Origin of the sequence: Rhodococcus sp. 05-2255-3B1 (assembly GCF_002258545.1) — a bacterium.
In the GTDB taxonomy this organism is placed as follows: Bacteria; Actinomycetota; Actinomycetes; order Mycobacteriales; family Mycobacteriaceae; genus Rhodococcoides.
The window spans coordinates 1-54800 of record NZ_NOZC01000023.1; the positions used below are offsets into that span (position 1 = coordinate 1).

Annotated in this window: 70 protein-coding genes and 1 tRNA gene (1 of these 71 running past the window's edge); 2 read left to right on the forward strand and 69 right to left on the reverse strand. The window is 64.4% G+C overall.

Annotation, left to right across the window (positions count from 1 at the left end; translation table 11 throughout):
* The 61 genes from CH249_RS13980 to CH249_RS28765 all read right to left on the reverse strand — a co-directional run.
* Positions 1–184: hypothetical protein (locus tag CH249_RS13980; protein WP_143544465.1), on the reverse strand; the 184-nt coding region annotated here is incomplete at its 3' end.
* A 1-nt stretch (position 185) separates the two neighbouring features.
* Complete coding sequence (locus tag CH249_RS13985; RefSeq protein WP_094682970.1) at positions 186–2006, reverse strand: SGNH/GDSL hydrolase family protein; 1821 nt, start codon at positions 2004–2006, stop codon at positions 186–188.
* On the reverse strand, positions 2003–2269 hold the full coding sequence (locus tag CH249_RS13990; protein WP_094698940.1) for a hypothetical protein: 267 nt from the start codon (positions 2267–2269) through the stop codon (positions 2003–2005). Before CH249_RS13990 ends, CH249_RS13985 begins: the two co-directional genes overlap by 4 nt.
* Before the next feature lie 11 nt (positions 2270–2280).
* Positions 2281–4647, reverse strand: a complete 2367-nt coding sequence (locus CH249_RS13995) for a hypothetical protein (protein ID WP_094698942.1) — start codon at positions 4645–4647, stop codon at positions 2281–2283.
* 4 nt (positions 4648–4651) lie between these two features.
* Positions 4652–5737, reverse strand: a complete 1086-nt coding sequence (locus tag CH249_RS14000; RefSeq protein WP_094698944.1) for a hypothetical protein — start codon at positions 5735–5737, stop codon at positions 4652–4654.
* Positions 5738–5818: 81 nt separating this feature from the next.
* Positions 5819–6130 (reverse strand): hypothetical protein, encoded by a 312-nt coding sequence (locus CH249_RS14005; RefSeq protein ID WP_141216745.1) that lies wholly within the window; start codon positions 6128–6130, stop codon positions 5819–5821.
* Positions 6127–6606, reverse strand: coding sequence for a hypothetical protein (locus CH249_RS14010; protein WP_094650175.1), 480 nt, complete (start codon positions 6604–6606; stop codon positions 6127–6129). The genes CH249_RS14005 and CH249_RS14010 overlap by 4 nt, the downstream gene beginning before the upstream one ends.
* Positions 6603–7022 carry a hypothetical protein gene (locus CH249_RS14015; RefSeq protein WP_094681587.1) on the reverse strand — a complete coding sequence of 140 codons (420 nt, stop codon included), beginning with the start codon at positions 7020–7022 and terminating at the stop codon, positions 6603–6605. Before CH249_RS14015 ends, CH249_RS14010 begins: the two co-directional genes overlap by 4 nt.
* Complete coding sequence (locus CH249_RS14020; protein WP_094650179.1) at positions 7019–7486, reverse strand: hypothetical protein; 468 nt, start codon at positions 7484–7486, stop codon at positions 7019–7021. The genes CH249_RS14015 and CH249_RS14020 overlap by 4 nt, the downstream gene beginning before the upstream one ends.
* A complete protein-coding gene (locus tag CH249_RS14025; RefSeq protein WP_094681588.1) occupies positions 7486–8307 on the reverse strand; it encodes a hypothetical protein in 822 nt (273 codons plus the stop codon). Before CH249_RS14025 ends, CH249_RS14020 begins: the two co-directional genes overlap by 1 nt.
* Positions 8307–9035 carry a C39 family peptidase gene (locus tag CH249_RS14030; protein WP_094681589.1) on the reverse strand — a complete coding sequence of 243 codons (729 nt, stop codon included), beginning with the start codon at positions 9033–9035 and terminating at the stop codon, positions 8307–8309. The genes CH249_RS14025 and CH249_RS14030 overlap by 1 nt, the downstream gene beginning before the upstream one ends.
* Before the next feature lie 11 nt (positions 9036–9046).
* The gene (locus tag CH249_RS14035) at positions 9047–10642 is read right to left on the reverse strand and encodes a hypothetical protein (RefSeq protein WP_094698946.1); all 1596 of its coding nucleotides are present in this window, start codon (positions 10640–10642) and stop codon (positions 9047–9049) included.
* Complete coding sequence (locus tag CH249_RS14040) at positions 10639–11508, reverse strand: hypothetical protein (protein WP_094698948.1); 870 nt, start codon at positions 11506–11508, stop codon at positions 10639–10641. Before CH249_RS14040 ends, CH249_RS14035 begins: the two co-directional genes overlap by 4 nt.
* Positions 11505–16370 carry a phage tail tape measure protein gene (locus CH249_RS28755; RefSeq protein ID WP_373454421.1) on the reverse strand — a complete coding sequence of 1622 codons (4866 nt, stop codon included), beginning with the start codon at positions 16368–16370 and terminating at the stop codon, positions 11505–11507. The genes CH249_RS14040 and CH249_RS28755 overlap by 4 nt, the downstream gene beginning before the upstream one ends.
* A 4-nt stretch (positions 16371–16374) precedes the next feature.
* Positions 16375–16734 (reverse strand): hypothetical protein, encoded by a 360-nt coding sequence (locus CH249_RS14050; RefSeq protein ID WP_143544467.1) that lies wholly within the window; start codon positions 16732–16734, stop codon positions 16375–16377.
* A gap of 89 nt (positions 16735–16823) precedes the next feature.
* Positions 16824–17270, reverse strand: a complete 447-nt coding sequence (locus CH249_RS14055) for a hypothetical protein (RefSeq protein ID WP_094682238.1) — start codon at positions 17268–17270, stop codon at positions 16824–16826.
* Between the two features lie 40 nt (positions 17271–17310).
* Positions 17311–17871 carry a hypothetical protein gene (locus tag CH249_RS14060; protein ID WP_045194755.1) on the reverse strand — a complete coding sequence of 187 codons (561 nt, stop codon included), beginning with the start codon at positions 17869–17871 and terminating at the stop codon, positions 17311–17313.
* Positions 17872–17962: 91 nt separating this feature from the next.
* The gene (locus tag CH249_RS14065) at positions 17963–18454 is read right to left on the reverse strand and encodes a hypothetical protein (protein ID WP_094682362.1); all 492 of its coding nucleotides are present in this window, start codon (positions 18452–18454) and stop codon (positions 17963–17965) included.
* Positions 18451–18753, reverse strand: coding sequence for an HK97 gp10 family phage protein (locus CH249_RS14070; protein ID WP_094683380.1), 303 nt, complete (start codon positions 18751–18753; stop codon positions 18451–18453). Before CH249_RS14070 ends, CH249_RS14065 begins: the two co-directional genes overlap by 4 nt.
* A complete protein-coding gene (locus CH249_RS14075) occupies positions 18753–19064 on the reverse strand; it encodes a hypothetical protein (RefSeq protein WP_094683379.1) in 312 nt (103 codons plus the stop codon). Before CH249_RS14075 ends, CH249_RS14070 begins: the two co-directional genes overlap by 1 nt.
* Positions 19065–19112: 48 nt before the next feature.
* Positions 19113–19379 (reverse strand): hypothetical protein, encoded by a 267-nt coding sequence (locus CH249_RS14080; protein WP_094683378.1) that lies wholly within the window; start codon positions 19377–19379, stop codon positions 19113–19115.
* Between the two features lie 20 nt (positions 19380–19399).
* Complete coding sequence (locus tag CH249_RS14085) at positions 19400–19819, reverse strand: hypothetical protein (RefSeq protein ID WP_094683377.1); 420 nt, start codon at positions 19817–19819, stop codon at positions 19400–19402.
* Positions 19816–20292, reverse strand: a complete 477-nt coding sequence (locus CH249_RS14090) for a hypothetical protein (protein ID WP_094683376.1) — start codon at positions 20290–20292, stop codon at positions 19816–19818. Before CH249_RS14090 ends, CH249_RS14085 begins: the two co-directional genes overlap by 4 nt.
* Positions 20293–20295: 3 nt before the next feature.
* Positions 20296–20670 carry a hypothetical protein gene (locus CH249_RS14095; protein WP_094683375.1) on the reverse strand — a complete coding sequence of 125 codons (375 nt, stop codon included), beginning with the start codon at positions 20668–20670 and terminating at the stop codon, positions 20296–20298.
* Positions 20670–21692 (reverse strand): major capsid protein, encoded by a 1023-nt coding sequence (locus tag CH249_RS14100; RefSeq protein ID WP_094683374.1) that lies wholly within the window; start codon positions 21690–21692, stop codon positions 20670–20672. The genes CH249_RS14095 and CH249_RS14100 overlap by 1 nt, the downstream gene beginning before the upstream one ends.
* 17 nt (positions 21693–21709) lie before the next feature.
* Positions 21710–22072, reverse strand: a complete 363-nt coding sequence (locus tag CH249_RS14105; protein WP_094683373.1) for a hypothetical protein — start codon at positions 22070–22072, stop codon at positions 21710–21712.
* Positions 22073–22103: 31 nt separating this feature from the next.
* Positions 22104–22811: a hypothetical protein gene (locus tag CH249_RS27905; RefSeq protein WP_094683372.1), complete on the reverse strand. Its 708-nt coding sequence runs from the start codon at positions 22809–22811 to the stop codon at positions 22104–22106.
* Between the two features lie 140 nt (positions 22812–22951).
* Positions 22952–23224, reverse strand: a complete 273-nt coding sequence (locus tag CH249_RS14115) for a hypothetical protein (protein ID WP_094683371.1) — start codon at positions 23222–23224, stop codon at positions 22952–22954.
* Positions 23221–25437 carry a hypothetical protein gene (locus tag CH249_RS27910; protein ID WP_179273123.1) on the reverse strand — a complete coding sequence of 739 codons (2217 nt, stop codon included), beginning with the start codon at positions 25435–25437 and terminating at the stop codon, positions 23221–23223. The genes CH249_RS14115 and CH249_RS27910 overlap by 4 nt, the downstream gene beginning before the upstream one ends.
* On the reverse strand, positions 25415–26905 hold the full coding sequence (locus CH249_RS14125; RefSeq protein WP_256988309.1) for a phage portal protein: 1491 nt from the start codon (positions 26903–26905) through the stop codon (positions 25415–25417). Before CH249_RS14125 ends, CH249_RS27910 begins: the two co-directional genes overlap by 23 nt.
* 17 nt (positions 26906–26922) lie before the next feature.
* On the reverse strand, positions 26923–27555 hold the full coding sequence (locus CH249_RS27915; protein ID WP_179273122.1) for a terminase: 633 nt from the start codon (positions 27553–27555) through the stop codon (positions 26923–26925).
* Positions 27542–28591 (reverse strand): terminase, encoded by a 1050-nt coding sequence (locus CH249_RS27920; RefSeq protein WP_179273121.1) that lies wholly within the window; start codon positions 28589–28591, stop codon positions 27542–27544. Before CH249_RS27920 ends, CH249_RS27915 begins: the two co-directional genes overlap by 14 nt.
* Positions 28578–29081, reverse strand: coding sequence for a hypothetical protein (locus tag CH249_RS27925; protein WP_094683369.1), 504 nt, complete (start codon positions 29079–29081; stop codon positions 28578–28580). The genes CH249_RS27920 and CH249_RS27925 overlap by 14 nt, the downstream gene beginning before the upstream one ends.
* A 132-nt stretch (positions 29082–29213) precedes the next feature.
* The gene (locus CH249_RS14140; RefSeq protein ID WP_094683368.1) at positions 29214–29573 is read right to left on the reverse strand and encodes a hypothetical protein; all 360 of its coding nucleotides are present in this window, start codon (positions 29571–29573) and stop codon (positions 29214–29216) included.
* A gap of 687 nt (positions 29574–30260) precedes the next feature.
* A complete protein-coding gene (locus CH249_RS14150) occupies positions 30261–30905 on the reverse strand; it encodes a hypothetical protein (protein WP_094683366.1) in 645 nt (214 codons plus the stop codon).
* Positions 30906–31262: 357 nt separating this feature from the next.
* Positions 31263–31841, reverse strand: coding sequence for a DUF1643 domain-containing protein (locus CH249_RS28760; protein WP_373454422.1), 579 nt, complete (start codon positions 31839–31841; stop codon positions 31263–31265).
* Entirely contained in the window at positions 31796–32080 is a 285-nt protein-coding gene (locus tag CH249_RS14165; RefSeq protein WP_094683363.1) for a hypothetical protein, read from the reverse strand. The genes CH249_RS28760 and CH249_RS14165 overlap by 46 nt, the downstream gene beginning before the upstream one ends.
* Positions 32073–32471: a hypothetical protein gene (locus CH249_RS14170; RefSeq protein WP_143544471.1), complete on the reverse strand. Its 399-nt coding sequence runs from the start codon at positions 32469–32471 to the stop codon at positions 32073–32075. Before CH249_RS14170 ends, CH249_RS14165 begins: the two co-directional genes overlap by 8 nt.
* A gap of 95 nt (positions 32472–32566) precedes the next feature.
* Positions 32567–33676, reverse strand: a complete 1110-nt coding sequence (locus CH249_RS14175; RefSeq protein ID WP_094683361.1) for a hypothetical protein — start codon at positions 33674–33676, stop codon at positions 32567–32569.
* Complete coding sequence (locus tag CH249_RS14180; RefSeq protein WP_094683381.1) at positions 33673–34329, reverse strand: hypothetical protein; 657 nt, start codon at positions 34327–34329, stop codon at positions 33673–33675. The genes CH249_RS14175 and CH249_RS14180 overlap by 4 nt, the downstream gene beginning before the upstream one ends.
* 2 nt (positions 34330–34331) lie before the next feature.
* Positions 34332–35825 carry a hypothetical protein gene (locus CH249_RS14185; RefSeq protein ID WP_094683360.1) on the reverse strand — a complete coding sequence of 498 codons (1494 nt, stop codon included), beginning with the start codon at positions 35823–35825 and terminating at the stop codon, positions 34332–34334.
* A 105-nt stretch (positions 35826–35930) separates the two neighbouring features.
* The gene (locus CH249_RS27930) at positions 35931–36077 is read right to left on the reverse strand and encodes a hypothetical protein (protein ID WP_179273120.1); all 147 of its coding nucleotides are present in this window, start codon (positions 36075–36077) and stop codon (positions 35931–35933) included.
* Positions 36078–36100: 23 nt separating this feature from the next.
* Positions 36101–36238 carry a hypothetical protein gene (locus CH249_RS27935; protein WP_179273119.1) on the reverse strand — a complete coding sequence of 46 codons (138 nt, stop codon included), beginning with the start codon at positions 36236–36238 and terminating at the stop codon, positions 36101–36103.
* A complete protein-coding gene (locus CH249_RS14190) occupies positions 36235–36861 on the reverse strand; it encodes a hypothetical protein (protein ID WP_094683359.1) in 627 nt (208 codons plus the stop codon). The genes CH249_RS27935 and CH249_RS14190 overlap by 4 nt, the downstream gene beginning before the upstream one ends.
* A complete protein-coding gene (locus CH249_RS27940) occupies positions 36858–36998 on the reverse strand; it encodes a hypothetical protein (RefSeq protein WP_179273118.1) in 141 nt (46 codons plus the stop codon). Before CH249_RS27940 ends, CH249_RS14190 begins: the two co-directional genes overlap by 4 nt.
* Complete coding sequence (locus CH249_RS14195) at positions 36989–38374, reverse strand: site-specific DNA-methyltransferase (RefSeq protein WP_094683358.1); 1386 nt, start codon at positions 38372–38374, stop codon at positions 36989–36991. Before CH249_RS14195 ends, CH249_RS27940 begins: the two co-directional genes overlap by 10 nt.
* Positions 38371–38958 carry an ASCH domain-containing protein gene (locus tag CH249_RS14200; protein WP_094683357.1) on the reverse strand — a complete coding sequence of 196 codons (588 nt, stop codon included), beginning with the start codon at positions 38956–38958 and terminating at the stop codon, positions 38371–38373. The genes CH249_RS14195 and CH249_RS14200 overlap by 4 nt, the downstream gene beginning before the upstream one ends.
* A gap of 5 nt (positions 38959–38963) precedes the next feature.
* A complete protein-coding gene (locus CH249_RS14205) occupies positions 38964–39551 on the reverse strand; it encodes a hypothetical protein (protein WP_094683356.1) in 588 nt (195 codons plus the stop codon).
* Positions 39548–40369, reverse strand: a complete 822-nt coding sequence (locus CH249_RS14210; protein WP_094683355.1) for a hypothetical protein — start codon at positions 40367–40369, stop codon at positions 39548–39550. Before CH249_RS14210 ends, CH249_RS14205 begins: the two co-directional genes overlap by 4 nt.
* Positions 40370–41095: a hypothetical protein gene (locus CH249_RS14215; protein WP_094698951.1), complete on the reverse strand. Its 726-nt coding sequence runs from the start codon at positions 41093–41095 to the stop codon at positions 40370–40372.
* Between the two features lie 183 nt (positions 41096–41278).
* On the reverse strand, positions 41279–42715 hold the full coding sequence (locus tag CH249_RS14220) for a ParB/RepB/Spo0J family partition protein (RefSeq protein WP_179273117.1): 1437 nt from the start codon (positions 42713–42715) through the stop codon (positions 41279–41281).
* Positions 42716–42748: 33 nt separating this feature from the next.
* Positions 42749–43000 carry a hypothetical protein gene (locus CH249_RS14225; RefSeq protein ID WP_143544472.1) on the reverse strand — a complete coding sequence of 84 codons (252 nt, stop codon included), beginning with the start codon at positions 42998–43000 and terminating at the stop codon, positions 42749–42751.
* Between the two features lie 76 nt (positions 43001–43076).
* Positions 43077–43475 (reverse strand): hypothetical protein, encoded by a 399-nt coding sequence (locus CH249_RS14230; protein WP_094682359.1) that lies wholly within the window; start codon positions 43473–43475, stop codon positions 43077–43079.
* On the reverse strand, positions 43472–44224 hold the full coding sequence (locus tag CH249_RS27605) for a hypothetical protein (RefSeq protein ID WP_143544474.1): 753 nt from the start codon (positions 44222–44224) through the stop codon (positions 43472–43474). The genes CH249_RS14230 and CH249_RS27605 overlap by 4 nt, the downstream gene beginning before the upstream one ends.
* Positions 44225–44449: 225 nt before the next feature.
* Positions 44450–44692: a hypothetical protein gene (locus tag CH249_RS14245; protein ID WP_094682356.1), complete on the reverse strand. Its 243-nt coding sequence runs from the start codon at positions 44690–44692 to the stop codon at positions 44450–44452.
* 1 nt (position 44693) lies between these two features.
* Positions 44694–44930, reverse strand: a complete 237-nt coding sequence (locus CH249_RS14250) for a hypothetical protein (RefSeq protein WP_094682355.1) — start codon at positions 44928–44930, stop codon at positions 44694–44696.
* Positions 44923–45258 carry a hypothetical protein gene (locus tag CH249_RS14255; protein WP_094682354.1) on the reverse strand — a complete coding sequence of 112 codons (336 nt, stop codon included), beginning with the start codon at positions 45256–45258 and terminating at the stop codon, positions 44923–44925. Before CH249_RS14255 ends, CH249_RS14250 begins: the two co-directional genes overlap by 8 nt.
* A gap of 114 nt (positions 45259–45372) precedes the next feature.
* Positions 45373–45978 (reverse strand): hypothetical protein, encoded by a 606-nt coding sequence (locus CH249_RS14260; protein WP_094681902.1) that lies wholly within the window; start codon positions 45976–45978, stop codon positions 45373–45375.
* On the reverse strand, positions 45975–46265 hold the full coding sequence (locus CH249_RS14265; RefSeq protein ID WP_143544475.1) for a hypothetical protein: 291 nt from the start codon (positions 46263–46265) through the stop codon (positions 45975–45977). Before CH249_RS14265 ends, CH249_RS14260 begins: the two co-directional genes overlap by 4 nt.
* A complete protein-coding gene (locus CH249_RS27945) occupies positions 46262–46402 on the reverse strand; it encodes a hypothetical protein (protein WP_179273116.1) in 141 nt (46 codons plus the stop codon). The genes CH249_RS14265 and CH249_RS27945 overlap by 4 nt, the downstream gene beginning before the upstream one ends.
* Complete coding sequence (locus tag CH249_RS28765; protein WP_373453501.1) at positions 46399–46611, reverse strand: helix-turn-helix domain-containing protein; 213 nt, start codon at positions 46609–46611, stop codon at positions 46399–46401. Before CH249_RS28765 ends, CH249_RS27945 begins: the two co-directional genes overlap by 4 nt.
* Before the next feature lie 368 nt (positions 46612–46979).
* On the opposite strand from CH249_RS28765, the gene CH249_RS28770 reads away from it, so the two are divergent.
* On the forward strand, positions 46980–47258 hold the full coding sequence (locus CH249_RS28770; RefSeq protein ID WP_373454423.1) for a helix-turn-helix domain-containing protein: 279 nt from the start codon (positions 46980–46982) through the stop codon (positions 47256–47258).
* Here CH249_RS28770 and CH249_RS14285 read toward each other — a convergent pair.
* Positions 47220–47292, reverse strand: a tRNA-Asn gene (locus CH249_RS14285). The two genes, CH249_RS28770 and CH249_RS14285, sit on opposite strands and share 39 nt — an antisense overlap.
* 160 nt (positions 47293–47452) lie before the next feature.
* Here CH249_RS14285 and CH249_RS14290 point away from each other — a divergent pair.
* Positions 47453–47698, forward strand: coding sequence for a hypothetical protein (locus CH249_RS14290; protein WP_032394749.1), 246 nt, complete (start codon positions 47453–47455; stop codon positions 47696–47698).
* Here CH249_RS14290 and dnaG read toward each other — a convergent pair.
* The 7 genes in view from dnaG to CH249_RS14325 are tightly spaced (at most 55 nt apart) and all read right to left on the reverse strand, a layout consistent with a single transcriptional unit that may run on beyond the window.
* Positions 47695–49611: a DNA primase gene (dnaG, locus tag CH249_RS14295; RefSeq protein ID WP_094681898.1), complete on the reverse strand. Its 1917-nt coding sequence runs from the start codon at positions 49609–49611 to the stop codon at positions 47695–47697. The two genes, CH249_RS14290 and dnaG, sit on opposite strands and share 4 nt — an antisense overlap.
* 52 nt (positions 49612–49663) lie before the next feature.
* The gene (locus CH249_RS14300) at positions 49664–50938 is read right to left on the reverse strand and encodes a deoxyguanosinetriphosphate triphosphohydrolase (protein ID WP_094628773.1); all 1275 of its coding nucleotides are present in this window, start codon (positions 50936–50938) and stop codon (positions 49664–49666) included.
* Positions 50939–51655, reverse strand: a complete 717-nt coding sequence (locus CH249_RS14305; RefSeq protein ID WP_094628771.1) for a YdcF family protein — start codon at positions 51653–51655, stop codon at positions 50939–50941.
* A 55-nt stretch (positions 51656–51710) separates the two neighbouring features.
* Positions 51711–52319: a response regulator transcription factor gene (locus CH249_RS14310; protein ID WP_094681897.1), complete on the reverse strand. Its 609-nt coding sequence runs from the start codon at positions 52317–52319 to the stop codon at positions 51711–51713.
* 12 nt (positions 52320–52331) lie between these two features.
* Positions 52332–53441: a sensor histidine kinase gene (locus CH249_RS14315; RefSeq protein ID WP_094681904.1), complete on the reverse strand. Its 1110-nt coding sequence runs from the start codon at positions 53439–53441 to the stop codon at positions 52332–52334.
* A 46-nt stretch (positions 53442–53487) separates the two neighbouring features.
* Positions 53488–54291 (reverse strand): ABC transporter permease, encoded by an 804-nt coding sequence (locus CH249_RS14320; protein WP_094657784.1) that lies wholly within the window; start codon positions 54289–54291, stop codon positions 53488–53490.
* A protein-coding gene (locus CH249_RS14325; RefSeq protein WP_094628765.1) for an ABC transporter ATP-binding protein crosses the window boundary here: on the reverse strand, positions 54288–54800 show its 3' portion. The gene runs 402 nt beyond the window's last position; 513 of the gene's 915 nt are visible here — the last part of the coding sequence; its start codon lies beyond the right edge, outside the window; the stop codon is at positions 54288–54290. The genes CH249_RS14320 and CH249_RS14325 overlap by 4 nt, the downstream gene beginning before the upstream one ends.

Below are 54800 nucleotides of genomic sequence, written 5' to 3' on the forward strand. Positions count from 1 at the left end.
GTGAGGTTCCGTTATCGATGCGGGAGATCGAGACACCGTTCGCGGTGACGACCTGCCCTGCGAGGTACGCAGTCGAGGGTGCCCAGAGGGGAACATAACGTGTGTCGAGACCCTCCTCGAGCTTCGTCCGCACCGCCTCGGGCAGCGTCGACGATTCATCGACCGTGACAATCGCGTCAGCCATGTCAGACACCTACTTTCATGTAGTCGAGCATCAGAGCAGCCATGGCGTCTTCGCCGGCTTCGTTGAAGTGGACGCCGTCCGCGATGTACAGCGACGGACTCGACAGTCGGCCACGTAGGTCGAGCGAGCGGACACCCAGAGTGGCCGCGGTCGCGACGATGTTGTTGCCGTACGCGGTCCACGCGGAATCGGGGTCCGGGCGGACGATGAACACGATCTCCATCTGCGCGGACGCCGAGCGGAGTCGATCGACGATCGTGGTCATCGCCGCCGACATCTGCGCCTGAGTCCGCCCGGTCGACTTGTCGTTCGAGCCGAGCGTGATCAGAGCGACGTGCGGGTCGTACATGTCGATCAGCGGCAGCATCGACTTGTCCGACTCGGACAACCAGCCCGCCACCTCGAACGCCCGGATCGAGGCCTGCGACAGATTGACCTGCGTGACCCCCGCGCCGTCGTCGCCGACATGCTCGATGATGCCGAGCAATGCCAGTCCGACATTCGACGGAGTATTCGACCCGCGGATCGAGAGCGTCGCACCCGGATTCGTCACCCGTGTGATCACGCGATCACCGGCCGAGTCCTTCGTTATCGACGCCCCCGCATTCGCTGCGGTGAAGATCATGTTGCCGCCGTAGCCGGTGGTGAGGACATCGACCGCCGTCACACCCGGCGAGAGGGTGTAGAGCACCTCGTCGGCATTGGTGGCATGCCCGCGCTGCAGCCACAGCGAGCCCGGGATGCCGATCTGGAAGTTGAGTGCATCGAGTGACCGACCGGCCGGGAGGCGCTGCGCGGTGTCGAACGAATAGCTCCCCGGACCCACCGGCGGCGACGGCGGAATCCAGCCCCGCCCACCGGCAGGACGACCGAGCTGAGACCGCAGGAGCTCGACCAGTCGCTGCGGCCACACCTTCGCCCACGAACTCGGTCCACCCGGCGAGCCGAACCCGTCGTTCGTCGAGTCCCCCAACGTGAGCAGCTTGAGCCGAGTGGAACCCGACGCGAGCGCTGCGGACTTGTAGTAGCTGCTCGCGGCCGCCAACGCACCATCCGTCGCGACCGCACCGCTAAAAAAATAGAGACCGGGCCGAGACGAATCCGCAGTCAGCGCCGGTGCGTAGCGCTCGTCCGCTTCGGCGTCGCTGATCGCCGAGGCCACCTTCTCGCGCACCGCCGGTGCCAACTTCGCCGCGTCGATCGAATCGGCCGGCACCTCCCCACTGCCCGCCGGCAACGGCACAGGAACACCGACCGGCACCTGACCACCCGGCTCGCCCGGAGCCTCGCGATAGAACTGGATCCCGTCCTCGACGATCTCGACACCCGAGAGCGAGAACCCGGCCGGGCCCTGCACCACACCAGTACCCGAACCAGGCACGTTCACCGGCTGCACCGTCGTCAGATTGACGATCGTCGGATTGCGGCCCGCGACCAACGCCGCGTCCGGATCGTAGACCGGGAGCACGAACGCGAACTGCTTACGCACCACCTGCGCACCGTTCAGTCGCAGATCGAACGAGGCCTGCCACTTCCAGTTCGTCGGATTCGTTGCCTCGTTCGGAGCGAGCAGCATCACGTACGGCAAACCACGATGCGTGAGTCGACCGTTGACGTACTGGCACGTGACCGGCTGCACCGACAACCACTTCGGCATCGTCGGCACCCGGATTCCGCCCGCCGACTCAGCGAGCATCGGCTCCAACTTCACCGACCCCGTCAGCGCCACGTCGTCGGGAAGGTCGTCGGAATCGAGGCCATCCATCACCAGGCCGCCGATCCAATCCTCCACACGCCCGTACTGCAACACCGGTGACGTCATGCCGATCCTTCCTGAGCTTCGACAGCGAGCACGGTCCCCGACTCGGGTTCCGACTCGGGGACGATCTGACCTTCGAGAACGGGACCGATCCCGGAATACGGTTCGGCCTCGGGCACCACGAACACCGGCTCGTAGGCGGGCAGCGGTTCCACCCGGCCTGCGAACGAGATGTCCGGAACATCGGTTCGGGTGATCACCAACATCTCGCCATCGCGGTGCGCGGTGTACTCGAACCCTTCTTCGTCGGAAAACACAGCTCGCATACGACCTGCTCCTATTCGGGGTCGGGGAGATCCTGAGCCAGGATGTATTCCCAGCCACCGGAATTGAGGAAATCGGACCGGCTCAATCCGAGTTCGGTGTAGCGGTAGGCAGATCCGCGCGGAATCGCGTTCGACGAGTCGGGATAGGTGAGAACCGGTGTCCACGTGTCGGTCCCGGTGAGCTTGAACACCGTGAACACATTGCCCTCAGCGCGCAGTTTGAAGACGTCGCCGGAGTTGACCGTGAAGTCCTGCGACGTCAGCACACCACCACCGAGCCATGGCCGATACGCCAATGTCACACCCGTGGAACGGACTTCGACATCGACATAGCTGCGGACGCGGAGATACGCAGGCCGGGCGGTCGGCGTCCGGATCTGCCCGGACACCTCGTGATTGTCACGCGCCATCTTGGCCGTGACCCGATACCGACGTCGACCGTTGTCGATCAGGCCGCTCGGTAGCATGATCGCACCCGAGACCACCACGGCCGCCGCGCCCTCCTGACGTGAGAGCGTGGGCGGAATCGAGCCCGAGGAGAAGTCCTCGAAATAGACGACCCGCTCGGGCAGCGGCAGATTCGTCGGCTGCCCGATCCCGATCCACAACAGCGCCGCCGCCGATGGGAACGTCAGCGATGTCGATGCGATGACCGCCTGTTCGGTGATCACCGACGACGAGATGATCCGATTCGCGATCTGAGGCGGATACAGCAGGCCCTCACGCGAAATCGGTGCGTTGTTGATCTTGCCGACCAGCTGCCGCTGCGTGTTCGTCGGACCCGGCTGATGAACAGCCAGCCACACCGACTCGTTCGCCTCGAACACCAATTCGTTCGGTAGGTTGTAGATCTGCTCCCCCGGGCCGGTGATCGCCGCGGACTGGTCCGGGGAGACGTGCTCGATCAGCACCGACCCGTCGTCCGGATTCATGCGTCCGATCAGGATGTAGATCGGGTTCGGTGACGACGCAGGAATGCTGCCCAACGCGTACACGACCGAGCCACGACCACCGGACCACTGAACCCGAACGAACCCCGCCTCGACCGAGTTCTGCGTCGGCAGATACACCGGGTCCGCTTTCGTCACCGCGAAGCTGTCGTTGTGCCCGTGAGGGTCGAGTGTGGTGTCACCAGTGCGGGTGCCGGTAGTGCCGCGGACGTGATCGTGGGTGCTCCACCCCGAACCGGACGTATTCGACACACCGCCGCTCAGGCCGTTGACGTCCCGGTCGCGCGAGATCTGGTGGAACGTGCACTCGTGGTTGGTCATGCAGTGGTGGTACGGGACGACCGGAAGGCCCTTCTGCACACCGATGATCGCCGCTTGCACTGCGTTGACCTGCTGCTGCTGAGCGGCACCGATCGCCGCAGCAGCCGCCTCGGCCGCCGACGTCGCGGCCGCGGTGGCGTCCTCGACGACCGTGCCGATCGCTTCCTGCGCACCCTGCGCCGCCTCGAGCGCCGCGCCGGCATCGGCCTTCGCGTCCTCGATCGCGGTGAACTCGCTACCGCGGATCGCGAAACCGGTGAGGCCTGCCGAGAATTCCGGTGTCGCACCGAAGAACCCGGTCCACGTCATGCAGGAGAACATCGAGAACTTGTGGTTTCCGTCGACCGGGAAGCCCGACACGTCGTCGTGGACGATCAGCTCGACGCCGTCGACGACCACCACGTAGCGGGCGTCCTTCATCCGCAGCTCCGGAGTGGACGAAAAGCTGTAGGAGCGTTCGTCGTTCGACTTCCACAGCGACCGCGTCATCGAGTTGCCCGACCGCGTGAACCGGCCGAGCTCGCAGTGCCCGCCCCAGAAGTCGACGTACACCCCCTCGGTGCCGGCCGCGTTGCACCGGCCGTAGATGCTCGTGCGTGCCCGCGTCGCGATCTTTCCCGACTTGGAGAGCGGGTGCACGATCGCGATCACCGAGTAGTTCGGCGACGACGCCGCCTGCGGACACAGCGCATACCGGGTGCCGTCGTCGACCAGATTGAACGGGGCCGACTGGTTGATCTGCGCGGCCTGGTCGATGATCTCCAACGACTGCCCGTCGCCGAACTGCTGCCACACCGGAATCACGCCAGGGTTCGGTGACCCGAGCGTCGATGCATTGATGCGGTTGAAGTTGTCGGAGTACTCGGCTCCCGCCGCCATCCGACCCTCGAGCGTCTGCACCCGCGCCGACAATCCGGCAGTGAGCACCTGCGCGGTGTACTCGCGGTCCTGCGCATCCGGAGTGTTCTCGAAACCCTGATCCCCGGCCAGCACGCCACCGAGCGCGCGAAGGGTCTCCGAGTTACCGATCTGAATACCCGAGGGCTTGTCCTGATCGCGACCGTTGTACCCGATGTCCGGGTTCTTCGGGTCGAAGTATTCGGGCACAGGCCTACACCGGAACCGGGATCGGGCGGACCCGAAGGTAGGCGCGTTCCTTGCGGGTCTCGAGGCGGGTCTGGGCCGTCGTCTCGATCTTGCGGGCGATCAGGAAGATGTTGACCGCGGTGTTCTTCGGGACGATCGTCGACGAGGACGTCGGGACGGAGATGGTCTCCTCCGCCGCGCGCGAGAGCACACGTGGTATCCACTGGTTCTGGAAGGCGGTGATCGCGATCGCCGGACCACGGGCAAGCAGAGGCCCGGCCACCGCGCCGAGGCGGCACTCCAAGTCGATCCGGACGTTGGCAGTGGTGAAGAACTCGACCATGCCGTCGACCTCCGGCTCCCACGCAAACGGCTGCGCCGGCATCGGCATCGTCACGATCGACAGGTACTCCCCAGCCCACCCGTTACCGGAGTTGACAGCGAGCCAGTCCTCGGCCGAGCCTGCCTTCTTGTAGACACCGGGCGATTGGAAGATCTTGCGGGGACCCCACTTGCCGTCGGACCGCTTCGCCAGCACATCACCGGTGACCGCCTCGGTGTCGTCGTCCTCGTAGTCGGTGGCCGCCTCGACCGCCGCAGCGGGACCGGGCACCGTCGACGCCGCACCGGTGTCGCCCTTGCGCAACACGAAGTCGGCGGCGTAGGCACCCGGCGAGACCTCCTCGAACTCCACCGACCCGTTGCCCTCGGTCGTCGAGGTCACCGACCGCACCGCCAACGTCGGGACCGCTCCCGTGTCGCCCTTGTCTCCGAGGTAGTTGGTGAGCGTGTCGAACTTGACCGGGCCGCCCGGGTACTCCTCGACGACCATCTTCACGTCGCGGGAGCCGTCGACCCGCCAGCCGTGGCCGATCCACTCCGGAGACAGCGACCCGATCGCCGGGATGTCGGCCGGGATCTGCGCCCGATGAATCTGCACCGGTGTGCCGTCGCGCCCTGCGTCGCCGGGGTCACCCTTGTAGGCGAGGACATCGACATCCATCTCGCCGCCCTCTATCTCGGCGATACCCCGGCCCGTCGTGCGGATGTTCCACTCGTCATGAAGCCGCAGCTTCAGGGTCATCGGCAACTCGAAATTGAAGCCAGCCATCGGGACCTCTCTCGGGGCACAGTAGAAGCGGCACCGACACGCGGCACCGCACAAGGGTCAGTGGGGGCAGAGACAGCCGCGTCAGCGCGCGGTCTGCCACCGCTGGATTTCGCGGTGCCGCGCCAACGCGGTCGGCTGATCCATCGTCTGATCGATCAGCTGCAACACCAGGTCGGAGAAGGCGTCACACTTGCGGTTACACAGAGCGAGATCTTCGCGGACCTTGTCGAGCTGGTCGTCGGCGAACTTCACCGACCCCGCATAGATGCCCTGCACGATCTGATTCGTATCCGCCGCATTGCGACGACGATCCTTCAGCCAGGACACCACCGAGGTGATCGCCGCAGCGAGGCCACCCGTGATGACGAGCTGGATCAAGGTTGCAAGGGTCATCGACGCCTCTTCATCTGGCCGGACACCTCATGCAAGGTCCGGGCTATCTCGACGACCCGAAATCCGCAGTACAGGCCGAAGCCGATCACCAACCACACCCCGGACGACGTCGGCGGGCCCGAGTTGTAATCGACAACGGACAGGACATACACCAGGCTCGACACGAACACCAGCACCGCACCGAAACGTTCGAGGTACAGCGAGATCGAGTAGTTCGACCGGCCCACCGTGAGCGAGACCAGGATCGCCGCACCGCCGACCAACTGCATCCACATGTATGCGACGTCCGTCCACTCCGGAGACTGCGTCGCGGTCACCGATCCCGGCACCTTCCCGGTGGCCAGCTGCAGAACACCCGAGATCGTCAACATCAGGGCAAGGATTCGATAGAGCGGCCACGAGCCGGACACGACTCGGCGGCCACCGAGAACGAACACCATCACCCGATGCGCAGCCTTGGCCGCGCGCGCCGTCATCGCGGCACCGCAGGAATGTGAACGGTCATCCGGAGCACCATCAGCACACACAGTGAGGTGTAGACCAGGATGCCGGGCGAACCCAGTGGCACACCAGAGTTCACGACATCGAACAGAAACGACACCGCGAAGAACAGGAACCACAACACCATCACCGCTGCACCCGTGACGACCACTCGATGCCGACTCCCGAGCTGGCCCGCCACCACGAGAGCTCCCGCGACGACAGCCACGACACCCCACGACTGCGGCGCGAACGGGACCGTCAACGCGGTGCCGTACACATGGGACGGCCCATCCCACAGCGCGGCACCGAACGTGAACGTCAACGCGCCGTAACCGACAGCCAGCAACCCCAGGACCACGGTCACCGATCTGGCGAAGAAGATCAGATCGGAGACCGACCGAGCAGTCACGTCACCTTCGGTGGCTTGATCCCGAACTTGTTCTGCACGTAGGCAATACCGGATGCCAGTGCAGCCGAGCCAGCCAACGTTCCCACGACTTTCCAGTCGTCCCACGAGAAGACGTTCAGCGTCCCCTGCGTGAGCGCCTGAACAACGACATTGCCAACCGCCATGACAGCCACGGCGAGCAGACCCTGGATCAGGGTGCGCAACGCACGCGAGGTTGCCTGCGCCTTGATCCAGCCCACCGGGTCGAAGTCGCCGTCCTCGGTGATGACAGCCGCGACCGGGATCTTCGAGAACAGCTCGTCCATGCGGCGCTGCCCGTCGGCCTCGAGCTGATCGAACAGTGCATCAGCACGATCCTTCGCAGCGAGGGCCTCCGCGTTCAACTGAGCAACCAACCCCTCGAACCGAGTTGCGATCTCGTCCGTGACGTTGCGGGTGATGATGTCGATCACGTTGTCGGTCATCACTTCCCCACCTTCGCGAGTGCGACCTTCGCCCCGGCGTCGCCCTTGTCGGCCTCGCGGCGGACCAGGTCGATCGCCCACTGCTGGCCCTTGGCCGCCTCGCGCTCGACGAACTCCTCGTGTATCCGGGCGTCCGTGTTGAGCACGAAGCCGGCGAGAGTGTCGATGGGATCTTCGGTGGTGCGGTACTTCGACCGGCTCGTGAACTTCTTGGTCAATTCGTCGTCGGCGTAGGACATGGTGGTGATCCTCTCGGGTAGGAGTGCGTCTGCCATGGAGTCGCAGAGGGCGTAGCGGCGCTGACGGTCGTCGAGGCCGTTGGTGCCGCCGTTGATGGCCCGAGTCGCGCCGACCAGGTCACGTCGGTCGGACAGGCCGTTGAGGTCCCGTTGGGTCGTCCAGTACCAGACAGCGGGCAGGAAGAGGTACTCGTCTCGCTCGGCGGCCGCGGGGTCGTCGAGGAAGTACGTCGGCGTCGGGACAGCACCGCGGGCGTGCGCCCACTTCGAGCATTCGCGGTAGTTGTTCTTGCCGGTCATCTGGATGGCACCGCGGCCGCGATAGCGGAATCCGTCCCCCGGCTGGTCGTTGCCCATGCGCCCGTCGTACGTGCGCTGATCGGGGGTCGGGTCCCACAGCTCACGGAACACGGACAGCCCGATGGACTCGTGGCCGAGCTGGGCGAACCACATGACGGCACGGTTGCGGTTCGTGATCCCGGCCAGCAGCATCGCCTCGTTGAACGACGGGGCGAGTGCTGTGTACCGGCCGACCGAGTTGACCCCGTCGAAGGCGCGGTGCATCGCTGCTGCGGTGACCACTACTGCTCTCCGCGCTGACGCTCGACGGCGCGCTCGTGGATTCGGCCGTCGATGTTGAGGATGAACCCTGCGAGGGTGTCGATCGCGTCGTCGTTGCTGCGGTACTTCGACCGTGACTGGAATCGCTTCGACAGTTCGATGTCCGCGGGCGAACGCGTGTCCACCGGCGGGGCCGGCTGGATCGGCTTCTCGTTCGGCGTTGCGGTGTAGCCCTTACCGGCGATGCACGACGCGAGCTGGTCGACGGACATCCAGTACTGGAACGGGCGGAACCCGGAGTCGGCGATCAGCACTTCACGGGTGTCGGGATTGCATCCGACGACAGTGAAGTAGTGATAGACCATGCCGCCCGCGTAGGCCGGCTTCTCACCGCGGGTGCCGCGCGGGTAATTCGACGGCGGCACCATCACGTTGCAGATCACTGCGTAGCCGCCGAGGATCGATGCCTGCACGTCGCGCCACAGCAGATCCTTCTGCGCCTGCGTGGCGTCGTTACCGGGGATCTGCCGAGTGATGTAGTCCGCGGGGACGTTTCGGTTCAGCAGGTCGGTGATCAGCCCGATATGGCTGGTTCCGTTGCGCGTGGTGCCGAGCTGGCGAGCGAGGTCGGCTTCGGTGGAGTTGATGCCGCGGATGTCGAACGCGACCTGACACGATGCAGGGCCGCACCAGTAGCTCGTCTCCTGCGGGATGATCGAAACGTTGTGTGGCAGAACGATGTCCGGCATAGCGGTAGCTCCTAGTTCGTTGCGAGGGTCATGGCGTTGAACATCGAGAACAGTCGCTTGAACCGTTCCTGATTGCGCTGCTGCGGCGACTTCTCCGGCTCGTCGTCACCGATGACGGTGTCCACCAGCACCCGGTCTTCGCGGGTGTCGACCACCTCGATCGACTCCACCCGGTCGGTGAACATCTCGCCTTCGTCCTCCCACCCGACGAGGTGACCGATGTCGAAGTCACGGAACGCTGCATGCGGGGCCCAGTCGATGATCGATACCTTGCCGCGCCGCTTACCGGCGATATCGAAGATGCCCTGATCGGCACGCTGCTTCGAGGAGAACGTGTACCCGGCGGAGCCGCCGTTGACGAACTTCTCCGGGCGAGCCAGCGGGCCGAGCTCACGCTTGGCCTTGTAGTTCGTGGCCTTCATGAACGCGAGGAACACGTCGTCGAGGATCGTCGACAACGCGCCCGCGACCGCGCCGATGATGCCGCCGAGACCACCGATCGGAATCGACAGCGCCGTCAGCGCCGCGGTGGCCAACGCGATGATCCCCTGCTCGATTGCGAGCTGGAGCAAACGGTTCAGCCACGTGGGTGATTTCCCCCCCACAATCACCGAATAAGCCTGTGGGTGAGTCACTTCCAGCGTTGCATCGATGATTCCCGGCGAGTCCTCCGTCCAGATGCACGACGGGATCTCGGTCTGCTTCAGGTGGGTGGAGATCTGCTCGGCCAACCCGGGCAGGAATCCGCCGATCAGCGAATCGACACCGTCGGCGATCATCTGAGCGATCGTGTTCGCCAACCCGTCGAGCGGAGCGACACCGGTATTGATGCCACCGGACTTCGGTCGATCGACCACCCGCATCCACACCTGCGAGGACAGCAACGTCACCCGATCGGAGGGCTGCTTGTCGCGGCCCTTGATGAAGAACCCCATCTCGATCATGACGTCCGAGTCCTTGAGGACCGGATCGAACAGTTCCTCGAGCGAGACCATGCGGGCCTGCATCGTTGTCCACTCCGAGCGATCGGAGAAGAAGTCGTACGGTAGCAACGTCACCGGGCACTGGCCGGTCCGGAACTTCAGGCGGATGAAGTTCCGTCCGGAATACCAGTGAATGCCGCCCTTGAGGGGTCCGACCCACAGATCCTCCGGCGGGAACTGCACCTCCTCGAACCCGGGGATCGGCATCGGGTAGGCGTAGATGCAGGAGAGGAAGATCTTCGAGTCCACCAGGGTGACGGTGATCGTCTTGTTTCCCTTGATGCCCTTGCGGACCGCGGTGTCGACGAACCCGTCGTAGTGCTCGTCGTTGTAGGTGATCCGCACCGGGATGACGGTGGTGTCCGCCTTCATCAGCAGGTCCGCGAACTCCGTGGACCCCGGCAGCAGTACCTTCGCCGGGCCGACACCGCGGCGCTGCTTCTTGAACCGTGCCTCGCCGTAGTCGGTGACCATGCCCAGCGGCACCAACTGCGGAGTGAAGACTTCCACACTGAACTCGGCCGCCGACCCGCGCCGGGGTGGTTCGTCGAGCAACTCACGCCACGCCGCCGCCGACCACGAGTCGAGCGGAACATTCACGGGGTCGAGCACCGGTGCGGTCAAAACGGCCTCCGTGATTTCGGTTCGATCGTGAACACCGCCGACGACGCGGCGTTGCCGCCGATGCACTTGAGACGAGACATGTCCATCCGCCGACGGCCCGGCACCGCGTTGTCCTTGAGGAACCGTTGTCCGCCCATGTCGCCGTAGAAGTTGTTGCGCATGTTCGACTTCGGGCGCACCGACATGTCGGTGTGAATCACCACCACCTCACCCGGTTTCAGGTTTGGAGTGGTCACCACCTTGTCGCTCACACCGTCCGGGAGCTGAAACACCCCCGGGCCCTTGATGGTGATCACCGGCATCGCCTTCCGGTCACCGGAGTTGTAGAGCGACTTCTTCGTCACCGGCTGGCCGTTCGCCCACGCGAACTCCTCCGGCAAACCCATCCACCATGACTTCTCCACCACGACGGGGATCAGATACGGCTGGAAGCCCTCGAACACCGGATCGACCTCGTGCTCAACCGACGGCATCGCATCGAGACGGAAGTCGCAATACTTCACCCCGCGAGGAGAATTGACGTACAGCCGAGACTGAAACTCGTACCAGATGTCCTGCCAGAACGAATCCTCGACCTTGTGGATGTGCGAGCCGTGAATCTTGTGGACGTACACCGGGATCTTGAACCGGCGCGGTTCGATCACCGCACCCAGCCAGATCGCGCCGTCACCGCGCGCGGTCTCGAACCACTGATGCTTGGCTTCGGGCTCGACGTAATCCGCCCACCCCTCGGCGAGCACCACCCCGCCGGACTCACGACCGACGAGGTGATGCTCGGAGAGATACCAGGCCCGCTCCGGAAGATCAGCCACGGCACCAGGACCTGCGATCACCACGTTCGCGGTGCCCTCCGGAAAGAACGTCACGACTCCCCCAACCGAACACTTCGCGACCGCCACTCATCTTCGTACGCGGCCTGACGGACACCCTTGGCAACTTCGTTTCGGTCGGCCCCGTACTGATTGACCGTGATCTGCCGAGCCTCCCGCCGATCCGGAGCCGACCGCTGCGGAGCCATCCGCTCCGCACGCGCCAACGCCAACTCCTGCGCAACCGACGTCCGCATCGACCCCGTCAACACCTCCTCGGTCTGACCCGACATGTTCAGACCCAGCTCGCCGTGCTTCCACAGACCACCGGAGTCGAACAGCTTCGGGGTCGGCGTCACCATCCCCTTCGCCAGCAGCTCGATCCACTCCGGAGTGCCCGGCGTGGCCGGCAACTGACCGTCGAGTTCTTCACTGGTCGCAGGCCTGGCGGTATCGAGCAACCTCGCATTGTCCTCGAGATGCTGCTTCTGCAGATCCGCCAGACCCGACACCAGCGCCACCCCGGCCTTCGCGAGCGGGCCCATGTTGTCGGCCTCGTAATAGCCGAGCACATCGGCGATGTTCTCGGTCACGAAGTCCCCGACGATCCCACCGAGCGCCGACGACCACTGATCGGCCGTCGTCAACGCACCCGTACCGGATCCGGAACCACCTGCCGCGGACTCCTTCGCCGCAGCATTGCGCGCGCGCTGCAGCGCCCGGTCCGCCGCCGCCTTCTCCTCCGGTGTCGACTCCGGATCGTTGTAGACCTCGTTACGCCGTGCATTGGCCTCGACGACCGCCGCCTGCGCGTCCTGACCCGACAGCTCCTCGTCGGACAGATTCGTGGTCAGCTCCGGGGCCTGCGGTGCCGGGGGCTCATTCAGCCCGCGCGCCGCCGCCTCCTTCTTCGCCTCGAGATCCTTCACCTTCTGCTTCGCGCGCTCGACCTTCGAGCGAGCCTGATCCTTGTCGGCGTCGGACTTCTTCGGATTACCCAGCGCCGCAGCAAGATCCTCCTCAGCCTGCGTGATCGCGATCCGAGCCGAATCGAGAGCGAGTTCGTCCTTCTCCGCCCAGGTCGCCTTCCTCGACCGCGAACCACCAGAGGTGGTGTACGAGCTCACAGAATCCAGGCCCTCGATCCCGGCGGTACCGGGAGCACCAGACGTCGACGGATCGTACGGTGGGGCGAACAACTCCCACGGCAGGTAGTACTGGTTGGTGAACTGCGCATCGAACGCACCCGCAGCACCGCCACCCATCTGCATGTTGCCGTTCGCGCCACCGGACTCGAAGTTCACCGACTGGCCGTTGTTGGTGACCGTCGCGGCCATGTGCTCCTCGTTGGTGCCGACGACGAACGGTCCCGTCGTTCCCGGCACCAGACCCGGCCACTCACCGGCCAGCAGCGAATACGTCGTGCCCAAACGGCCCGACTCACCCTGACCCATCGCGGCCTTCTGCAGGATGGCAACCCAGCCCGAGCAGTCCGCCGCACTCACAGTCGCCGCACCCCAGCCGTACGGGTTACCGTTGCCGCGACGACCGAGATCGAACACCCGGTCCAGCGCGCCGCCCTCCGCGAACCTCGGCAGCGCCAGGTTCCCGTTGAGCAGGTCCTCCATCGGCAGAGCGTTCATGTCAAGCATCTGCCGGAACCGGTAGACGTTCTCCTGCCCACCCATCGCCTGCACATCACCGGCGTCGAGAACATGCTCGCCGGTCGACCCACGCCATGCACCGAACCCCGGCGTGTACATCAGCATCGAATCCGACGTCGCCGTCCCCGGACCGACCAACGCACCACCGGTCGCACGACCGGGCAACTGCGAGACCAGATCGGCGTATGCAGCGTCGGACATCCCGAACTGACGCTGTGCCCGCTTCTCCTCGACGGTGAAGGTCACCACCGCGGTGCGCGGCCGCGTGGCATTGTTCGCCTGGTCGTTGATCGCGCGAATCGCGTCCAGGGCTTCCTGATTCGGTGCCGTGATCCGAACGATGCCGGGCTTACCGTCGATCTCGGTGTCGACGGTGCCACCGACTTCACGGATCTTGTTCTTCGCATCCTCGGTCAGAGCATCGATCGGAATATCGACCGGCTGCCCCACCGCGCCCAGCAACCCACTGAGAATGGCGATCTGCTGCTCGACCGTGTCCGCGCCCCGCAGGCTCGCGAGCAGTTCGATGTTCTTCGGAATCAGGCCCTCGGCCTCGATCATGCGCTGCAGGTCCTGCACCGCGACGCCGGTAGAGATCGACAACTGCTGCAGCTGCGCGTCATTCGACGCCCAGATCGGGCCCATGTCGGCACCGGCCTCGGCAGCGGTGATCGTTGCATCCTTGATGGCCAGCAACGAATCCCGCAGACGAGAACCATTGGACGACGCCGTGTTGACGGCTCCGCCCTGCCCGATCAGTTCAGCGCCCCACCCCTGAGCCGCATCCCAGACGTCCTTCGTGGCCTCGGCAGTGGACCGGACCTGATCGTTATACGTCTGCAACGCATCGGACAGTGGAATCGGTTTGCCCGACAACACATCCAACGCGGTCTTCATCGCATTGATACGGTCCGTCGCCGACGACGACTCGTCGGAGAGCACCTTGACCGCATCACGCAGATCGAAGAATCCCGGCGAGGTGTTCTTCGCGGTCTCCCGCGCCTTCACGAACTCCTCGCGAAGTGGCTGCAACACAGCGAGCGCCTCGGAGCCGCCGTCCTCGATGCCGCGCAAGCTGTTCGCGACAGCGTTGTATTCGGCATCCGAACCCGACAGTGCCGCAGCAACTTCCTGGTTCGTCTTACCGAGGTTCCGGAACCCGGATTCGGTCTTCGCGCCCTGCTCCGCCAGGTCCTCCTGTGCCCGCATGGCGTCGGTGCCCGCCTCGGCGTCACCGGAGAACCAACCCTTGATGTCGCTACCAGCGGCAGCGAAGATCCCGAACGCGCCGGGTCCGTTCTCGGCGAGGGTGTTCGCCTTCTCGCGGACCGAATCGATCTGCATCCCGACGGCACCGAGGACGTTGTCCGAGACAGCGCCCTGGGATTCCTGGAAGGCTTTCGCCACATCGCGTTGCGCCGCAGCGACATCCGACGATGACTGGTCGATCGCTTCCTGCTGCGCATCGAGCGCGGCGTACTCGGCCGTGATCTTCCCGACCGCGAACGTCGCGGCCATGATGCCGACCATCCACGGACCGCCGAGCACACCGATCGCACCCTTGGCCGCGGACGTCATACCGCGCAGGCCTGCGACGGCGCTGCCGCCGATGACGCCGCCGAACTGGGCGGCTCGCGCGGCACCGTTGCGTAGCGCCGACGTCAGTGCACCCGACTGGCCTGCGGCTGCCCGCTGCTGGTTCGCGAACTCGCGGGTGCGGGCGGTGACACCGCGGTAGCCCTCGGCCATGTTCCGGACCGCCGGCGAGCGACGCTCCAACGTGGCGAGGCCGGCTGCCAGTTCCGAGAGTGGTTCCGCGTTCTCCTCGAGCGCACCCGCGAGATCCTCGGCGTCGCCGGTCAGAGCCGAGATCGGGTTCGCGGTGTCGGTGTCGGAGATCCCGGACAGGGCCTGCTCCATCTGCAGGTCACCCATCTCGCGTCGGAAGTCCGTGATCGAGTCACGCCAGCCGCCGATCCGTTCACCGATGGAGTCGTCGAGACCGGAGAACTTGAGCGCACCGAGACCGACGGCGACGGCCTGTACCGGCCCGGGCAGCTCGGTGAAGGCACTGACCAGGTCGCCGACGAATCCTGCCACCGGGGCCATCGCCTGGCCTGCGGATTCGAGACCGTTGATCAGGCCGGGGGTGGTGTTTGTAACGAACTCGGCACCCTTGGTGATCAGGTCTTCGAGCGGTCCGTCGACGAGGTCGTAGACGCCGAGCGCGAGAGTTTCGGCGGCATTGCCCGCGGACGCCATCGCGCCCGGCAGTCCCTTCGTCTTCGCAGCAGCAACCTCTGCTGCCGCACCCTGACGCTCGACAGCGGTACGCATCGTGTCGTAGCCGGCCTGTCCCTGCTCAGCGGCGACACCGGCCAGACGCATCGCATCCGACCCGAACAGCGTTGCGGTCGCAGCCTGGTACAGCTCCGGAGACATCGACGCAGCAGCCTCGTCGAGCTGACGGAACAATTCCGACATACCGACGAACTGGCCCTGCGCGTTGTACACCGTCAGGCCGAGATCCTCGATCGCGCCCTGCGCCGGATTTGACTGATCGGTCAACGCCAACAGAGTCGACTTCAGCAGTGTGCCGGCGTCGGAGCCCTGGATACCCGCATTGGCGAGGACGCCGAGAGTGGCCGCGGTGTCCTCGATCGACATCCCGAACTGGTTCGCGACAGCACCGGACTGAGCGAGACCCATTGCCACGTCGGTGATCTCGGCCGACGACGCGTTCGCCGAGTTGGCGAGCACATCGGAGACCGTCGCCGCGTAGTCGGCATTGAGACCGAACGACTGCAGCGCCTGCGACTGAATCGTCGCCGCCGAGGCCGCATCGATCTGCGCGGCCGCCGCCAACTGCAGCGTGCCCTTCGCAGCATCCATCGACTGCTGCACCGAGAATCCGCCCTTGGCGAGCTCGGTCATCGCCGCTGCAGCATCGGACGCCGACGTACCCGGCAGCGAAATGTCGTTGCCGAGGGCTTTCGCGCGATCCCCCGCAGCGGACATCTGAGACTCGGTCGCCCGCGTCACAGCCTGCAGGGTGTTCATCGTGGTCGTGTAGTCGTTTCCGATGGTGATGATCTCTTTGACGCCGGCGGCGACAGCAGCGCCACCGATCGCCAGACCCATCGCGCCGCCGAACGCTTTCGCCTGCGTCAGCGCCGGGTTCAGAGCACGCTGCAGATCGCCCGGTGCGTTGCGTGCATTGACTGCAACTTCGACGTCTATCCGACCACCGGGCACGAGATCACCTCTTTCGCATTCTCAAGATGTCGGCCAAGGAGAGCTTTCGATCACGCTCGGGAGTCGAATACCGTTGCACCGCTTCGGTGTACTGCTTGATGTAGATCTCCTGGAGCTCCTGACGGCGGAGAGCGATCGGATAGATCAGCGGCTGCGGCGACGGCTTGATTCCGCGGCGCTTCCGATCGGCCGCTGAGGCCTTGACTTCGGGATCATTCGGATCGGTAGTCCACTGCGAGTACAACGAATCGAGCTCGAAATTGTCGCGGTCGAGAAGCATCGCAATGTTCTCGTCCGTCCGACCCTGCTGATCGTCGCGAGCGAGCGCGTCATGGACCAACGCGCACAGGTCCGCGCACAGCATCGACTCCATCGCCTCGCGAAGATCGAGATGGTGATGCGCCCGTACGGCGGCAAGTGCTGCGTCCCAACCTTCCTCGTCGTCGAGGGTGGCTAGGACGCCAAGAATTTCCCCGACAGACTCATCAGGCCCGCGATCTTGTAGATCGTCGCGAACAGCTTGTTCGACTCCGGCATCGACAGCTCACCGAGGTCCTTCCACAACTGCTGCGGATCACCGTCGGTCAGGACGATGTCGAGGATCTGATCGGGGACATCGTCGCCCGTCTTCCTCATCATCGCGAAGAACTTGCGGACGGTCTTCGCCGAATAGCGGCGGCCCACCGAATAGACGTGTCCATCGAACACGATCGGCACCGAGCGGTAGTCGTTCCACACGATCGGCAACTTGACCGGCGGACCACCGACCGCGAGCACCGATTCGAGGTCGAACGGCTCGGTCCGCTCGGCCGACTCGGTTTCCTCGGGCGGCGGGGTGACCCCCGCCTCGTCGGTGTCGACGGGGCGGGGGTCCTTGTTCTTGCTCTTGTTCTCTGGCATGTGAATTCGAGTTCCTTACCTAGCGGGGTGGGATGTGGGATCAGGGGGCGAGCGGGTTGGCGTCGCCGCCCTCACGGACCTCGTTCAGAGCGATGAGCTCGAACTCCCAGCCGTCGAGATCCTCACCCTTGAACGAGCGCGGCGGCGGGGTACCGAGGCGGGTACGTTCGCAGTAGAACCACGCGTTCGCGGTGATGTCGCGGCAGACCGCGAGCACGGCGAATTCCTCACCGTTGCCCTTCTTGTACTCGTAGTTGCCGGTGCTGAGCTCGATGACCTCGCCACCCTCGAGCATCGTCAGGAACGTGGCCTTCGAGCGGTCCGTCGCCTTGAACTTCAAAGTGTCGTCGCGGGGCGAGGACGTCACACCGTAGGCGGACTTGCGGAAGTTCATCACTCGGTGCTTCTTGATGTCCTGCGACGGCGTCATATCGAAGCCCATCTGCAGACCACCGAACGGATCCCATGCCACGCCGGGCGCTGTGCCGGTGACAGGGTTGTCGGCGAACGGATTCGTGGGGAGCAGGGTACCGGCGGGTGCCCGGTAGAAGTCGCAGTCGAGGTAGACGACTGCAAGGTTCGGATCGGCGTGGTTGCTCACGGGTGATTCCTTTCAGCGTTTCGGCCCACGTCCGTGAGCTCGATGATTGGGTCCGGCCCGGGGCGCATGCCAGGACACCCCGGACCGGAGTTCAGCCCCACCAGAAAGTGGGGTGTTCTCGGACGGTGACGGTCAGTTCGACTCGCACCGTCTGGCGATAGAGCGGCATGTCCTCACCGCGCGACCTGTCGATCTGCGGTCCGTTGCCGGGGCCGTCGATCCACCGGCCGTTCCACGAACAGTTTCGGAACTGGCGGGCTGTCGTGTGCCCGATGATCTCCCCACACAGCCCCGCCAGATCCCATGCAACTTCCTCGGGATCGGCCAGGATCGGATGCGGCTCGCTCCGCAGGATCGCCGGAGGCGGAGCGAAGACGTCGATCTGCACGAACGGCTTGCGCAGCATCGGGTCGTCGCCCTTGGTTCCGGCCCCACGAATGACGATGAACGGCCGAACGATGTTCTCCGGAATGTCACGCGTGGTGATCAGTTCCTTCGGAACATGCTCGATCAGATCGGCGTCGGCGTGCAACGCTTCACGAACCGCGCCGGGCGCGAACGGAATCCGTATCTTCGGCGTCATCGCGGCGTCCAACCCGAGTACTTACCGTGCGAGCGCGCCGCATCGGTCATCACCGCCGCCGGCGGAGTATCGAGAGTGCCGTACTCGATATAGCTGGCGTCGTCGGCCGAATTCACCGCGAACACCCGCTGACCCTCGTACTCCACCAGGAACTCCGACTCGAAGTAGCCGGTGTCCACGGGTGCAACCTCACGCGCCTCGTTGACGATCTCGGTCGCGATTGCGATACGACCCTCGATCGTCGTCGCGGTGACCTGCTCGCGCACCTGCCCCGGAAAGACGGTCAGGCGAGCCGACATCAGGACGACTTGGGCGCGGCCTTGGGCGGTCCGGCAGGTCGACCGCCGGGCGTCGAGGTCAGCTCGGCCGGTGCCGCGGCTACGTCACCGGCGGTCTTGACGTCAACGGGTGGTGCAGCGACTTCGGTGGCGCTCTGGTCGTCGTCGGACGGTTCTGCGCTCTCCGTCTTTCGCTCGGCGGCGAGCGCCTCCTCGGCTTCGCGGGCCTGATGCGCGAACGTGCCGCGTCCCGCGAAGTGCTTGCGACCCTCGGAGTCGGTCCACTCTTCGATCGGTTGGGCGGAGGGCTGGGTGTTGTCGGTGTCGGCCATGGTGGCGGATCTCCTTCGTAGTGCGGGGGCAGACCGGACCAATACGGGTCAGGTCATCGCCTTCTGTTCTTCGGACAGGTCTTCACGCAGAACCCATTCGCGGGTTCGCATGTCGAGGAACCACCCGGCCTGTGCGTTGAGCACTGCTTGCGCGATCGCGCCGTAGTAGTTCGGGTCGGTGCGGAAATTGAAATGCCAGTCGGCAGCGCCGAATGCCATTCCGTCGAGGTCCTTGGCCAACTGCACCACCACGAAGTGTGCCGTGTTCGGGTACGGCGGTTTCGGCTTCGGCTGCTGAACTTCGGGCTGATCCATTGCGGATCACTCACTTTCGGTTACGGGGTCAACTCTGGGTTCGAGGCCATATCCGATCCGTGGTCGACGATCGCAACCACGTACTGCACCGGGCCGCCGGCGGCCGACCGTCGCTCCTTCGGCCGGCCACGTATGTAGACGACTTGGCCGACCTCGACGATGTCGGTCGCGTCCGTTCCGTCTGTGCGGGTATCACCGTCGAAGCGGAGTCGGTCCCTGCCGTTCAATCCGCCGGGTACCGGAGCGTTGAGCTGCAGCACCATCTGACTGGTTGTCAGGTCTCCGGGATGCTGCTCCTGCTTCGTTTCGAGGAAACGCAGCGACAACAGGCCGGTGACCGGAACTGCCGTGGGCGGCACCGGAATCCTGTTTCCCGTCGACTCGTCGTAGACCGGAGGGTTCTCGCGCAGCACCGACCAGTTCTGTGGGTACCGCCTCATGTGAGGAAGTCCCTGCGGAAGTGCTGCGGTCGACGATCCGGTGCGTACGACGGCGAGATCGAGAACGACGACGATTCGAGACCGCCCTTGGCGGGCAGCGGTGTGAGGTCGGCGATTTCACTCGGCGTGAAATACACCAGCGACGACGCGTCCGGAGCGAGATCGAACTCGGTCGTCTCCTCCGGGAACTGCATCGACTTCACGCCGAGGCCTCGCCGGAAGTTCGTCAGTGCGCGGATGACCGCTACCGACATCACACCGATCATCACGTCTCGGTCGAGCAAGCCCTCCGCGAGACCATGATCGAGGTCCAGCCCAGACGTGCGGCGCACATCGTTGCGAGCCTTCCCGGACGCGAACCGTATGAGGAACTGAAGTTGCTTCAGCTCCGGCGAGTTCGCGTCCTCGGGAAAGCTCTCCTGGCTGGCGTCACGAATGTGGTCGACGGTGATCAACGGCTCCGTCGACGCCATCGGTCAGTCCCCGATGGACGCTGACGAGTCGGCCGCGGCCGAGTCGCCGTTGTCGCCGTCACCCGACGAATCCGAGGCGTCGCCGCTGCTGTCGCCGTCCGCGTTGTCAGCGTCTCCGTTGGTGTCCCCACCGGTGGAGTCGGATCCTGTCCCGGCATCGGCAGCCGCCGGAGTGGCCGTTGCCTTGCGCGGTGCCGCCTTCTTCGCCGCGGTCTTCTTCGCGGTCGCGGCCTTTGCGGCAATCACCGGCGGCTCGTCCCACACCGTCGGATTGGTGATTGCCTTGACCGCCCAGTCCGGCACTTCGTCGCCGGGGTTGAAGATGTGGTACGTCCCGTCTTCGTCCGGAACATGCACGACCGTCGTGAGATTCGCCATCAGAGCACCTTCGCAATCATCGTCGCGTTGGAGTTGCCGAGGATCGGAAGACCGATGCCCGACGCCTTGGTCCACCGCTGCACCGGATCGGGGTTGATGTAGGAGCCGACGACGACACCCGGTGCTTCGGTGGCGTCGATGTTGTAGTCGGACTCGATCGCCTCGGCTGTGACGCCCCACAGGGTTTCGCCGAGCTTGGCACCATTGGAGGCGATGTACAGGATGCGGTCGTCCGGGATCAGCCGAACGGTGTTGCCGTTGTAGTCCTCGACCTGAGCGTCGAAGATCTCGAACGGCGGATGACCGAAGGAGGTGAACAGGGAGTTCACCTGCTCGCGGGTGACGATGCCCTGCGTTGCACCGGGAGCGAGGCACATCGCCTTGATGGCCGGGTTGCGCATGAGGGTCGACATCACGCGCTGCGAGGTGATCGCGCGAGCCGGGTTGCCCGAGTTCAGGATTCGGAAGACGCTGAACCACGACTCCTGATCGAGAATGGGATCGGCTGCACCGGACCACAAGGTCGCCGCGGTAACCGAGTGAGCCGCCGAACGCTGGAAGTCGGCTTCGACTTCGAGGCCGTCCTGCGCGAGCGAGACCTTGCTGGTCACCACGGCCTGCGCCTTGGCCATGATCATGCGGGTCTTGAGCGCTTCTGCGAGTTCGACACCGTCATTGAGGATGATGTCGAGGATCGCGTTGTCCGCCTTACGCAGTCGCAGTCGGTCGTACTCACCGAGAATGCGCTTCTCCGAGATCGGAGGCAGCTCGCCGGAGATCCGCGCCACGCCCTTGCGCGCGGACTGCGGAGCCTCGGTATCGAACGTGCGGAACTTCGCGGCACGGCGGAGACCGAGCTGAGTGATGTTCGCCCGGAAGTCGACGTCGTCGATCAGGGTGTCCGGGAGCAAGTCGTCGATGAGCGCCAAATCGTTGATCGGGCGATCCTTCAACGCCTCTCGGACGTAGCCGGACAGTTCGGCGGGAGAAATGTAGTCGCTGTTGAGTACCAGAGCCACCATTGCTGTTCAGCCCCTTCCTAGAAGTATCGGATGTCGCGAGCAGTTGCCTGCCCCGCGGCGTTGACGGACTGCGGCAGCTTCGCGGTGAGAACCGCGCCATGCCAGTACAAAGCGCCGGCGACCACGGTCGCTCCGGCGGGAATTTTTACTGCGGTGTACAGATGGCCCTCGATCGGGTCGGCGTCGCCGTCGACCCGGAGGCCGTAGCGAGATCCGATCTTCTTCAACGGATACCCGGACTTGAGCCAGCCATCCGTGTACTTGCCGGCGAACGATGCGACGTCGATGTTGATCGGACGCGCGGTCTCGGTGCCGTGTGCAGTGGCGAGCCACGACCGATCGTCCTGGCCGAAATCTTCGCGCTTGACGGTGAGATCCATGTGAATGTCCCTCCTTCAGAGGTCAGTTCGATTAGGTGGTTTTCTTCTTCTTGGCCTCGTACAGCGAGCGGCCGGCAGAGACCGTGCCGGCCGCGTCGCGACCACCACCGCCCTGCCTGCGGTCACCCTTGGGTGTCCGCCTCTTCTTCTGTTCGCCGCTTTGCGCGGCCAAATACGGCTTCCGCCTGACCAGTTCCTCGATCGCATCCTCGATCTCGTCCTGGTCCACATCGCCGTCTTCACCGACATCGAACTGATCGAGGTCGAGAAACTTGATTGCGTCGGCAGGGTCGGTGAGCTTGCCCGCCGCAGCGGCCCGCACCTCCGAACGCAGAATCCGCGAGTTGGCTTTCGCGAGAATGTCCCGCTCCGCCTCTTTCGCCTTGTCGTCCACTGCCGCAGTAGAGTTTTTCGCTTCGGCCGCACGTCGACGTGCCCGCTCGGTGCGCAGCTTCTCCTTCATTGCAGCGAGAGCGCGTTCACCCTTCGGACCCAACTTCTTGTCGTCCGGATCGTCCTTGTCGTCGTCCGGATCGTCCTTGTCGTCGACGTCATCTTTGTCGTCGTCGGGGTCGTCCTTGTCGTCGTCCGGATCGCCGGAGTCGTCAGGATCGTCCTTGTCGTCAGGATCGTCTCTGTCCATCTGCTGCTGCAACGGCTGCACCGACCACACGACCGGCTGGCGGTCACGTGTGAGGAGCGAGGCGAACATTTCGTCGGACAGGATGGTTCTGCGCATGAGCGGTTTCTCCTAGTGGTGCGCCCCGTGCGGGCAGCGTGAGACCTGCCCCAGTGCGGGTCAGGCAAGAAAAGCCCGTGCGTGACACGGGCATGAGAAAGGCCCCGACCGCAGTTGCGTTCGGGGCCTTGCAGACTCAGTCAGTAGATGACGTCGGGATCGTTGGGGATGTCCGGGTACGGCGGATGGTCGCCGGCCACTTGCGGCGACGGTATGAGGAACCACGCGGCACCGAACAGTTCGGACGGCGTCCGCACTCCGTGTACCCCTGGCCCGACCGGAGTCAGCGGGTACACGAACCGGCCGAGATCGCCGAGCTCGTAGGTGGTCTCGGCGTCAGCGGCGAAGTCGATACCGCCGGTGGATTCGAGCCACCGTTCCGGATCTGTCTGGGATATCACTTTCCAGGTCATAGAAGCGCCATCACCCCGATCACGAATTCCTGTAGCTGACTGGACTTGTCGAACTCGCCATTGATGTCACTGCGGCCGAATGTGTCCTGCAAACCTACCTGGAACACTTCTGCGGGACGACGTGCCGGGTCGGCCATCGTGGAATCGTCGGCGTACGACTTGCCCGCGTACCGATTCTTCCACTGGTCCTCATAGCCAACCTCGTCCGCAAGTTCCGCGTCCTTGGGGTACACGCGGCTGAGCGGTTCGAGGACACCATTCTTCGTGGACCGAGAGCGAAGCAGGGCGAACTCCAACTGAGTGATGCCGTCGATCTTCGATTCCATGCGGTGACCGAGTTCGTGCGCCATCACCTCGTCGGGATAAGAATCGAAACCTCCACGGTAGTTCGGCTTCACGTCCGTTGCATCAGCAGCGATGTAGTCGTAATTGGCCGAATAGAAGGCCCGATCCGCCTTGCCGATGTCCAATCGGCCGGCAGATGCAGTCCGCAACCAATCGGCGGGAAAGATCGACTCTGCTCGACGGAGCGATGCAAGGCCTTCCGCAGTGCCAGGTGTAGCACTCGAGACCCCGAAATCGGCAACGACTGCGGGCTGCTTCACGCCACCGACCTGGCGAATCTCCCGCAGTGTGTCGAGGATAATCTGTTGTTCCCGCTTGGCCACGAGCTTGAGGATTTCATTACGACGCGGAGTGAAGGCACCGCCGCTGGCGACGAGCTCCTTTTCCTCAGCCAGCAGTTTCTTTACCTGCGTATCCTTCGCAATGCGTGCGATTGCGTCGGCACGGACGGCGCGACCGACGGACAACGTCGAGTCGAGGTGCCGCTGCAGCTTTTCGGGGACCAGCTTCGCGCCGTTCCGGTCCGTCGGGTACTTGATCGTGGTGTCGAGCCAACCGGCCCGATCCACCGGCAACGACGCCTTGGCAGTGGCGACGAGGTCGCGCGTAGCGGGCGACAGGATCCGCGAAGCGTTGAACTTCTTCTCCGCTGCCAGCCACCTCTTCACGTCGGAGGCGTACTTCTTCTCGGCCGCGAGCCACTTCTTGACGTCGGCCTTGTACTTGTCCTCCGCTGCGAGCCAGTCGGCCACTGCATCGAGATCGACCATAGGCGGCTTCACCGGCCGCGGCGGCTTGACCATCGCGTCGAGATCCGGCACCAGGCCGGTTCGTGAGCCGATGCCCGAACGAGGACCCGACCGGTCGAGGACGTATCCGTTCAACCGCAGCAGGCGCAGCGCCTCGTCGCGATCTCCACCGGACAGTTCGTAGATGTCTTCCGGCATCAGCCGAGGTGTCGTCTCCGGAGTCCGGCCGCGTCGTCGGATGAGCTTGCCCGCGACTCCACGCTTGGTGACGCCCTCGGTCGTGGTGAACAAGCTCTGCCCGTAGACATCACGCCGAGTCAGTCGACCCGCGGTAGCGAGTCCGTGTGCACCGCGGCGCGCGTTGACGACCTGCCCGATGTCCGCACCCTCGCGAATGGCTTGTGCTCCTGCGAGAGTGAAGATCTTGTCCTGCATCCGCGGATCGAGCGAGGCGAAGTAGTCCATCGGGTCGGTGCGAAGGCCTTCGGCGATGTCCTCCGTCGACGCGATGTGCCGACAATCGCAGAACGGGTGCCGAAGAAAGCCGCTGCTGAACCGGTAGAACCGGCCAGCCAGCACCGCACACCGCGAGCACGACGGTGGATTGAGCATCCGCACGTACCCCACGTCCGGGCGCACGGTCACACTCAGCCCGGTCGCGACGCGGTTGACGTCGGCCACCTGCGTCTGCGCCCGGAGCTGCGTCATTCGCAGCCCTGTCTCCCACGCAGCCGACAGCACGTCGGGGCCGATCGGGAGGCCGCGGTCGACCGCCTTCTTGATCTCGCCCTTCGCGGTGATGATCGGCGAGTACATCAGCGTGTCCAGAGCGCGGCCGTCGGATGCGATTCCGATCAGCCCCTCCGGATCGACCTGCGCGAGCGGTTCGACGACGGTGTCGAGTGCGTCGAGGGTGTCCGCGACGTACTCGTCGGTGCCAACGGCCGAGGCCAGCTGCCCAGCAGCGACGACAGAAACGAGGCGGTCGACATTGCTGGCGAACCACGCATCGAAGTCCCGTGGTGGCCGGCGGCCCCATATCTCTGTCGCAGCTTCGATGACGTCGTTCTGGATGCCCTGCTGGCGAATGTAACTGTCAGCTGCCGGTTCCGGAATCATCGATGTCTCCCGGGGTGCGTTTGGGTACCTCGGTCAACTGGCGATTGAGACGATCGAGAACGGGATCGCTTTCGGCCGCGAAATAGCGACGCTCACGGTTCTTCCGTGCCTCATCCCAACCGAGCTCGTCCCACGAGCCCTCGCGCGAGTACACCGGAGTGCCACCGTTGAGCTTCTGAATGTGGTCCGCTTCTTCGGCTTTCGTGGAGGTACCGGGATCGATCCACTCGACCTTGATCGCGGTGCCCTTGTCCGGCCACTCGCCGGTTCGGAAGCGCTCTTCGAGCGCCATCGCCCAGCCGATGCCGGTTCCTTGGCTCTCGTTCTTCTCGTCGGCGTTGCCGTTGATGCGTGACTCGTCGGCCCGAATAGCACCCTCTGCAGCGGGATTGGCCGTGTTCTGACCGAAGTACCGCATCGGCAGGCCTGTCACCGACGAGCCGAGGCCTGCGTAGAGCTTGACCGTGTCGTGGAAGTTTCGCAGATCCGAGGCATTGAATTGCCCGAACATTGCATCGCGCGGGCCCTTCGCTGTCGCAGCCATCGCCGTGAAATACGACTCCCACACCGGGATCGGCGTTCCGTCCTCGTCTACGAAGTCGCCCTTGGTCGCACCGAGCAGCCACTTTCCAGGCGTGCCGTGGGTTTCCTGCGCGACCTGCATGTTCGCCAACGATCGCGCACACGCGTCGGTCAGGCCCATGATGTCCTTCATCTCCGTCGTTCCGGTCCACTTACCCAGACGACGGCGGTTCAGGAACAGCACCACCGGGATGACACCGAGCTCGTGCTCGTCGACAGCCTCGGTGTCGTCCTCGTTCTCGGCGTCGCCGCCCACCTCGTCGTACTGCCACCCGCGCGGCCCGGCGATCACCTGAATGGTCCGATCGGGCAGAAACAGTGTTCCGACTCGGTCACCATCATCGGTACGGAACTGGCGGAACGCCGCCGACATCCGCCGTCGCCGCTGATCGATGAGGCAGGACATCTGCAGCGGAGACTCGACCGAGATCAGAGGGTGGTCCGGGTCGTCTTCGTTGGTGCCGACCGTCATGTAGCACCGGCCGTAGATCATCGTTTCCTTGTTCAGGAGCCGGATCTCCGATGCCAGGTTGTTGACGTCGAAGCTCTCCTGCAAGGCGACGTCCTTACGGGACACCCTCGGCGATTCTTCGTTGCCTTCCTCGTCGATCACGGCGGCAGCCTTCGAGTCCCGACGAATCAACGACTTGATTCGCTGCCGCCGAGCGATCTCCTCGACGTACATCCGCGGCCAGTTCGCGATGGTCTCGAACATGCGCAATTCTGGTGGCACAGCGACACCGAGCTGCTTGACTCGCTGATCGCCCTCGAAGTACAGATCGTGCAGCCGGTCCTTCGGCTGCAGCCGAGACAGGTTGGCGTTCATCTTGCCGATCAAGTCTCGGTGGTCGGGAGACAGGGTCGTCCGCAGAATCGGTGCTGTCACAACCCCTCCTTCGATTGTCAGTGTCGGCGAAAGAACACTCGTTGGTCGACCGGATCCGGCCATCCTGCGACCAGAGCGTCCGCGGTGGCCTCATTGGCGAGGACCGTGGCTACTGCGGCGTCGATCTTGCGGTGGTGTTCGCCTACTGGCTTACGGATGCCGTGCCGTTGAGATGGCATCGGCACGTTGCGGGCGTTCAGGACATGACGGGTCGTGATCGGGCACCCGTCGTGCGTCATTCGCTTACTCCGCAGATCGGTCTCGCATCGGAGCAACGCCTCGTGCATCTGACGTGGACGGTTCGTCTGCCACTCGAAAACCTTGTCGGCACCATATGTCACCGACCAGGAACCGATCTCGGAGTAGTAGCCCTCCGGGTCGCAGTACATCCGGACGACATCCCAGCGGTCGAAGATGTGCTCGACGGCCACCTCGAGCTGATCGCGCGGGATCTGGCCTCCGTACTCTGCCGGATTCCAGATCGTCGGCCGCAAGGCCCGTTCGTCGCCGTATCGGGGCGTGAACGAGTAGCCCTCCTTCGTCTGCGCCCGGATAGCCGTCCAGTCGTTGGACTCCGAACCATCGAACCCAACGCAGATCTGAGTGCCCGCCTTGGGATTGGGCAACCACAGTCGCTCAGGCCCTCGCATACGCACCGTCCCAGACATCCTGATCCATCCAGGCACCCACACCCTGAACGAGGCGATTGCCGAACCAGCGCTCCGCTTTCGGTGGATCGGTCTCCGAGATTTCCTCGGCCTCGGCGTCGATGGAGTCGATCGAGATCCACGGGCAGCCCGCGTACACGAAGCGCAGCAGTTCGCGACGTTCTTTCCTGTTCTCCCAACGCAACCCGTTCGGCGGCATTCGGTAAAACTTGAATACGTCTTTCATGCGCGACTCGTAGGTCCGCTGCGCGTACGAGTGCTGCGCTGGATTCCAGCAGTTCGTGGTTTCCATCGTGCGGCCCTGCATACCTGCTGCACCGCGACGTTGCGCGTCCGCGACGTCGACGAGCTTGTTCTCCTTCGTGTACAGCCCGGTCTCGTCGTTGAGCACGAACGAGACGCGCTTTCCGATGCGGGACAGGGCATTCGAGGTGACCTTCTCGACCATCGAGTCGCGGGCATTGCCCGGCAACCGGATGAAGTTCTCCCGGATGCCCATCAGCTCCGACAGCGGACCGTTCTCGATCATCGTCGTCAACGGTCCGTAGACGTTGTCGACCTGATCCTCCGACGTGGCGGTCAGCTGAATGATCGGCGTGGGCCACGGCATACCCATCGGCTCGCCCGGGTTGTAGGCATGCTCGAATCCGCAGCCACAGCCGAAATCCGAGCACGCGTACCCGTCGCCGTCCTCGGCCCACCCCGCGAACAACGTCGGCCCCACGGCCTCGCCCGCGATGACCGCCGCCGACCACGGACCTTTACCCGATTTCTGCGGCCCTACGATCTGCGAGCGTCGATACGTGAACGCCTGGTTCAGCATCGGCTTCCGCGGTTGCCACCGAGCGGACTTCTTCACCCGGTAGTGGTTCGCGGTGCACCAGAACTGCCAGTCGGCCATAACGAACGGATCCCCGACGTTGAATCCGTCGGGGATCGAGCAGTGCGCCTGATACCAGGGGTCGAGAACGTCAGCGAGGGTGGGAAAGTCGACGGCGTACGACTCAGTCGCTGCCATCGGACCGAGCTACACCACGCAACCGGCGACCGGTTCCAGTCGTACGTTCGATGACCCGGCCCGCCGTGCGCTGCTTCGCGGCCGGCGACTCCGGCACGATCTGGTCCTTGGGCACGATCACCCAACCGTTCTCCTTCAGACCCGACGGCGTCAGACCGATCTGGTCAGCGAGACGCAGCGCGGCGGACGCGACAGCGGCCGGCGCTTCCGGGTCCTCCATCTTCACGGTCCAGCGAACCCACATCGCGATCGTCCGGAACCGATACGGTTCGCGAATCCATTGCGCTGCCTGCGGAGTCGTCCAGGCCTCGGCCCACACAATGCCCTCGCGTTCGGACGCATCGGGCAGGAACTCCGACAGCGGAGGGAAGTCGTCGCTGTAGCCCTCGACCGGCAGACGAGTGGCCTTCAGATCGCGTGCATCGGAACGCGCCGAGTACATCGACGGCTTCGGACCGGACCTGCTGCGTGCACCTCCATGATTCGTCATCGCCACCAACTCCTACGTTCGGCAGTGCGCCGAACAGACACCGCAGCAGTGCGCCGCGGGAGAAACGATCAGAACCAACCCATACGGTGAGCGAGCTTGCGGATGACCGCCGCGACCAGGTTGTGCATTCGATCAGAGATCGACACTGGATACCGGGTCGTAGCTGGATGCAAAGATGTCGGGCTTGCAGGGGTAGAACTCACCCTTGATGCCGCGAATCACCCAGTCGTCGAGGTTGACCCAGTGAAGCCCTTCCAGAGTCGCGATCACCATGCGCCCGTCCTTGGCGTCGATGCTCACGCCGCTCTCTGGATACCGCGGACTATCAGCGTCGTCGCTGGCGTTGTCCAGAAATTCGTTCACGTCGAACGATCCGAGCGTATTTCGTTCAACCCAGGAATAAATTTCGTGCGCTTCTCCGGGGGTCAGATCGCTCCGGAAGTGCATTGCTTCGATCTCGACTGGCTTCTTACGGAACGTCTGCGCTGGCATGTCGATGTTTTCCTTCCTTGGTTATGCGAGACCTGATGTGGTGCCGCCGAACAGTCGAGCGATGCGCTCCTTCTCGGCGGCCTTCTCCTGACTGAACTCCAAGCCTGGATTCATCCACCTCTCAACCATCCGCAGATACTCCGCGTCAGTTGGCTGGCGATTCGGATTGAGCATCGGCAGCAGCCTCCCTGTTTTGTTTTTCCGGGACTTCTTGAACCCTCCGCACCTCGGAGAGCCCTCCCCCACGGCGAACCTCGAGGAGGGGGGCTTAGGGGCACCCCCCTGGGGTGCATCGCCGCAGGTCAGAGCATTGATTACCTACGCGAACCAGTTTCGTTTCCGCTGGTCAGAAGCGTGCAGCCTGCCTGCTGTTGCAGCTCCGACAGTGCACCTTCAGCGGTCCATGCGGGTCACCACCGAGCGCGATCGGTGGATCGTGCGCCGCAGTCAGGTCGCGCGATCGATGGCCTGGCCGGCGAACACCAGGGCACCAATAGCCATGCTCGGCAACCCAATCCGCGACAGCCTGCGCTCGACGCTCTTGTTCAGCTCGATCACGCGTGACCTTGGTAGGCACCGTTGCACGTTGGTAGCGTTCCCGCTCCCTCGCATGCACCGTGCACAGTGGGCCAGCCTGTATCGACGGACACCCGGGCACCGAGCACACACGCTTGGATGCACGTGCCATCAGGCGACGGATGAGTGCGGCACCAGTGACGGATCATGTGGTGGGTCACCCTGACCATTGACCAGTACGTCGACGTACGGTCCGCGGTCGTCGATGCCGCAACCATCCATCAGTTGACAGGCAAGGCGAACTGCGAGATCGACGGCTTCGAGCGCATCGGCTTCGAGCGCAGTGCTGGCATGCAGTGCACCGAGCGCGACGTCAGCGCCGGACCCGAGCGCTGCTATCCCGTCGTGTACACGTACGGCATGGTGTGTGAACACGTAGAACAGATGGCCGCGCCATCCGAGTAGCAACGCGCCGTTGAGCGTGGTCTCGTCGCCGTCGTTGCTGTGCAGGATGGGTGGTGTCTGTTCGGCCATGAGTTCGGTGATTGCGTTTGCGATCGCGTCGGCCCAGTCCTGAACGTCGTCCTCGTCCTCTGAATCGATCGGCATGGATTCGATCTTCAGGTTCCTGCCGATCACCGCCAGCATCGCGCCGTGACCGCTGGCTGCAAACAGGACGTGCTCCCCCGTGATTCCGGTGGCGATCCTGCGGATCTTGTTGTCCGACATATACACGCCGGTGCCGCCGTAGTTGGTGAGGCGATCGGCTGCCATCACCACGCGGTCTGCGTACGCGAGCGCTGCTACTACCGTCATTGTTTGTTCCTTCCGAGCAAGGCAATCAGGGGAGTTGGGCCGCCGAGTCGGGGAACGACAAAGCGACCGGGACGTGGAGTCACCGATCGCTTACGCGAAGAGTACACCACCACATGTCCACACGCTGGTCACAGCGCTTCTACCGTTTTCGTGTCCGAGCCGCGTTGTAATGTGCCGCTGCCTCAGCGTCGACAAGGTCGGCGAGATGGAACCCCCGAACGCCCTGACGCTCGATCGTGCGCACCGTGCCGGCCTTCACCCATCGCAGGATCGTCGGGCGAGATCGTCGAGTCCTCCGCACAGCTTCAGCCAGCGTCACGTACCGATCCGAGTCCACATCCAGCGGATCCACTTCGGTCATTCGGCTATGTGTTTCGGCGTGAACTGCACAGGCTCGCAATCGGCGCGAAGATACAGTGGGTGCCTTGGCGCTCCGTCCTTCGTCACTCCGAGACAAGACAGTCGGTTCGCACCTGGCATTGCGGCGACGTCGCGGACGCGATCGGGCCGAGCATTGGCACCCCACGCCGCAATTACCAGGCCTGGCCGACTAAGGGCGACACGCACCGCGGTGTCATTCTCGGGACCGACGGGATCGTCGACGGTCCACAGCTCCTGTGGTTTGGTCGCCCGGTACGCGTACAGATTTACGACGTGGATGCCGTCGTACCCAAGCGTGCGAGCGAACCCGCAGCAGCGACGGATAGTCGGGTCATCCTGCGACGCATCAGCAGTTGACGGATTCAGCATCACAAAGGTGAGCCAGAGACCGTCGCCCCAAACACGACGAAGGGTGTATCGATACTTTCCGTCGTGCGACACCGACGCAGCGCTGCGAACCGGTGGCGAGAAGAGTCCTGGTTCTGTGGGGCTCACTGCTCGTTCAATGCTCACGACTTCTCGCCCTGCGCGGCAGAACGACGACGAAGCGACCACTCGCGCAGCTGTTCTCGGTATGCCTCCGGGGTCTGATCAGGATTGGTGTGCTCCAACTTTGCGGTGCGACGGCCACCGAACACCGTGAACTCGTCGCGCTTGTAGTACTGCGAGTCGAGCAGGTAGCCGCCGTGAAGAAGGTAGCTGAGCTCGTTCTCGATCTCCTCGTGACTGTTGCCGTACACCTGCACTGTCAGCTTGTACTTAGTGACCGGCGGCTTCGACTTATCGTCAGCCATGGGTGTGCCCCTCGTCATTGGTGCGGAGTCCCGGCGCGGGCAGGTTGTCGATGATCTGCACCGTCGGGCACGGCCAGAACACGACAGATGGAACGATGTCGTCATCGGTCGAGAACGAGCAGGTATCGCAGACCGGACCGGAATGGCCAGCGCCGAGAGTGCATTTCTCGCAGTTCCAGTCGTCGCAGGTCCAGCTGCCGTCCTGGCTGCGGACGTGAAGTTCCCGCACCTTCGCGATGGTGTTGTCGCGTTCTCGCAGTGCAGCCGCGATTTCCGCCACGTTGCGGAATGTCGTCCCGTATTCCCTGCGGTATTCCGACCACTCGCGCGCAAGCTCAACGATGTCGTTACTAGCTGCCGTGATTCGCGAACTTCGACCGACATCACCCAACCAGCGATGATGCCGTTTGAGGCCGATCCGGTAGAGCGCTCGACGCCACCGCGGCGCGGCCCACAGGACGATCGTTCCTCCTATGATGACTTGGCTCATGTCCAGCCGTTCCCTTCGTAGATGCTCGCTCCGGACGTGGTGCCCATAGCTCGGCTTCGGATGTCTTTGTCTCGGATGTCTGCGCCGGACTCGGCGACGAGACTGGCCCAGTTCCAATACACTTCGTCGACCCGGCCGCCGCAGCGGAGGTCCGAGCAGGCAACCAGCATCGGGTGCGCGTACAGCTCCCGCCGGATGACGTGCAGCACCGGTTGGCCGGCGTCGTCGAGGAGCGGATGCCCGTACCCGTCGAGTCGCGGGAACGGGGCCGGTTCCATCCGCGGACCGATGCCGCCGGGCGGGTAGTGCTCGGGTGGCTCCCGCAGTACCGGGATCTCCTCGTACATCGGCGCGTGCGCCGGTGGGTGTACGACGATGGATTCGCGGTTGCAGTCCATGCACCGGAATCCCCTGGCGCGGCGCGATGTGTCGCCGAGGGGCCACCGGTTGGTGTGCGATCGGCGGTTCTGTCCGAGCTCGGTCATCATCTGCCCCGCCCACTCCTGCTCGGCGATCCAGTCGAGCCGATCGAGCAGGTACTTCGTGACCGAGTTGACGGTGCGGTTCACGATGATCGGTTCGATGGCTCGGAAACCGACGACGCGGCGCTCCTGCTGCAGCGGCGCGACCGGGCGGTACGTTGACCGCCACGTGGTGCGTGCGCCGGCCAAGTCCGGGCCCATCTCCCCGCGATCCGCCGAGACCTGATCCGCCCACTCGCACAGGAACACGAGCTCCTCGTCGGCGGCGTCGACTGCGGCCGCCGAGATCGGTAGTGGTGGTTCCTTCTTCGATGGCTTCGTGTATCCGGCACTGCGATCCGGAGCGGTGTTCGACGGCTCGATCTGCTCGCGCATCCACTCCACCGTGCGGGGCGTCGATGCGATGAGATCCTGCAATCGGGTGAGGTGCCCACGGCAGAGAGTCGAGCCGTCGTGGGATGCGGTGACCGCGCGGCCGCCGTCGACTGCTCGTTCCCACACCGCGGTCATCCCGTCGCCGACGCCGGTCTTGCCGTCGGCCGCGGTGAACGGCTCGCCCTTGTCGGGGGTGCGCTTGTGCGGGAGGGAGCACACGCAGGTGGTTGCGGCGACGTCGATGCTCATGCGCGGCCCTCATCCCAGCCGAGGATCTTGATCAGGTCCTGCACGCGTTGGAACGCGTCGCTGTCGCCGCCGGTTCGATCCGGATGGGTGTTCGCCTTCGCCAGTCGCTTGATCCGGTCGGACGAGGCGATGCCGGACGGCTCGACGCCGTCGGTGTCCGGGAACGCGATCAGTTCGAGGGCACGCAATGCCTGAGCGGTCGACTCCTCTGTGGGTGTCGAGCTGGCCGATCCGATCGCGCGGAATCCGGTGTACTGCTGAGCGTTCGGGGTCGTGCCGAATCGGTCGAGCTTGCGCAGCGCTTCCAACGACAGCGCGATCGCCCGCAGGTTGTCCTGCCAGTGAGTGAATCGATCGCACGGGAACGACAGCGGGCCTTTGCTCGACTCGATCGAGAGGATCACACCCGGATGCGTCGGAACCGCGTTGGCCCTCGGTAGTCCGTCGAGTCGAAAGTCCTGCTCGCGCATGGCGATCTGCAGCACGGCTGTCGCTGGTCGGTTGCCTGTGCCGATCGCCCGGAGCTCGCGGTCGAGGAGCTGCAGGGTCGATCGCCAGGGAGCGGAGAAAGGTGACGGCCCGGGTTGCTTGGTTCGTGGTGCCGGCCAATTCTCGATCGGTCGCAGGGTCAGGCCGGATGGGTAATCGCTCACGGTCACTCCTCGCTCGTCTTGCAGGTGGAACACGGTTCGTGCTGACCGTGGGTCTCGCAGATGGTTTCCGTCACCGTCGATGCCGGGCCGCGCCAGCCGAACCACGGCGAGCCGAATCTGGCGGGGACTTCGACATCGGGTGCAGCGCCCGCGTCCATCGATGGATCGAGGGTGTGGGCGGTGGTGACCGGTCTCGGTGGGAATGGATTCACAGGTCGGTCAGGAGATTGATCTGGACTGGCCTGTTTCGTAGAGCTACGGGAACGACCACGAGATCTGCGGCGGCCACGTTTACGAGCGGTGTCTCCGGATGGATGGTGGTCGGGTGACCCAGACGAGTGACCCTCCCCCAGACCCCTACCCAAACCATCACCCTGCCCTGACCCTGCCTGGCGCACGTGCGCCCGCACATGCCCGAGGACAGTGTCGGAAAGTTGATTCTCGGGTTGATCCGGTTTGATCCCGGTTTGTTCCGCCTCAGGGGCCGGTTGGGCCGTTTCGGGCGGGGTTTGATCCGAATCCTCGGGTACGTCGCTCACGCGGCCTGTGGTGGCCGGCGCAGTGCCGCTGTCGTGCCGTGTCCCATCGACGGGTTGCCCCGGTGAGCCTGGCTCGGCAGTGGAGGGTGCGTCGGCCACCTGCGGCCGTGTGGAGCGGTCCTGAGCGGCACTGCGCGTCCCTGCGTCGTCGCGTCCGGCGAGTACCGCTTCGTCTGCGTCGCGTCCGGCGAGTACCTCTTCGCGGGAGCTACCCGGCGAAGACAACCCGTCATCGGAACGTGGAGACGAAACCAACCCGTCATCGGATCGCGGCTGCGAGACCACGACATTGGTGTGCTGCTCGGCGACAGTGCGGGGAGCTGGACGTAACTCCATCCCCGCAGCCTTCGGTGTTCGGTTGCCCTTGCTCGAATTGCAGGGCTGGCACGCGATCACGATGTTGCGTGCACCGTTGGTCACCGAAGGGTCGACGTGCTCGAGGTTCGGTTTGACACCCGACTTGTTGTCCATGCGCTTGACCACGGTTCCGCAGTACCGGCATTGCGCCGCCATCTGCTTCGCCGGGACATTGGGATCGATGCAGTCCCGCGCCCACACAGCCGCAACAATTTTCGCGTCCTTCAGCTCGGCGGCCTTGCGCCGCTTGAGCCGGACCGCTGCGCCTGTGTCGTATCGCAAGTCGAACCAGTCGTGGAACAGGAATGTCCCGTCCGCGACCGGAGGGCACCGGGTGCAGTCGTGCCCCGGTGCGTGCCACAAACCCACGTGGACGAGCAGCGCGGCCGCCTGCAAGCTCAGCTGCGGGCTGAGCAGAATGCGGGCGACGTCGGCTCGTTTGACCACCCCGTCGGAACCTGCCGCCTGGCACGTCGTTCCCGCCAGAGACCACACGGTGAACGCTGTGCACCCAGACGTGTCGCCGTCGAGTGTGGGATCCAACAACGCTTTGATTTTGCGGTTGTTGGACAACTCGTCGACCAGCTGGAAGAACGGCAACGGACATCCTTAGTCAGAGAACGGGTAACAACGGGGGCGACACGATTAACGGTCTGGGGTGGTGCTCTCGCCGAATGCGACATTGGTGTGCTTCCTCGGGTTTTGTCAGGACGGGTGATCGGGGCAGAGATCTCGGTTATTGCTCTTGAGCCACGAGTGCTGGCGGGCGAGCTCGAACGCGGCCCGGGCGGTGTCGACGTAGAAGTGCGCGACCTTCCCGCACGAGTCGCAGGTGACCTTCCAGCCCTCCATGCCGCGCTCCTGGAACGGGCGGATCACGGCCGGCCTCGACGCTCGAGGTACACCTCGCCGACCGTCACGGCCGCCGACGTCACACGGAACGCGACGAAGAACACCGCCGACGTCGCGAGACCCAATGCCACCACGACCGAACCGATCTCGGCGCGGCTCATGCCTCTGGGATCGAACCGTCGGTCAGCGTGTCGTACCACCGCTGAACCCATCGAGCATCACCGATCGCAGTGTGTCGCTCCTCTTCAGATGGGGGCTGCACTCCGCAGAGTTCGGAGAGCGCATCCGACTTGATCGGCAAGTCCAACAGTTGACTGGGGTACGGGCTCGCTGCATGTAGGTATCCGAGCGCGACAGCTTCGACATCGATCAGGTGGTAATGCCATGCCGCACAGAGGTTGTGGCGGCGAAGCATCGCGGCCAGACACTCGGTATCGAAGTTGGGCACCGCGCCGATGATCGTCGCGCCGCGAGTCATGCGCTCGACCAGCACAGCGGCTTTCGCCTCGGTCGCCAACCACGTCCCCGGCGACAGCTTGCGCTCCTCGACTCCATCTGACAGAGCGATCGGATCGACTGCCCGGAACGAAGGGTGGCTGTCGTAGAAGTGCCCGACGTTCAAACCTATGAGCTCGGCCGACGACAGATCGACATCGGCAACGAACACACGCTGCTCAGTCGTGCGGCCCGACGGCTCGCGGCGAATCAGCGCGATCTCCCACGGTCGCCGATCGTGATGCAGTCCAGTCGTTTCCGTATCCAAGAACACCAGTGCGTTTGTCACAGTTCACCTCTCAGAATTCGAGCTTCGGGGGAATTCCATGGATAGCCACGGGCACGCGCTGAGTCCGGTTCACGCAGCACGGCCCAGGCAATCCCGTACACGGCGAGCACCGCGGCGGCGACGAAGATCAGCCACATGACGCACCACCGAAATCGAAGCCGAGCTCGATTGGCTTGGTGATGCGCTTGACGATCAGCGGTAGGTAGTCGGCCTCGCGCTCGATCGAAATACACCGCACCCGCTCGTGGATGCAGGCCTCGGCGGTCGTGCCCGATCCTGCGAACGGTTCGAGGACAACGCCGTTCGGCGGCGTTACGAGCCGAACGAGCCAGCGCATCAGCGAGAGAGGCTTCACAGTCGGATGCTGGACGCCGTTGACAACCGGCCGCTCGCTCGTGGGTGCTTTGGCCTCGTAGCGGAAGGTGGGGAAGAACCGCGATGCGCCGCCTGTGTCACTGTGACCGGCTACGGATTCGGGCCTACCGTTGAAATCGCCCAGGGTGCTCGTGCCCCGCTTGGCTGTCTGCTTCCCCGCGGCCGCACGGCTCGTACTTACACCACTCTGCGAATCGAGCGCACCGGCCTGAGTTCCGTCGAGCAGAACATTCGTCGGCCATCGTCCCTTGTTGGAGTCGAAGTCGGCGGCCGGCGACGGGGTACCGTACGTCGACCCGAACGACCTGCTGGCGGATGACAGTCCGTACTCGGTGCGCTCGCGGCCATCGATGCGGCAGCCGTCGATATTTAGTGCTCCGGTGCCGTGCGCGAGTACGTTCGCCGGCACGGTGCCGCTCAATGGTTTGCGGCCGACAACGATTGGCTCGAAGGCCGGTTTGAGCGCGGTTCCCCAGCCCTGCCATGGCAGCGCGTCAGCGGTCAATTCGAGCTCCTGGTCCAGCAACCCCGTGTCGCGGCGTCCTGCGCCGTCTCGGTTGCCCTGGCGGCCAGATTCGACGTAGTCCGCGCCCATGGTGGCGCGGCGGATAGCGCCTGAGTTCGAGCCGTAGCCAAGCTGTGTACCGGTGATCGCCTTCGCGACGTCGACCGACTTCGGGAACCCGGATCCGTACAGCCAGGCGATCGAGTCGCGAATCTCGAACCCGGAGTCCTCGACAGCCGACGCGAGCCGGTGCCAGGTGCGCGAGCCACCGAACGAGACGATGTACCCGCCAGGCTTCAGGACGCGGAGGCATTCGGTTGCCCATGCCTCGCACCAGTTCTGGAAGTTCTTCATCGCACTGGGCGAGAGGTCATACGTGCCTGCGTCCATCGCGCCGGTATCACCGATCTTCTCGTCTGGACGGTCAGCGGCGCGGCGGTGTACACCCGGCGACCCGTTCTTCCGGGTCGAACTGAACTCCCCTGGCTGGTCCCACTGTTTGCCCATGAACGCAATGCCGTACGGCGGATCCGTTACAACGGAGTCGACTGAGTTGTCAGGGAGCGTGCGAAGGACGTCGAGAACATCGCCATGGTGGAGGGTGACCGCGTCGTCGCGGTAAACGATTGTCACGAGAGGTCCGCCGGTCGCTCATTGCCCGCGTAACAGTGGGGACGGTTTCTGTCGTTGGTGCAGTTTCCGACGCCGCAGCTACGTGGGTTGCCGCACTGTAGGCAGCATTCGGCGAGGTGATCGACGATTTCCCGCTTCGGCGTCCACAGCCCGAGCGCGCCAACGCATTCGATCGGTTCGGCTAACGGGGTGACGTTGTCGAGGACCAGGTGCACGATCTGGCGGCGTTCTTTGCCGGTGGGGTCAGGGTACGAGGCCTCGCCCCACGGCTTGCAGCACCCAGCTTCGGGGTGCACATCGACGAGGTTCACGATGCCGATGATCGCGCCCGTACGGAACGGCCAGCGAACCATCTTGCCGCCGAACTCCCACCCAACGAGGGGCTGTGGCGGGGCGAGCTCCGTCATCATCTTTCGGTACTCAGCCTTGACGAGTGGCGATCGCTCTCCGCGTTCGGACCAGCGGTTGCCTGCATGAATTGCCAGGGGTCCGCGGTACTTCCAGTTCTGAGTACGGTTCTCGATGGTCTTGCCGCCGTCGATGATCGCCCATGCCCACGGTTGCTGAACAGTCAGTGCCTTCATCCGAATCAGAGCCCCTGTTCGGCGTAGTAGTCGGACAGCTTCACGGGTGTCCAGTAGTTCGCGAATTGACCCCTGGGATTTGGACCGCGCTTATCGAATGGGTCGCCGGGGCATGCCGCACTGACGACGCCGTCCGCGACTGTGATGAACGCTGACGTGCACGAGAAGCCGCCGTCACCGGTTTCGCCGACGGTGATCATGGTGGGCAGACCGGTGATCTTCTCTGCAATCGACGCCGGTCCCTTCACATAGGGCATCGACCGGCCGAGCGCTTTACCTGCTTCGGTACGCGGGTCAGCTACCCAGCATCCGATACGGCGGTTGAACTTCCATCCCGGGTGCGGTGCCTCGGCGGCCTTGCGTCGGTATCGGGTGTCGTCACCTTCTGCGTACTCGAATCCCGCGAACCAGCGGTCCAGGGTGACGCCGTCGTATCGGACCTGATAATCGCGGTCCACAGAATCCATCGGGTAGGTATCGGCCCAGTCGTCGCACTCGGACTTGAAGTTCTCACGCCGCTTCGCCGCCACAGTGAGCGCTTGGACGAGATCGGTTGCGGTGCTGCGGTACACGTGCGTCACCGGCCAGGTCATCGGACACCGGCGATCATCGACGCTGCGCGCTCGGCATAGGTGACCGACTCGCCCTGCATCTTCTCGTGCAGGTAGCAGGTGTGGCGGCCGTGGGCGGTGTAGCCGAGTGACCACTTGTATGCGTTCCACCAGTCGACGCCGGATCTCTTCCAGATTTGGAGTGCACCTTTGAGTGCTTTGCGGCGGAGGTCTTCCATCCACGCCGGTACGTCGACGAGTGACAGGCTGGTGATCAGCTGCGCGAGGTCTGCGAGGGCGTTACCTTCGGGGAGTTCCGAGATGGGGTCGCCGGGTGCGGAGAACTGCAGCACCTGGAACCGGTCGGACTTGATGTACCGGCCACCGAGGATGCCTTGGCCGCCGCGGTTGACGCCGATGATCTGGCTCTTGTGGCGGGACGGGTCGGAGATGAGAACGACGGCGCGGATAGTCAGTCCCGGCTGCAAGCCTTCGCCTATCTGGGCGGCGACGTTGCCGGCAACTTCTGCGCCACCGGAGTAGCCGAGCAGGATCGCGCCGGGGAACTTGCGAATCAGATCGAGCAACGCCTGTTCGGCGTGCATGACGTTGGTGGTGAAGCTATTCCCGTTCCAGCGGGGCACGGGCCCGAAGTCGGCCGACCAGACCAGTTCGATGATGACGTACTTCTTGGGGTCGAGGTTCTTTGTGACGGCGGACAGACTGTTGGTGCCGTACGGTTCGCCGATGCCTCGGCAGGTGATGATCACTCTCATGTCGCTGGTGACCTCCGGGGATTCCATGGCGGCGTAGAAGCCGTAGAAGTCCGGCGTCGTTGTCAAAGTGTGTAGGTCGTTCATTCAGCTCGCCGCCTCATCGTGGTTGTTGCTGCTGTACGCGGGCTCAGGGAGGCGGGATGACCATGCCACCGACCACTCTTTGTTCCGGGCCGCGTCTTCTTCGCCGATGTTGAGGGGCATCAGCAACCCCAGGAACGACTCCCCCGCACGGATCAGCAACGAGCGGAACCCTGTGTGGGATTCGAGCAGCAACGGCTTCAGGTAGGCGGAGGCTGCAACAGCGAATCGAGCGAACCGCGGGCCGTCGACGGCGAGCTCCTCGATCAACACGGGTGCGGAGAAATGGGATCGCGAGATCATCTTCGGGATGTCGAGGAACTGCTCGTCGGTCGGCAGCCGTGGGATCTTGTACGAGCGGCCATCGACGAAGCCCGCGCAGTCGACGAGGGTCACGAACTCGTCATCGGCCTCGATACGCACCTGGAACTCGGGTGCGTCCGAGTCGGCCTTCTCTTTGCCCGCCTTGAAGATCGAGAGGATCTTCTTCACGTCCTCCGGCAGAACATCGATTGTCGCGAGGCCCGGTTCGACTTGCTCCCAGATCGACACGATCGCCTGACCCATCGAGAAACGGTCAGTGGCCATGACCCATAGGTTGACCGGGTCTACGAGCATCCGGACGCGGGTGTATGTCGGAAGGTGTTCGTCGTTGCCGGCGTGGACGACGACCGAGGACAGGGCCGCGCGGAGGTCGGCAGTGCCGACGGTGATGATGACGTCGCTCATGGCCTACGTCCTTCCTGATCGGTGATGTCGTTGCCCGGGGATGGGAATTGAGAGTTGGCCTTCGACTTCGGTGTGCGGGGCCGCTTCCTTGCCCGCGATGTAACGGTGGAGACCGACCTGTCGCTCCGGAGGGAGGGAGAGGAACCACTGCTGTGCGGCAGTGAGAGCGGCGGAGTCCACCTGCTACTCCTGTGCATCGGCCGCAGCCGCATCGCGAGCGGTCAGCAGACCCTGCTCGACGTCGGAGTACTCGTATCCGAAGACCTCGGTGAGGTCGTGGTGCCATGCGTCCAGCGCCGGGTAGGGCTTGCGTTCCCACTGAAAGCTTTTGAGGAGGCCGTCTTCTTGGAGGACGTTGTCGAGCAGGTACACGGAGACCGCCAACTGCGTCAGGCTCATCTTGTTGACGTGCCGTTCGATCTCGGCGTGGTCGTTCTCGTCGTCGTCTTTCGTCATGGGCGGCACGCCGAGCAGTTCCATCGCTGCGGACTTCGTGTATCCGGATCGGGTGGAGTGGTCCATCACGTACAGGCGTAGGCACCGGACAGCGAAGTCGGAGTTGCTTTCGGCGGCAGCCTTGGCGAGGAAACGGCGGCGCACGGTCGCCGCGGTCCGCAGGTCCTCTTCGAGCTTGGCCTTGCGCTCTCGCTCCTCCCGCGCCTGTGCCTGCGCCCCCGTCTCGACGGCGGGTTTGATCGGCTTGCCCGATGAGTCGGTGTCATCACCGCCGGAGCCGGGGAAGAACTGCTTGTACTTCCACACGTACCCGGATTCGACGTTCCGGTCGGTCAGAGCGACGCGCTCTGCACCGTCTGGAATCTCATCCTCGTTCTGGGCTTCGATCCAATCGAAGGTGACGACGGCGGGGTCGGTTTCCGCCGCATCGGTAGCGGCGTCGGCCTCCTCGTCGAGTGCGTCGTCGGTGGCCACACGAATCCCTTTGTCGGTCAGCTCCTTCACGATCTTCGCTTCGCGCTTGAGCCAGTCCCTGTCCTTGCGTGCCTGCTCGACGTTGAACGCGAAGTTCGGGGTACCGAGAAAGAGAGCGAGGCGGTCGTACACCGGCTGGTCGTCGGCGAACTCGGTGAGCGCGAGCGCATCCTCGATCGTCACCTGACGGGCGACGAGCCTGTCGCGCACCGACTGCGGCGCATTCGCCAGCTTGATGCGGTCCCTGATGGTCTTCTGCTTGTGACCGGTCTGCGAGGCAAGGGTCTTGAGGTTGACGTCGTCGAACTCGAGCAGCGACTGGTACGCGTTGCCCTCCTCCACGACGTTGAGGTCGGAGCGGTGCAGGTTCTCGGTCAGCATCACTTCGAGCTGTGCCCGGTCGTCGCCAGCGAGGTCGAACCGGACGATGCACGGCACCGTCTTCAGTACCGCTCGCTTCGCGGCCGCGTGACGGCGATGCCCGGCGATGAGCGTGTACTTCCCCTTCGCCTTCGCGGGAGTCACTATCAACGGTTCGAGGACGCCCTGGCCCTTGATGGATTCGGCGAGCTCGGTCACGTCACCGAGGTCGGTGCGAGGGTTTTTCGGGTGCGGGACGATCGCGGTAGGTCGTAGGTGTTCGAGGATGGTCTCGCGGACCTCGGTGGTGTCGGTCTGTGTGGTGGTCATCGTGTGCGCTCCTGGCATGTTGCGGACGGGTGGTCAGGTTCTGTTCGGCAGATCGAGTTGGACGTGAGCGGGGCGGGGGTTGTACGGCTTACGGGCGGTGCAGATCTCGGAGTGGCGAATCCACAGGCGCTCCCCGTCGGCGCGGGCGGCGTCGAGGTCGGAGCCTTTGAGGACTTCCGCGTACACGGCGCGGCCGTTGATCGGTCCGGAGAAGTGCTTGCGGACGGTGCCGAGTTCCGGGTCCGGTGAGATGTCCACCGGTATCCATCGGTCCTCCCGCGACATCGACTTGCACCAATGCACCGGTGCGTGACAGTCCTTGCATTCGCTCGCCACAGCCCGCGTTCCTCCTTCCTCTCGTTCAGCCGGTCCGTGCACGAGCGCCGACGAGCACTCGGTGGCGACGGACGGTGGCCCGGGTCTGCGCCATCACCGGTGCACACTCGGGGCACATTCCGTGGCGTGCCGATTCAGTTGTCACAGCGGTGATCTCGTCGCACAGAAGGCACGGAATGCGGTCCGCTCCTGCTGCCTCAGGGACGTCTGGGGCAGGGTGTACAGATTCGAGGCCGAGGTGCTCGCGGATCCGGACGACCGTGTAGTCCGTCCACTTCGTATGCTCGGCAATCTCGCGGTCGGTCATGCAGCGGCCGACGAGTGTGGACACCAATACGCGGCGGTCGTACGGCGACAGCGCTTCACCGGGGAGATGTCCGGCGAGTGCCTGCTCGAATCGTTCCGGATGGTCGAGGCGCTTCACAGCGACACCACCACGGCGTAGCCGGACTGGAACTCGATCGCCGGAATGCACTGGTACTTGCCGGCCGCATCGCGGACCACATAGTCACCCGGCACCGCGAACATCGACGGCTCGTCGAGAGGCTCGATGTAGAACCGGTCACCACGCTTGGCGACGTTCTCGTCCAAGACGAACTTCAGCATGTCGACGAAGTTGTCGCCGGTCCACACGATTGCGTCGACCTGCTTCGGCACCTGCTGATATCGGCGATGTGTTCTGCTGGGTCGAGCACCCATCCGAGAGAGGGGAACAATCCCATGCGGTATGCCCGACTGTTCATCGGTAACGACGGAAACAGACTCGACGCCAAGCCTCACATCGTCGCCAGTCTGATCAAGGCCCTCGACGCCACCGCCCGCCTGGCCGGTCACGCCGCCCTTGTTTCCGAGCTTTCGGGCGAAGACGGCGTAAGCACACGCTTCGCCCTCTACATCCCCGGCGAAGATGGCTTCTCGGTCCTCCGCGCTGATTACCAGGGGGAAGACAGTGCCCTCGACACCGACTACCTCCAACGCGCGGTTCAATGCGCCATACACCTCGGAGGGTGGATCGTTCTCGACGCGCGCGACGAAGTGGTAACTGACATTGTCGAGGCCAAAAAGGTCAAAGCGCGTGCCATCGACCTCTATCGAGAACGCCACCCGGGCATCTGATGTCCGGCACGGCGCGGTGAAGTACTCGAACGTTGATCTATCGGTCAGGAACGGCATCACGCACCACCGACCAGCGGGTAGAGCGACGCGGCGACCAGCAACGCCACCAGCACGACGATGAACACCATGTAGACGCGGAGTCGGCAGCGAACCGACGGTGGCAGGTCATCGTTCACGAGACGTACCACCCAGCTGCGATCACGAGTGTGCAGATCAGCCGCATCGCGAGGTAGCCGCAAACAGCGGCGGCTGCGATCAGGACGTAGGCAATGCGTTCAGCGGTCATGACGCCATCACCTCGACCGATGCCAGCCACAAGTACAGGGCGTCGCGGACGTGCTTCGGGAGTGCGTCGGCGGTGACCTCGCTGATCGGTGTGTCACTGCTGCCCTGCGGTGATTGCTCGACGACCGCCTTGCCGAGTGGCGACTTCTTGTCGACAGCATCGACCTGTATGAAGTACCGCTCGTTGACCAGGCCACGCTTCGCGTTGACCTCGGACACGATCACTTTCATGTCGGACATGTCATGCCTCCGCTACGTTTTCGAGGACACCCTCGAGCAGGCTGAGTTGGTATGCGATGTGGGTGATGAGCTTGTGTTGATCACGGTCGACGTCGGTGTCGGCGAGCTGGTCGACGGCGGACTTCGCTGCCCGGCGGATCAGTTCGGCGTTGTCGATCAGCTGCGCGCGCTTCGCCTCGCGAGCCATTCGGACTGCGCGGCGGCCGTTGATGACGCCGACGCACGCGGTGTCAGCCATGTGCCACCGCCGGGGCTGCGACCGGTGGCCCGGTGATCTCCGAGCGCGGCGGGAGGTACGCGACGCGGAGCTTGTCGCCGGGTTTCATCCACCGGTCGTTGACGGCCTGCCACAGGTGCAGTCCGTCGACCTCACCGCGGTAGACGACTCGGCAGGGGTACACCGTGTAGACGGTCTTGCCGGCGTCGTTGATGTGCGGGACGAGGAGCTCGACACCGTGTGGCCGGTCAGTCGGGGTCGCTGCGGCCGGGATGTACCGGTCGTAGGCGAGCTGCGCGGCGAATGCAGGGCCGGACAGATCGTCGGGGGTATTGTTGCTGGTGCTCATCAGGATTCACTCGATTCTTCTGGTGAGTAGACGGGCCTCGCGGGCAATGCGGGGCCCGTTACTTGTCGGTCGAGGTAGGTGGATACCGGTGGTGGCGGCGACCCGGGGGGCCGGTCAGCCGCCACCACCGGGGCCTGAACCGTCAGGGGCCGCAGTGGGATTCAGCGCGCCACCGTGACGGTCAGACAGCCCGGCAGGTTTCCCCGACGGGCGGCTCTTGAGATGCTGGCCAGGCTTCGGAACATCCGGCTCCGTACGGAGCGCATCGTTTCCCGTGAGGTGTTGGAATTGCTCGGCCACTTTGTTGACATAGACCGTGACCGTTTCGGCGGGACTGCGCGTCATCAGCGTTTCGACGTTCGCCTCGATATCACCGTGCGAGATGTAGGGAGACGGATCTGCTGCGACGGTGAGCACCTCACGTAAGGCGCGCCTCAACCGCTCCAGCCGTCTGTTCAGTTCTGCGGCAACGGCATCGATCCGATCAGCACCCTCGGCAAGCATGCCAACTCGATCGACGTAGTCCAGGTCCTCGATCGCACGGATCGCATCCCGCATCCACAGCGTCGCCAGGCGGGCCGCGTCCCGAACGTCCTGCGCACGCTGACGCTCGTTGTCTTTCTGCTCGCGAACATCGACACCAGGTAACCCGCCCTTGTCGAACCGACGTTTCTCCGGGGACAACAGGAACCGTTGCCGCTGAACGGGATTGATCGTCATGACTGACCTCCCTCGACTCGGACCCTGAACTGGTCGTTCCTGACAATCTCGCTCAGGCTTCGCAGCAGGTCCTGGTACTTCTCAAGACCGCGCTGTGACAAGTGCGCGTGACCGTCGCCGAGTAGGAGCTCAACGGTTCCGTCCTCAGATATCACCAGCCCAACCTCAGCGTGCGGCGCGCTGCGAGGCGAGAACCAAACAACCTTCTCGGCCCCGGCGATCACCAGCGTGCGATCGGGATGTTGGATGGTCACCGATGTCGAGTCGGGATCTGCGGGCGCGGTCACAGCCAGCTCCGCAAAGCAGCGCCCGCGAGCATGAACGCCCACAGAATCAGCACCCACGACGCCGATCCGACCACGCAGATCGCCAGCAGCCACAGCGCGAGACTGCGCGGAGATCGGTTGCGCTGCAAAGCAATCATGGGTTTCCTCGACTTCCAGAAGTGGTAGCGGTACGCGCCCGCCGGCGGTCACGTTTCGACTTGAACGCCTCGATGTCGCGGCGGCGAAACATGAACGCCCCGCGGTTTCCCGGGGCCTTCACGGCGGGGATCAGTGAGCCTCGAGCAACCATCCGGGAAACTGCCGACGGGGTTACTTCGAGGAACTGACACACATCCGTGGTCGGCATGAACTCCTCGGCTGATGTCACGTTGTGACATTCTCACGCATAACGACATATGTCAACGTTGTGACTAATATCGCCTAGTCAGCGCTTATGCCCGCACTTGCGGCTCGCACAACCTTGTGACACGATTCTCGGCATGGCAGACAAGTCGGGGGACCATCTCCTGAATCACGGACCGCTCAACAGCGCAACAAAGCGCGAGTCGAGCAGGGAGACACGGCGGGCTCAGGCCCGCGCGGACCGCATGAAGAAGCGCGCGCTTGGGCGCGACGAGCAGTTCCAGAATGATTTTCAGCCGAAGGGTCGGAGGCTCCGCGATGACAACAAGTAACGACTTTCAGAACGATGGGGTAATCGACCCGCAGTTCGATATGTCCGACCGGTTGAAGAAGGCCTTGGCGCATAGCGACGTCAGCGTCACAGAGATGGCCGACTACCTCGGGGTCACGCGCGAAACGATCAGCCGCTGGATCAACGGCCGAACGAAAATCGGGAAGGCACCCTTGCGGCTGTGGGCCTTGCGTACGGGTGTGCGGCTCGCATGGATCGAACACGGGACGGCGGTAGCAGAAAGCCCCCGCCCGGATGGAGATCCGAACGGGGGCTCATCGCTCCCCCACCTGGACTCGAACCAGGAACCCTTCGATTAACAGTCGAATGCTCTGCCAATTGAGCTATGGGGGATTACCTCGCGGCGTCACACTCTCGTGCGAGCCGTTGGAAACAATAGCGCACACCCCCTTGCTACTACCAAATCGGGTTCTGCCGAGTACCAAATCGCCCTGCTCGAGGTTCGTCGGGCAAGATGGAAGAACAGCCGCACGCCCTATGGGAGGACCTACTGATGATTCGTTTGGTACTGGCGGCCGGAGCTGCTTACGTACTCGGTGCCAAGGCGGGACGTGGCCGGTACGAGCAGATTCGCAAGACGGCGAGCGCCGTCGCGTCGAGCCCGGCCACCAAGAAGGCGATCGAGGTCGGCCGTCAGAAGCTGTCCGATTCCCTGAACACCCAGCCACGACTGGAACCGATGAAGCCGATCGACGACGAGACCCAGGTCTTCGTTCCCCGCGATCAGCTGCGGCGCTAACCGACCTCGGCCACACTCCCGACGGCGAGCTCGAGCAGACTGCGGCGGTACTGCTCGAGGGCGATGAGGTCGCCGAACAGCGCGTTGTAGTCGTCGGGCTTCTCCACCGGCGACATGCGCTGCAGTTTCGATTTGAGTTCCGCCACCTGTTGGCCGACCCATACCTCCTGGAGTCGTGCGAGCACGCCCGAGATGTAGCGGGTGAGGGCGTCGTCGGCCACGCGCATCGGGTCGACGGCGAGCTCGGTGACCAACGACACGACAACGGCGTCCTTGGCCTGTTTGGCCACGGCGTCGACCCACTCCCCTCCGCCCAGCCCGGCAGCGGTGCCGCCGGCAGCGGCCACTGCGTCGCGCACAGCCGCGTACGCCGGGTGATGGAAGCTTTCCGGCGGGAGCGAATCGAACACCGTTCCTGCCATCGCGGGCATCTGCAATACCGCCTTGAGCGCTTCCCGTTGCGGCCACAGGGACGGATCGGTGGGATTGGGGCGCGGCGGCCCGGCGGGGGCTTCGGCGGGCGCTGCCTGACGCTTCTCGAACGGCACGCGTTTTCCACTCGAGTCGCCTCGGGCACCCTTCTTCGCCTCGTCGCGCACGCGGGCGAGCACCATCGCGGTGTCGTCCCACCCGGTCCAGCCGGCGAGCTGCCGCGCGTACTCGTCCCGCAGCGACGCATCCTTGATGCGGGCGACCACGGGGACGGTTCGCTTCAATGCTTCGACGCGCCCCTCAGGCGTATCGAGATCATGTTCTCGCAGCAGCGATTTGACGACGAAAGCGAACATCGGGGTGCGCCTGGCCACGAGATCGCGAACGGCGTTGTCGCCGGATTTCAGGCGCAGATCGCACGGGTCCATTCCGTCCGGCGCGACGGCGACGAACGTCTGACCGGCGATCTTCTGATCACCCTCGAATGCCTTCATCGCGGCGGCCTGGCCGGCCTCGTCGCCGTCGAAGGTGTAGATCACTTCGCCGCGAAAGTAGCTGTCGTCCATCATCAATCGACGCAGCATCGCCAGGTGATCCTCGCCGAATGCGGTTCCGCAGGACGCCACCGCAGTCTTGACGCCTGCCAGGTGCATCGCCATCACGTCGGTGTAGCCCTCGACGATGACGGCCTGATGCGATTTCGCGATCTCCTTGCGCGCCAGATCGAGGCCGAACAACACCTGAGACTTCTTGTACAGCATCGTTTCCGGGGTGTTGATGTACTTACCCGGCATAGTGTCGTCGTCGAACAGCTTGCGCGCGCCGAAGCCGATGACGTCGCCGCTCTGACTGCGAATGGGCCACACCAGCCGACGCCGGAAGCGATCGATCGGCGTCCCCCGCTTACCGGGTGTCGCCAGCCCCGCGTCGACTATTTCCTTGGCCTCGAAGCCCTTGCCCAGCAGGTGTTTGGTGAGGGTGTCCCAGCCGTCGGGCGCGTATCCGCAGCCGTAGGCCAGGGCGGCGTGGCCGTCGAAGTTGCGTTCGGTGAGGTAGTCCCGCGCGGTCTGGGCGTCGGGACCTCCGAGCCTGCCCGCGTAGAACTCCTGCGCGGCAGCGTTCGCGGCGATCAGGCGTGCTCGGGTGCCGCGGTCACGTTGAACCGACGGCCCTCCGCCCTCGTAGGAGATCGAGTAGTTCAACCGATCGGCCAATTGCTCGACGGCCTCGACGAAGGAGATGTGCTCGATCTTCTGAAGGAAGGAGTAGGCGTCACCGCCCTCGCCGCAGCCGAAGCAGTGATAGTGACCGTGGTTGGGTCGGACATGGAACGACGGAGATTTCTCGTCGTGGAAGGGGCACAACCCCTTCATGGAGTCGCCGCCCGCGCGCTTGAGAGAGACGTAGTCGCCGACTATGTCTTCGATCCGTGTGCGTTCGCGAATGGCGGCGATGTCGCGTTCAGGAATTCGGCCGGCCACGAAGGGCAGTCTAGTCCCGATCCGGACCTACCCACATTCGGTCGCGGAGCGGTCAGCCCCAGCTGGCCTGAGCTCCGAGCGAACGCTTGTCGATCAGTTCGAGTCGGCTCTCGGTGTACGACGCGATCTGGTCGACGACCACTCGGGTCCGTTCGGCATCGCTGTCGGCCCGCTGCCAGGCGGGCACCAGGATGGGGTCCAGCTCGCCCGGAGCCGAGCGCATCAACCACTCGGCGACGCGGTGGATGCGATCGCGCTGACGCTCCTGGCGGATCTTGTGTCCGGCGTCGGACATCACGTACCGCAGGGCCATGGTCTTGAGCAGCGCAACCTCCGAGCCGACGATCGACGGCACCACGAGATCGGCGTCGTAGCGACTCAACGGCGCGGTGCCGTACTTCTCGTGCGTGCCCTCGATGGCGGCGGTGGCGAAGCGGCCGACGAGTTCACTGGTCATGTGCTTGAGCGCCACCGATGCGGCGAGAGTTCCGTCGTAGCGTCCGACCGCGACCACGACGGGCATCCTCGACAGGCGATCCGCGGCCTCGATCAGTTCGTCGACATCGAGTCCGCGAAATTCGGAGACGCCGAGTTCTGCGAGGGCGCGTCGCTCGATCGGATCGGACAGCGCCCGCAGGTCGATTCGAGCGTCGATCACACCGTCCTCGACGTCGTGCACCGAGTACGCCACGTCGTCGGACCAGTCCATGCTCTGCGCTTCGAGGCACTTGTGTTTGTCCGGGGCACCGTCACGCACCCAACCCAGAATGGCGGAGTCGTCGTCGTAGGCACCGAATTTCGCGCCCGGGGCTGGTCGGATCCAGGGGTACTTGGTGGCGGCATCGAGCGAGGCTCGGGTCAGGTTGAGCCCGACGCTGCGACCGTCGGCATCGAGGATCTTCGGCTCGAGTCCGGTGAGAATGCGCAGGTTCTGCGCGTTGCCCTCGAACCCACCGCAATCCTGGGCCACTTCGTCGAGGGCGCGTTCGCCGTTGTGCCCGTACGGCGGGTGGCCGATGTCGTGCGCCAGCCCGGCCAGGTCCACCAGATCGGGATCGCTGCCGAGTCCTTCGGCGATGCTGCGGCCGATCTGGGCAACTTCGAGCGAGTGCGTCAACCGCGTGCGTGGGGTGTCTCCGTCTCGCGGTCCGGTGACCTGGGTCTTGTCGGCGAGCCTGCGCAGTGCGGCGCAGTGCAACACGCGCGCTCGATCGCGCGCGAAGGCGCTTCGGTGCGAGGCGTTGTCTGCCCCGGCCCGCAGTCCCGCGGTCTTGGGCGGTTCGGGGACGAATCGTTCGACGTCGTGGGCCGAGTACGTGCCGGTCATCTACTGGCCTGCCGTGTAGGAGAAGTCCGCGGTGAAGTGGGTCAGCTGATACCACAGCAGAGCGCCTGTCTCCCTGGCGATTCCGTGCGCCTGGGATTCTCTGGTGTAGACAGCCGGACCGGTGCGCGTCGGCGAGGTCCAGGCGTCCAGGCCCGCGTCGCGCGCCATGGTTCGGGTGCGAAGTGAATGCCACGGATCGCTGACCAACACCACCGACGACTTGCCCTGCTCGCGCAGGGTGTTGCTCACGGCCTCGATGCTCTCCAGTGTGTCCGAGCCGGTCTCGACGGCAACGATGGCGTCGGCGGGAACGCCCTGATCGATCAGATAGTTGCGGCCCGATGCGGCCTCGGTGAACAGGTCCCCCTCCTGCTTGCCACCGACGGTGACGATCTCGGGGGCTATACCCTGCTCGTACAGCGACGCGGCCTGGGACAGTCGTGCCTCGAACACCGTCGAGGGGGTGCCGCTGTACTGCGCGGCACCGAGCACCACGATGGCGTCCGCCTTGGAATAGTCGTCGATGCGCGCTACCTGCCACACCCGCACTGCTGTTCCCGCGACCAGCACCAGCGACATCAGCACCACTCCCGCGACGAGCCGACCGGTCCAGCGTCCGAGCGTTCCGAAGAAGCCCAGGCGCTCGGGACCGGGGTCCGGGGCATACCGATCGTCGTACGGATCTCCGTACGAATCTCGGTCGAGAGTTGAATTCACCCCTCGAGTTTGCCAGGCCTGCTCGTCGGCGTGGTCACGGCGCGCCCCGAACGACCTACAGCCACCCTCTGTCCTCGGCCACCCGTACCGCCTCGGCCCGGGTAGTGGTGCCGGTCTTACCGATGGCCGACGACAGATGATTGCGTACTGTGCCCTCCGAGAGGTGGACCTGAGCAGCGATGGATCCCGCCGTCCCGCCCTTGGCGGCCGCCCGGAGAACCTCCTGCTCTCGGGCCGTCAGTGGAGAGACGCCGTCGGTGAGGGTTTCGGTCGCCAGCGTCGGATCGACCACGCGAAGCCCCATGTGCACGCGCCGAACGGCGTCGGCCAACTGCTTGGCTGGGGTGTCCTTGACCACGAAACCCGACGCACCCGCATCGATCGCGCGCCGCAGGTAGCCGGGTCGCCCGAATGTGGTGACGATCAGCACTCTCGACTCCGGTGCGATCAGGGCCAGTTCGGCGGTGACCTCGATACCGTTCTTGCCGGGCATCTCCATGTCGAGCAGGACGACGTCGGGTCGATGTTCGAGAACGGCAGCGGCGACCTCGTCCCCGCGTCCCACCTCGGCGACGACGTCGAGATCCTGTTCGAGCCCCAGCAGAGCTGCCAGCGCTCCCCGCACCAGGGCTTGGTCGTCCGCCAGCAGGAGTGTGATGGTCATTGCGCCTGCGTCCTATTCACCGTGTACCTCCACCCTGAAACCACCGGTCGGCACCCGGGCGATCGTCAGTGCACCACCCGCGGTGGCCACTCGTTCTCCCAGACCCCGCAGACCGTTGCCGCCGGAATCCTTGTCTGCCGGTCCCACTCCGTCGTCGACGATGGAGATGGTCGACGCCGTCAGCGTCACTCGGCAATGTCGTGCGCTCGAGTGGCGGACCACATTGGTCACCGCCTCCCGGATCACCCAACCGAACAGTTCTCGATGTCGCAGTGGCACCACGTCGGCGTCATCGGGAAGATCGGCATCGATTCCCGCAGCGGTCAATGCGGTTCGTGCACTGGCCAACTCGGATCCGATGTCGACCTGTCGCATGCGCCCGACGGTGCTGCGCACATCGGCAAGTGCTTGCCGGGCAAGGGTTTCCAGTTCGGCGATCTCGACGGCCGCTCGGGCGGGGTCGATCTCGATGAGCCTGCCGGCCAGTTCGCTCTTGACGGTGATGACGGTCAGGGAATGACCGAGGATGTCGTGCACGTCCCGGCTCATGCGCTCGCGTTCGGCCACGATGGCCAGGTCTGCCAATTGTTGCCTGGCCACGGCCAATTCGTGATTGCGCTGGAAGACCTGAGTGATTCCCCATGCCGCGGCCGCGCTGATCAGCAGCTGGAAGGCGAAGAAGTTGTCGGGCTCCCAGGAATCGACGAAACGTGGAGCCGCTTCGACGGTCACCACCATCGCCGCCACCAACGCCCAGGCCTGCCGGACCGGCAGGGTCATCATCGCCAGCACCGCTATGTAGACGGTCGCGCCGAAACCGGTGGTACCGACCAAGGCACTCATCGCGAAAGTCAGGGCCACCATCACCCCGAGCGCGATCCATGCCTGCGACCTCGGCAGTGGATGTCCTCGGCGGTGTCCGTTGCGGAAACGCCAGAAGGTGGATGTGAACACGACACCGAAGCCGAGAATCACGACGATCCCGAAGACCCGGTCCGGCACGGATTCCAGAGACAGAATCTCGTTCAACGGATAGATCAGATAGATGAGCCAGATGGCTCCGAACATCCAGCCGTACCGCCAGACCCGGCCCTCGGGGAGATCGGCGGTCAACGTGGTCATGTCGCCCACGGTATCCCTGTGGGCGACACGATCAGTGGTTTCGGTCTCAGGCACGCTTGGTGTCTCTCCGGAACAGCATCGCCGCGCCTGTGACGAAGATTGTCGCCCACACCACCAGATTGATCACGGCGACCAGCAACGTTCCGGTTTCGGTCCCGGCGAACGCGGCCCGGGACACGGTAGCCAAGCCGTAGAGCGGGGTGAACTGGGCCAACATCGGGAACCAGCCGCTGTCACCGAGGGGAACGAAGAGTCCGCCTGCCAGCGCCAGGAACGCGAGCACGGGTCCGAGGATCTGCATCACGTTCTCCGAGGGCAGCAGGTAGCCCATGAACAGTCCGAACGCGGCGAACACCGCCGAGCCGATCCAGCCGATCAGGCCGCTGACGATCCACACCCAGATCGGCATGTCCGCCCCGAGGAACTTCGCGACGACGAACACCACCACGATCGAGGCCGCGCCCATCGTCATGGCCACGAGCACCTTGGTGACGATGTAGGCGACGGGCCTGAGCGGCGTCAGGCGAAGCTGTCGGCTCCACCCCTGTGCCCGCTCGACCGATACCATCGCTCCCCCGCTGGTCGTTGCCAGCATCGCTCCGTAGACGGCCATGCTGATGGCGATGTAACCGGTGACGTTGCCGTGCGCAAAGGGATAGTCGGTGCGGTAGTCCGACTGCGTGCCGAAGATGACGAAGAACACCGGCGGCATGACCAACGTGAAGATCAGCGTGCGCTTGTTTCGGAACAGTCTGCGGATTTCGAGTCCGAGAAACGTGGTCGAGAATCCGCCCCAGGCAACGGCTCTGCCGGATGTGCGGGTGGTTGTGGACTGCGTGGTCGTGGTCATCGGATGCTCCCGGCGAGGTTGTTTTCGGAGTCGGTGGTCAGGGCGAGGAATGCGTCCTCGAGGTTGCGCGAGACGATTTCGAGATCGGTCGCGTGTGCGTCGTTGAGCAGGTACCGGGCCACCGCGTCGGAGTCGCGTCCGTGGACGATCACCCGGTCGCCACGTGTGTCGACGCGGTCCACTCCCGGCAGAGCCAGCAACACCGACTGGTCGACGCCGGGCAGTGTGGCGGTGACGGTGCGCCCTGCCGCCAGGTTCTTCACCTCGGCGGCGCTGCCGTCGGCGACGATCTTGCCGTGCCGCACCAGAACGATGCGGTCCGCGTACGCGTCGGCCTCGTCGAGGTAGTGCGTTGCGAACAGCACCGTTCGGCCGGTGCTGGCGTCCTGGCGAATGGCGTTCCAGAAGTCGCGACGTCCTTCGACGTCCATTCCGGTGGTCGGCTCGTCGAGCACCAGCAGGTCCGGATCGGGTAGCAGTGCCAGCGCGAATCGCAGTCGCTGCTGCTG

Excerpts from the sequence above, each read along its gene's own strand:
- CH249_RS13985 (WP_094682970.1), bottom strand. The coding sequence starts at position 2,006 with ATGACGTCACCGGTGTTGCAGTACGGGCGTGTGGAGGATTGGATCGGC.
- CH249_RS14065 (WP_094682362.1), bottom strand. The coding sequence starts at position 18,454 with ATGACGCCGAAGATACGGATTCCGTTCGCGCCCGGCGCGGTTCGTGAA.
- CH249_RS14290 (WP_032394749.1), top strand. The coding sequence starts at position 47,453 with ATGATTCGTTTGGTACTGGCGGCCGGAGCTGCTTACGTACTCGGTGCC.
- CH249_RS27920 (WP_179273121.1), bottom strand. The coding sequence starts at position 28,591 with ATGGCAGCGACTGAGTCGTACGCCGTCGACTTTCCCACCCTCGCTGAC.
- CH249_RS14245 (WP_094682356.1), bottom strand. The coding sequence starts at position 44,692 with ATGTCCGACATGAAAGTGATCGTGTCCGAGGTCAACGCGAAGCGTGGC.
- CH249_RS14175 (WP_094683361.1), bottom strand. The coding sequence starts at position 33,676 with ATGAGCATCGACGTCGCCGCAACCACCTGCGTGTGCTCCCTCCCGCAC.
- CH249_RS27935 (WP_179273119.1), bottom strand. The coding sequence starts at position 36,238 with ATGAGCCGCGCCGAGATCGGTTCGGTCGTGGTGGCATTGGGTCTCGCG.
- CH249_RS14100 (WP_094683374.1), bottom strand. The coding sequence starts at position 21,692 with ATGGTGGCTCTGGTACTCAACAGCGACTACATTTCTCCCGCCGAACTG.
- CH249_RS14140 (WP_094683368.1), bottom strand. The coding sequence starts at position 29,573 with ATGCCAGCGCAGACGTTCCGTAAGAAGCCAGTCGAGATCGAAGCAATG.
- CH249_RS14320 (WP_094657784.1), bottom strand. The coding sequence starts at position 54,291 with ATGACCACGACCACGCAGTCCACAACCACCCGCACATCCGGCAGAGCC.
- CH249_RS27905 (WP_094683372.1), bottom strand. The coding sequence starts at position 22,811 with ATGCGCAGAACCATCCTGTCCGACGAAATGTTCGCCTCGCTCCTCACA.
- CH249_RS14020 (WP_094650179.1), bottom strand. The coding sequence starts at position 7,486 with ATGACCGACAACGTGATCGACATCATCACCCGCAACGTCACGGACGAG.
- CH249_RS27915 (WP_179273122.1), bottom strand. The coding sequence starts at position 27,555 with ATGCGAGGGCCTGAGCGACTGTGGTTGCCCAATCCCAAGGCGGGCACT.
- CH249_RS27930 (WP_179273120.1), bottom strand. The coding sequence starts at position 36,077 with ATGGAGGGCTGGAAGGTCACCTGCGACTCGTGCGGGAAGGTCGCGCAC.
- CH249_RS14050 (WP_143544467.1), bottom strand. The coding sequence starts at position 16,734 with ATGCTGTGCGCGGACCTGTGCGCGTTGGTCCATGACGCGCTCGCTCGC.
- CH249_RS14225 (WP_143544472.1), bottom strand. The coding sequence starts at position 43,000 with ATGTCGCGGGAGGACCGATGGATACCGGTGGACATCTCACCGGACCCG.
- CH249_RS14315 (WP_094681904.1), bottom strand. The coding sequence starts at position 53,441 with ATGACCACGTTGACCGCCGATCTCCCCGAGGGCCGGGTCTGGCGGTAC.
- CH249_RS14085 (WP_094683377.1), bottom strand. The coding sequence starts at position 19,819 with ATGAGGCGGTACCCACAGAACTGGTCGGTGCTGCGCGAGAACCCTCCG.
- CH249_RS14255 (WP_094682354.1), bottom strand. The coding sequence starts at position 45,258 with ATGAGCACCAGCAACAATACCCCCGACGATCTGTCCGGCCCTGCATTC.
- CH249_RS14005 (WP_141216745.1), bottom strand. The coding sequence starts at position 6,130 with ATGACCCTTGCAACCTTGATCCAGCTCGTCATCACGGGTGGCCTCGCT.
- CH249_RS14115 (WP_094683371.1), bottom strand. The coding sequence starts at position 23,224 with ATGACCTGGAAAGTGATATCCCAGACAGATCCGGAACGGTGGCTCGAA.
- CH249_RS14000 (WP_094698944.1), bottom strand. The coding sequence starts at position 5,737 with ATGGCTGGCTTCAATTTCGAGTTGCCGATGACCCTGAAGCTGCGGCTT.
- CH249_RS14030 (WP_094681589.1), bottom strand. The coding sequence starts at position 9,035 with ATGCCGGACATCGTTCTGCCACACAACGTTTCGATCATCCCGCAGGAG.
- CH249_RS14095 (WP_094683375.1), bottom strand. The coding sequence starts at position 20,670 with ATGGCGAATCTCACGACGGTCGTGCATGTTCCGGACGAAGACGGGACG.
- CH249_RS14210 (WP_094683355.1), bottom strand. The coding sequence starts at position 40,369 with ATGAACGACCTACACACTTTGACAACGACGCCGGACTTCTACGGCTTC.
- CH249_RS27605 (WP_143544474.1), bottom strand. The coding sequence starts at position 44,224 with ATGCCGTTCCTGACCGATAGATCAACGTTCGAGTACTTCACCGCGCCG.
- CH249_RS14105 (WP_094683373.1), bottom strand. The coding sequence starts at position 22,072 with ATGGATCTCACCGTCAAGCGCGAAGATTTCGGCCAGGACGATCGGTCG.
- CH249_RS14055 (WP_094682238.1), bottom strand. The coding sequence starts at position 17,270 with ATGCCAGAGAACAAGAGCAAGAACAAGGACCCCCGCCCCGTCGACACC.
- CH249_RS13990 (WP_094698940.1), bottom strand. The coding sequence starts at position 2,269 with ATGCGAGCTGTGTTTTCCGACGAAGAAGGGTTCGAGTACACCGCGCAC.
- CH249_RS14260 (WP_094681902.1), bottom strand. The coding sequence starts at position 45,978 with ATGACGATCAATCCCGTTCAGCGGCAACGGTTCCTGTTGTCCCCGGAG.
- CH249_RS14250 (WP_094682355.1), bottom strand. The coding sequence starts at position 44,930 with ATGGCTGACACCGCGTGCGTCGGCGTCATCAACGGCCGCCGCGCAGTC.
- CH249_RS14300 (WP_094628773.1), bottom strand. The coding sequence starts at position 50,938 with ATGACCGGCACGTACTCGGCCCACGACGTCGAACGATTCGTCCCCGAA.
- CH249_RS28770 (WP_373454423.1), top strand. The coding sequence starts at position 46,980 with ATGTCCGACCGGTTGAAGAAGGCCTTGGCGCATAGCGACGTCAGCGTC.
- CH249_RS27910 (WP_179273123.1), bottom strand. The coding sequence starts at position 25,437 with ATGATTCCGGAACCGGCAGCTGACAGTTACATTCGCCAGCAGGGCATC.
- CH249_RS14165 (WP_094683363.1), bottom strand. The coding sequence starts at position 32,080 with ATGGCTGACGATAAGTCGAAGCCGCCGGTCACTAAGTACAAGCTGACA.
- CH249_RS14310 (WP_094681897.1), bottom strand. The coding sequence starts at position 52,319 with ATGACCATCACACTCCTGCTGGCGGACGACCAAGCCCTGGTGCGGGGA.
- CH249_RS14080 (WP_094683378.1), bottom strand. The coding sequence starts at position 19,379 with ATGGATCAGCCCGAAGTTCAGCAGCCGAAGCCGAAACCGCCGTACCCG.
- CH249_RS14220 (WP_179273117.1), bottom strand. The coding sequence starts at position 42,715 with ATGACCACCACACAGACCGACACCACCGAGGTCCGCGAGACCATCCTC.
- CH249_RS14215 (WP_094698951.1), bottom strand. The coding sequence starts at position 41,095 with ATGAGCGACGTCATCATCACCGTCGGCACTGCCGACCTCCGCGCGGCC.
- CH249_RS14010 (WP_094650175.1), bottom strand. The coding sequence starts at position 6,606 with ATGACGGCGCGCGCGGCCAAGGCTGCGCATCGGGTGATGGTGTTCGTT.
- CH249_RS28765 (WP_373453501.1), bottom strand. The coding sequence starts at position 46,611 with ATGCCGACCACGGATGTGTGTCAGTTCCTCGAAGTAACCCCGTCGGCA.
- CH249_RS27940 (WP_179273118.1), bottom strand. The coding sequence starts at position 36,998 with ATGTGGCTGATCTTCGTCGCCGCCGCGGTGCTCGCCGTGTACGGGATT.
- CH249_RS14200 (WP_094683357.1), bottom strand. The coding sequence starts at position 38,958 with ATGAAGGCACTGACTGTTCAGCAACCGTGGGCATGGGCGATCATCGAC.
- CH249_RS14150 (WP_094683366.1), bottom strand. The coding sequence starts at position 30,905 with ATGACGGTAGTAGCAGCGCTCGCGTACGCAGACCGCGTGGTGATGGCA.
- CH249_RS14205 (WP_094683356.1), bottom strand. The coding sequence starts at position 39,551 with ATGACCTGGCCGGTGACGCACGTGTACCGCAGCACCGCAACCGATCTC.
- CH249_RS27925 (WP_094683369.1), bottom strand. The coding sequence starts at position 29,081 with ATGACGAATCATGGAGGTGCACGCAGCAGGTCCGGTCCGAAGCCGTCG.
- CH249_RS14070 (WP_094683380.1), bottom strand. The coding sequence starts at position 18,753 with ATGTCGGCTCGCCTGACCGTCTTTCCGGGGCAGGTGCGCGAGCAGGTC.
- CH249_RS14075 (WP_094683379.1), bottom strand. The coding sequence starts at position 19,064 with ATGGCCGACACCGACAACACCCAGCCCTCCGCCCAACCGATCGAAGAG.
- CH249_RS14090 (WP_094683376.1), bottom strand. The coding sequence starts at position 20,292 with ATGGCGTCGACGGAGCCGTTGATCACCGTCGACCACATTCGTGACGCC.
- CH249_RS27945 (WP_179273116.1), bottom strand. The coding sequence starts at position 46,402 with ATGATTGCTTTGCAGCGCAACCGATCTCCGCGCAGTCTCGCGCTGTGG.